Here is a 56619-nt window from a genome sequence, read left to right on the forward strand (position 1 = left end):
GTCCATAACACAAATCTACCGCAAGATCACAATTAAACGGCCAACCTTGCAATGGAGACCACTATCGAGTGAAAAATAAAACTACGGAACTCCAGCCACCTCATCCCAGCCACGCCCGCAACCGCACGAAACAACGCAAGTCTGGAACGGATCGGGACCACGACGGCAGCCAACCACCGTCTCGGTACGTTGGCATTTTCGTGCGGGACAGGCGCCCTAGCGCCTGGCCCGCACGAAAATGCCAACGTGTCGCGGCGCAGCCGCGTCCAAAGCCCAACCGAATCAGGCCACCGCGACGATCACTTCCAGTTCGACCGGTGCGCCCATGGGCAGTTCGGCCACCCCGATCGCGGACCGCGCGTGCTTGCCCGCGGCCCCGAACACCTCCTCCAGCAACTCCGACGCCCCGTTGATCACCGCGGGCTGGCCGGTGAACCCGGCGGAGGAGGCGACGAACCCGAGCACCTTGACCACCTCGACGACGGAGTCGATGCCCACCTCCTTGTCGATCACGGCGAGGGCATTGATCGCGCACGCGCGGGCGAGCCCCTGTGCGCGTGCCACGTCGACCTCGTCGCCCACCTTGCCGGTGGTTCGCAGAACTCCTTCCTCATAGGGCATCTGCCCGGAGGTGAAGACCAGGTTGCCCACCTTCTTCGCCGGCACGTACACCGCGGTCGGCGGCACGACCGGTGGCAGCACGATGTCCAGCTCGGCCAGTCGTCGGCTCGCGCTCATTGCTCTCCCTCTCGTTGTCCCGCAACACGTTCCACCCACTCGGCCACCGCGAACATCCGGCGGTCGTCGGCGGCGACCAGCTGCAACCCCACCGGCAGACCCCTGGCCGGCAGCGGCAGGCTCCAGGCCGGATGCCCGGTCACGTTGGCCATCCGGTTGTTGCGCAGCAACAGGTCCCGCACCGACTGCCAGCCGCCGGCGACCTGGGCCTCCGCCGCGAGCAGGGCCGGGGCCGAGATCGGCACCGTCGGCAGGACCACAGCGTCCACAGTGGACAGCACGTGGCCGGTCTCCGCGGTGAGCGTCGCGGCCAGGTCGTGGGCGAGAACGTAGCGCCAGCCGGGCACGTCGGCGGCGGCCTCCAACCGTTCCCGCACATCCGGCTGGTAGTTGAAGGCCTGGGCCGGGAAGGTCGCGGCGTGGACGGCGGCAGCCTCCGGGCGCTGCAGGTCCAGCGAGGCGGTGACGAAGCGCGACCACTCCGGTAGCCGCACCTCGACCAGCTCCGCACCGGCGTCGGTCAGCCTGCCGAGCGCCGCGTCGTAGGCGGCGGCGACCTCGGCCGCCAGGTCCAGCGGTTCGGGGTTGGTCAGCACGCCGAGCCGGGGTGGTGCGGGCGGTTCGGGCGGCCCGGAGCCACCGCCGCCCAAAACCTCGATCGCGTACCGCGCGTCGGCGACCGACCTCGTGAGCACACCGGCGTGGTCGAGGCTGGGCGACAGCGGGAAGATCCCGTCGAGCGGCAGGGTGTGGCGGGCGGGTTTGGCGCCGACGACCCCGCACAGCGCCGCCGGGATGCGCACCGAACCGGCGGTGTCGGTGCCCAGCGCCAGCGGGACGACGCCAGCGGCGACCGCGGCCGCGGAGCCGGAGCTCGAACCGCCGGTGATGCGCGCCGGGTCGCGCGGGTTGCGGCACGGTCCCTCGGCGTTGGACGTACCCGTGCAGCCGTAGGCGAACTCGTGGGTGTGGCTCAGCCCGATGATCACCGCGCCGGCCGCCCGCGCGCGCCACACGATCTCGGCGTCGGCGGTGGCGACCCGGTCGGCGAAGACCCGCGAGCCGCAGCGGTACGGCATACCTGCCACCGGGATGATCTCCTTGACCAGCAACGGCACTCCGGCCAGTGCGCCTTCCCGTTCTCGCGCCACCTTCTCGGCGGCCTGCCGGGCGCGATCGGCGTCCAGGTGGACGACGGCGCCGAGGTTCGCCGTCTCCAGCGCCCGGCACACCGCGACGTACGCGAGCTCGACCGGGTCGAGCCGGCCTTCGCGAACCCCTTGCGCGATCTCGCGAATCGAGTCGTTCATGCCGGAACCACGACGGGGTCTGCCGGGCGGAAGTCGACCTTCGCCCGTGGGTTGACGAACACCATCGCGACCATGCCCACGACGCAGGCGATGCCCGCGCCGACGAACATCGCGCCGTAGCCGTGGTCGGCGACCAGGACGCCGGTCAGCGTCGGCGCCAGGATCGTCGCGATGTTGGCGAAGAAGTGCATGATGCCGCTGAACGTGCCGGCCCGCGCGGCCGCGACGTCGACGACCACGGCCCAGTAGACCGTGTCCGGCAGGAAGTTCAGCGCGTTGCCGACCGCGATCAGCGCCAGCACCGCGGCCGGGCTGTGGACCAGCGGGATGCACAGGAACACCGCGCCGGTCAGGGCCAGGCTGGCCACCGCGAGCCAGGAACGCGCGATCCGCAGGTCGCCCGTGCGCGCGGCGAGCCAGTCCGACAGCCGCCCGCCGAGCAGGACGGTCACGCACGCGCCGATCCACGGCACCATGCCGAGGTACCACAACGAGGACAGCTTGAAGCCGAACTCGTCCTCCAGGTACTTCGGGGTCCAGGTCAGCAGCAGGAAGTTGACGTAGAGGAACGCGAAGAAACCGATGGTGTTCGCGATCAGCGTGCGGCTGCCGAAGAACAGCCGCCACGACTCGCGGCCGAGTGGTTTGCCAGTCGGCATCGCGGTCCCACCGGTGAGCAACTCGCGTTCGGGCGGCCCGACCCGCGGGTTGTCCTGCGGCCGGTCGGTGAACACCCGGATCCACACCACGACCCACAGCAGCCCGAGGCTCCCCAGCAGCACGAACATGACGCGCCAGCTGCCGATGGACAGCAGTGCCACCGCGATCGGCGCGGTGAGCAGCGCGCCCAGCGGGGTGCCGAGCAGGCCGAGGCCGGTGGCGATGCCGCGTTCGCGCGGTGCGGCCCACACCGCCAGCGACCGGTTGATCGTCGCGAACGCAGGACCTTCGGCGAGCCCGAAGAGGACCCGGAACACCGCGAAGCCGAGCAGCGCGGATCCGCCGAGCACGGCGACGCCGAACTGGCCGGCGAACACCATGCCGATCTCCAGCACCGACCAGGCGGTACCCGACACCACCCACATCCACTTCGGACCTCTGGCGTCGGCCAGGGCACCTCCGAAGAGCGCGCCGACCATGTAGCCGTAGCCGAAGTAGCCGAGCACTGCGCCCCACGCGGCCTTGTCCAGGCCGAACTCGGCGGTGATCGGCCCGGACGCGTACGAGATGGCGCCGCGGTCGACGTAGTTGATGATCGCCATCACGGCCATCAGCGCCATGACCGCATACCTGTAGTCGCGCACCGGCACACCTTCCACGGGGTCGGGGTCCTGTCGTGCAATCGATTGCGCGCAATCGATTGCACGGACGATAGGCGGGGTGGCGTTCCGGGTCAAGGCGTTGGGGAGATCCCTATGATGACGGCCGTGGAGAGCTCCGGTCGCCGTCGGGTGACACTCGACGACGTCGCACAACGGGCCGGCGTGCACAAATCGACGGTGTCGCGGGCGTTGCGGTCTGCCAGCTCGGATCCGCGCGTGGCGAGGATCCGCGAGGTGGCCGAGGAGCTGGGCTGGACACCGGACCTGATCGCGGCCGGACTGCGCAACCAGCAGATGCGGTCGATCGGGGTGCTGGTGCCGCGGCTGACCGACGTGGTGCTCGCGACGATCTTCGAAGGCATCGACGACACGCTGTCACAGCAGGGCTGGCAGGCGGTCGTGGTGAGCACCTGGGACGAGCCCGAGGTGCAACGGCGGCGGGCGCGGCTGTTGCTCGGCCACCGGGTCGACGGCCTGATCGTGGCCGATGCGCGTGATGACGAGCCGTACATGGTGGACATCGCCGGCCGCGGTGTGCCGGTGCTGCTGGTCAACCGCTCCTACCCCGGTTTCGTGTCGGTCACCTGTGACGACGAGCTGGGCGGGCGGCTGGCCGCCGAACACCTCGTCGGACTCGGGCATACGCGACTGGGCGTGGTGGCGGGCATGCCGTACGCGGTGAGCCTCTCCAACCGCGTACGCGGATTCCGGGCGGCGGCACGGGAACGCGGCGTCGAGGTGAGCGACGACCTGGTGGTGCCGTCGACGATCTATCCGTCGGCGGGCCGCGAGGCCGGGACCCGGTTGCTGGACCTGCCGGATCCGCCGACCGCGTTCTTCGTCGTCAACGACGCGGCCGCGATCGGTCTGCTGGGCCTGTTGCGGGAGCGGGGACTCACCCCTGGCGTGGACGTGAGTGTGGTGGGGTTCAACGACATTCCGGAGGCGGCCGAGCTGCACGTACCGCTGACGACCGTGCGCAACCCGATGCGGGAGATGGGCGCGCTCGCCGCGAACGAGGCGCTGCGGATGATCAGCGGTCAGCCGGTGACGAGCCGGACCCTGCGTCCCGAGCTGGTGGTGCGGGCGAGTACCGGACCTCGCTGAAGAGGTCTCCGTACTCGGCTACCCGGTCGAGGACCTCGTCGGCGGTGAACACGAGCTCGGCGGCGTCGCGGCAGTCGCGCACCTCGTCCCACGTGAGCGGGGTCGAGACCATCGGCTCGTGACCGCCGCACAGTGAGTAGGGCGCGATGGTCGGGTCGGCGTTCCATTCGATCAGGACCTTGTCGTCGTGGTACGCCTTGGCGTAGGTCTCCCCCGGCGTGCGTGCCCAGATGTGAAGTCCTTGGGAGCCCGAGGTTTTCACGACCGGGACGAGGCCGTCGCCGGTGAGGACGTCGTACAGCCGTTCGGCGGCGCGACAGCAGTCGACGATCGACGCGCCGGGGCCCGGTTCGAGGCCGAGCACGAGCAGGTCGTCATCGATCGTCCATTGTGGAAGATGAAGCTCGACGGTGCCCTGGTTGACGGCCCACACCAGGGCGGGGAGATCGTCGATCAGCGCGTACTCGACGCCGGAGCGGCGCACCGTGCGCAGCCAACCGGGTGCCTCGCCGGGGACCGTGACCGGTCTCCCACGCAGGTGCGGCAGGAGCACGGGTGCGACGCGGCTGTAGTAGTTGATGACCTCGCCCTTGGTGAACCCGTCCGGGTACAGCACTTTGTCCAGATCGGACAGCACGAGGCGGCGTTCGCCGACGCGCACGGTGATCCGGGTCGGTTCGGCCGGCTCCGGCCGGGGTTCGCCGGCCTGTGGGGCGATCACCTCGGCGGGACTCTTGTCGGGACGCAGGCCGCGCCACGACGTGCCGCGCAGCCGTCCGGCGCCGCGGGTGAACTGCCGGAACCGCACCTCACCGACGAGCACGGGCTCGACCCACCGGGCGCGGACGACGTCCTCGCGTGGAGGCGTGGTGGCGAACGGGTGGGTCCGGCGTTCGAGTTTCTCCAGCCGGGCCTGGAGATCGGCGCGGTCGCGTTCGCTGAACCCGGTGCCGACATCGCCGATGTAGACCAGCTCCCCGGTGGCCGGGTCGTGTGCACCGAGCAACATCCCGCCGAGCGTCCCGGTGAAGGACCGCTGGCCCGGCTTCCATCCGCACACAATGACCTCCCGCGTCTGCACGAGCGGGTGTTTGAGCCAGGCGTCGGTCCGTTTCCCCGGCGTGTAGAGCGAGTCGCGGCGTTTGGCGACCAGCCCTTCCAGTCCATCGACGGCCACGCGGCCCAGGAGCTGCTCGGGTGTGGTGCGGTCGGCGGCGAGCTCGTCGAAGGTGAACGCCCGCACCACCGCGACGAGGTACGGGTCGGGCATCGGGAGGCTGGTGAGCAGGCGGCGGCGTTCGTCGTAGGGTTCGCCGAGCAGCATGCGATCGCCGAGCCGGAGCAGGTCGAACGCGAGGTAGCGGACCGGCACGTCCTCGATGGCGCCGCGGTGTTTCTGGTAGCGGCCGCGGCGGGCCTGCAGCAGTTCGAAGTCGATCTGCCCGGCCTCGTTGTAGACGACGATCTCGCCGTCGAGGACCGCGGCGCGCCCGTCGAGCGCCTCGGTGAGGACGCCGGTGACCGTGCGGAACTCGTTGGTGAAGTCGATGCCGTTGCGGCTGGTCAGCACGGTGGTGCCGTCGGGTGCGACGCGCATCGCCGCGCGGAAGCCGTCCAGTTTGTACTCGTACGCCCACGGCGGCCCGGACCGCAGCCGGCCGCCGTCCGGTTTCGCCAGCATGGGTTCGACCCAGGCGGGCACCGGGCCGGGGCGCACCATGGCGACCTCCGTCCTCCCGGTCGGCGTTTCTCAGTGACCAGGAATTCGAAGGTAACCCGAACGGCGTAGTGCTGCTCAGGGCACCGCCGGAGCGCAGTTGTCCCGGACGACCTCCCAGACCTGCTCGGCCGTGGTCAGGGTCAGCGCGTGGTGGGCGATGGCGACGCACGTCGTGTGGTCGAGGCGGCGGATCGTGGCGCGGACCAGGTCCAGGTGCCCTGGCGCCGCGGACAGCACGTCGCAGCCGAGACCGGCCAGCAGTGGCACGACGAGCGGGTGCGCGGCGGCGTCGCCGCACACCGATACGCGCTGGCGGTGCCGATGGGCCGCGGCCACTGTGTCGGCGATGGCGCGCAGCACCGCCGGGTGGGCGGCGAGCTGCGGGGTCAGGGCCGGGCTGCGCCGGTCGAGGCCCAGGATCTGACCCGTGAGGTCGTTGGTACCGATGGACAGGAAGTCGGCGCACGGCGCGATGTCCGTCACCGCGGCCACCGCCTCCGGTAGCTCGATCATCGCGCCCAGCGGTGGTGGGCTCACCCCGAGGTCGAGCGCGACGCGGGTGAGGATGTGCCGGCACGCGTTCAGCTCGGCGGCCGACGCCACCATCGGGATCATGATGCGCAGCACGCAGTCGGCGCCGGTGGTGAGGATGGCGCGGAACTGGCGGGCGAACGCTTCCGGCTCGGCCAGCATGAGCGGCAGTCCCCGGCCTAGCCGGCCACCGCCGGCCAGGAACGGGGGCAGCTTGTCGTCGGCGTAGTCGAGGGTGCGCACGGTGACCGGACGGCCCGCCAGGGCCCGCAGGACCGGGCGCAGAACCGCGCTGTGCTGGGCCTCGGTCGGCCATTCGGTCGCGTCGAGGAACGGCAGTTCCGTGCGCAGCAGGCCCACACCATCGGCGTTCGCGGTGATCGCGGCACGGGCGTCGACGGCCGTGGCGATGTTGGCGCGCAACGTGACCACGTGGCCGTCGGGTGTCTCGGCCGGCAGGTGACGTTCGGCGGCCAGTGCCTCCCGGCGGTGCCGGGCGGCGCTCATCGCCTCGCCGGCGGCGGTCTGCTCGGCGGGGCTCGGGTTGATGACGACCCTGCCGTGCTCACCGTCCACTGTGACCGGTGCGCCGTCGGCGTGCTCCAGCACCTCCGGGTGCACGCCGACGAGCAGCGGGATGCCCAGCGACCGCGCCACGATCGCCGCGTGGGAGTTGAACCCGCCGGTGACCGACACCGCCGCGGCGACGGGAACCGTGGGCTCCAGCAGGTCGGCCGCGCCGATCTCGCCGGCCACCAGGACCACCGGCAGGTCGGCGCCGACGGGCTGCGCGTGCCCGTGCAGGCGGGCGATGACCCGCTTGCCGACCTGGCGGACGTCGGCCGCGCGTTCGGCCAGGGTCGGGTCCGCCAGGGCGGCGAGCGCGGCGGCATGGTGGTCGACCGCGTGTCGCACGGCGAGCGCCAGAGGAAGTCCGCGCTGGGCGTGCTCGACAGCGAGCCGCCGCAGGTCGGTGTCCATCGCGAGATAGCTGATGACCTCGACGATGTCGGCGTCCTCGGCGCGGCCGTCCGCGCGGAGCCGGTCCGAAGTGGACAGCAGGTCGGCGGAGACGGCCTGGAACGCCTCGGTGATCTGGGTGACCGGGTTGCCCAGGACGTTCCACGGCAGTGCGGTGTCCTGGGGCCGGTCGGTGCGGTGCAGCACGCCGACGGCGGTGCCGGGACTCGCGGCGCGGCCGGAGAAGCGGAGTCTGGTCACGGAACGACCACCTCCCCGAGGATCAACGCCGCGGACGTCGCGCGTGCGGTACCAGGGCTCGCGGCGCACCTGGGGAAACAGTGTCTGGTCACGGAACGACCACCTCCCCGAGGATCAACGCCGCGGACGTCGCGCGTGAACAGTGTCTGGTCATCTGCCCGCCACCGCCCCGGCCAGCGCGGCGAAGATCAGCGCGGTGGACGTCGCGCCGGGGTCCTGGTGCCCGATGCTGCGCGGGCCGAGGTAGGAGGCCCGGCCCTTGCGCGCCTGCAGCGGAATCGTGGAGTGCGCGCCCTCGTCCGCGGCCTTGGCGGCGTCCGCGGCCGCCGACGCGAGATCGGCTCCGTGGAACAGCGCCTCCTCGAACGCGGACACGGCCGGCGCGAGCGCGTCGAGCATCGTCTTGTCACCGAGGGTGGCGGCGCCGAGCTGCGTGACGGCGGCGGTCGCCGCGTGCAGTGCCTCGACCAGTTCGCGCGGAGTCACCGTCGCGTCGGTGAGCGTCTTTCCCGCGGCCCGGAAAGCAGCCCCGTACAAGGGACCCGACGCACCGCCCACAGTGGACATGAGCGTCGAGCCGGTCTTGGTCAGCACCTCGCCGACCGTGCCCGCCTGAAAGTCCTCGAGCGCGGCGAGCACGGCGGTGAAGCCGCGGGACATGTTGGCGCCGTGGTCGGCGTCGCCGATCGCGGCGTCCAACTGGGTCAGCTGGTCGCGGTGCTCCTCGACCGCCGAGGCGACGGCCCGGATCCACGCACTGGCCATGGCGACGTCCACCGAATCCTCCTCGATGCGGATGACAATGCCGCCATCGTGCCCCGCGAACTGGTGGTGCGCCATCAGGTCCCCCACCGCAGGGCCGGCGTCGCCACGGGTGCAGCCCACAGCTCGAGCATCTCCTCGTCGGCGCGGCAGACGGTGATCGACACACCGGCCATGTCGAGGCTGGTGACGTAGTCGCCGACCAGGCTCGCCGCGATGGGCACGCCCTGGCCCGCGAGCACCGCGGCCACCTCGCCCGCCACCACGTACAGCTCGATCAGCGGCGTGCCGCCGAGACCGTTGACGAGCACGATCGCCTTGTCCCCCGCCGCCATCGGCTGGTCCCGCAGGATCGCGTCCATCGCGATGCCCACGAGGTCCTTGGCGGGCTGGAGCTTCCCGCGGCTGCGGCCGGGTTCACCGTGGATGCCCACACCGATCTCGATCTCGTCCTCGGGCAGGTCGAAACCGGGCCTGCCCGCGGACGGTGTCGTACAGGCGGTGAGCGCGATGGCGAACGACCGGGACGCGGCGTTGACCTTCTCCGCCATCTCGGCGACCTTGTTCAGATCCGCGCCCCGGTCCGCGAGCGCGCCCGCGATCTTCTCGACGAACAGGGTGGCGCCGGTGCCGCGCCGGCCCGCCGTCCACGTGGAGTCCTGCACCGCAACGTCGTCGTCGACCAGCACGGTGCGCACCGTGACGCCCTCGTCGGCGGCCAGCTCGGCCGCGAGCTGGAAGTTCATCACGTCACCGGTGTAGTTCTTGACCACGAACAACACCCCGGCGCCGCCGTCGACGGCCTTGGCCGCGGCGAGGACCTGGTCGGGCACCGGGGAGGTGAAGACCTCACCGGGGCAGGCGGCGTCGAGCATGCCGGGGCCGACGAACCCGCCGTGCAGCGGCTCGTGGCCCGAGCCGCCGCCGGACACCAGCGCGACCTTGCCCGCTTTGGGCGCGTCCGCGCGCACGATGAGGCGGTGGTCGAAGTCGACCCGCAGTTCCGGGTGGACGGCGGCGATTCCGGTGAGCGCGTCGGTCAGCACCGACTCCGGCGTGTTGATCAGCTTCTTCACGACAGGGCTCCTTCGACCTGCTGGGGCGCTTCCGAGACGGCACGCCGGGTGGTGGCGACGAGGTGGTACACGGCGGCCGCGGCGAGCCCGCCTGCGATCTCCGCGATCACGTAGACGGAGAACTGTTCCCAGTGGACGGTCCCGCCGAACAGCTGCCCGGTGAACATCGGGCCGAACGTGCGGGCCGGGTTGATGGACGCACCGGTCGCCGGGGCGATCGGGATGATGATCGCGAACACCGCGAGCCCGATGGCGAGGCCGGCGAACCCCTGCGGCGCGCGCTTGTCGATCGCACCGAACACCACCAGCACGAGCAGGAAGGTGCCGATCGCCTCGGCGGTGAACGCCTGCCCCATGCCCACACTCGGGGTGTAGGCGGCGATGCCGAGTCCGACGTCGACCGCCTTGTGGCCCAGTACGGCGACGATGGCGCCCGCGCCGACCGCCGCGCCCACGAGCTGGGCGGCGACATAACCGGGAACCTGCCGCCACGGCATCCGGCCGGTCGCGGCCAGCGCCAGCGTGACCGCCGGGTTGATCTGGCAGCCGGACACGTGACCGATGGTGTGCACCATCGCGATGACCGCGGTGGCGAAGGCCAGCGAGATCATGCCCAGCTGGGCCATGGTGAACGGCGCGTCGCCGCCCACGATCAGCGTCGCGGGGACCGACCCGACGCCGATGAAGACCAGGATCGCCGTGCCGAGCGCCTCGGCGAACAGAGCCTGCGGGAAAGTGTTTTCAGCCATGCGGGACGCCCGCAACAGTGCGGGCGCTCACCTCCTCGGCGGGAGAGGGACGACCACCGGACAGTCTTGCTGAACGGCGTTCGTTATTACCGAACGAGAGGAAGGTAAGCGTGGCCCAGGTCACTGTCAAGAGGCGTTCAGAGGTCAGGTGAGGGCGCGGGCGAGCGGAGCGCGACCGGCGCCCAGCTCACGGGACAACTGACGCGCGACCTCCCGCACGTTCACGGCCATGTCCTGGCTCTGATCAGCGGCGATCAGCCGCTCCACCGGGCCGATGACGCCGATCGCACCGGCCAGGCCCGACCGGTCGAACACCGGCGCGGCGATCCCGGCGTCGCCCAGCGTGGACTCCTGGTCCTCCTGGGCATAGCCGGCCGAACGCACCTGGTCGAGCTGGGCCGCCAGCGCCGCCGGATCGGTGACACTGTGCCCGGTCAGCGGCGTGAGCGGGCCGGCGAGCAGCTCCGCCTGCTGCTCGTCGGGCAGGAAGGCCACGATCGCCTTGCCCAGCGCGCACGTGTGCCACGGGATGCTCGCCCCGACCTCGAGGATCTGCACCGCACCCTCCGGCCGGAACGCGTGGTGCACCACCAGCACGTGATCCCCGGTCAGCACCGCGACCCAGACCGCCTCGTTGGCCCTGGTGGCGAGCAGGTCTGCCCAGGTCAGCGACCGCATCCGCAGTTCGTGGGTCTCCAGGAAGGCGTTGCCGAGCGTCAGCACGCCGGGCCCGAGCACGTACTTGCCGGTCTGCCGGTCCTGCGCGACCAGCCCCTCGACCTCCAGCGTGCGCAGCAGCGCGTGCACCGTGGGCTTGGCGATCCCGATCCGGTCCGCCAGTTCGGCCAGGCCGAGCCGCGGTCCTCCCGCGCTCAGCAGCCGCAGGATCTGCACCGCCCGCTGCACCGACTGGACCACGGCTACCTCAATTCAGTATTGCTGAATGGTGTTCAGCATGACAGCATCCCGTTCATGCAACCAGTGGGGATCGTACTCGTGTCGCACAGTGCCGAGCTGGCATCCGGGCTGCGCATGTTGCTCGGCCAGCTCGGCGTCGCCCCGGAGTCGGTCATCGCGGCGGGCGGCACCGCCGACGGACGGATCGGCACCAGCTACGACGCCATCGCCGCCGCGATCAAGCACGCCGACCAGGGCAGCGGCGTGGTCGTCCTGCCCGACCTGGGCAGCTCGGTCATCACCGCCCGCGCGGTGCTGGAGGACCACGGCCACGCGGGCGTGATCCTCGTGGACGCCCCCTTCGTCGAGGGCGCGGTCGCCGCCGCCGTGACCGCCGCGACCGGCGCAGATCTCACCACGGTCACCACCGCCGCACAGGAGGCCCGCCATGCCACCAAGTTCTGACCCGACCCTCGACATCGTGCTTCCCGCGCACCTGCACGCCCGGCCCGCGGGCCGGCTCGCCAGGGCCGCCGCCGAACTGGGCTGCCGGCTGGAGATCACGCACGACGGCCGGACCGTCGACGCGACCGGCATCCTCGGCATCCTGGGCCTCGGCGCCACCGCCGGCGCCACCGTCACGATCCGCGCCACCGGCGACGGCGCCCAGCAGGCCGTCGACGACATCGCACAACTGCTGCGCTCCATCGACTGAAACCGGGCACGATGGAAACGTGACCGACTACGACGCCGGCGTGGCGTTGCTGCGCAGGCTGGGCGCGACCGACCGGCCAGCCGTCCTGGACCTGTTCGCCGCCGTGGGAGCCGAGGACTTCGGCGCCGAGGCCGTGGCGTTCGTCTATGGCGGCGTGTACCAGCGCCCGCAGCTGTCGTTGCGGCGACGCCAGCTGGTCACCGTCGCCGTGCTGGCCACCCTCGGCTACGCACAGGCGCAGCTGGACTTCCATCGCGCGGCCGCCCTCGAAGTCGGCTGCACGCAAGAGGAGATCGACGCCGCGGAATCCAGTATGGACGATCCGCTGCTGCGGCTCGCCGTGCTCATCGCACGCGGCGGGCTGGCGCCGGAGCTGGTGGAAGTGGCCCGGCGCCTCGATCGCCAGGAGGCGGTGGAGGTCATCCTGCACACCGCGATCTACGCCGGGTTCCCCGCGGCGCTCAACGCACTGACCATGCTGGCCCGTGCGGACTAGTCAGAGCTCCAGCACGAACTCCGCGCAGCACGCGCGGTCACAGGGCCACGCGTCACCGCACTCGGCGCACCGGCCGGTGGCGGGAACGTGGGCCTCGAGCACGGCGACGGCGCGTTCGCGGTAGCGCTCCAGGCTCGTCCCCCACTCCTCACGAGGTGAAGCGGTACTGGTCATGGTCATCAATCCTTGGGCCGCATGAACTGTCAGCATCAAGAGTGCACCCGCGGGACCACGGATGTCCCCAGAAAGCCGGAAATTGTCCAGACCGGGACAGCGGGCTATGACCGTTTCCTGTATCGGTCCAGCGCCCGATCGACCAGGGCACCAGCGGCGCCCAGGTAGCGGGCCGGGTCGAGCAGATCGTCCAGGGGCAACGGCACGTCGACGTGCTCCGCGAGCACCTCACGCAGCGGCTTTCCCGTCCGCGCCGCCTCGGCCGTCACCGCACCGAGCAGCTTCTTCGCGTTCGCCTTGCCCAGCACCGGGGCGAGCGCGACGTTGAGCCGTTCGCTCACGATCGCCCCCTGCCCCATGTCCACATTGGACGCCATGCGTGCCGGGTAAACCTCGAGCCCCTCGGCCAGCTCCGCCGCGGTGTGCGCGGCGCCGCCGACCAGCCGCAACGCCTCGCGCAACGGCTGCCACTCGGCGTGCCACGCCCCCGCCGGCCGCTCGTCCTCGGCGACCATGCTCTGCGCCAGCACGCTGGTCAGCGCCGGCACCTGCCGCGCGGCGGTCAGGATCAGCGTCGCCAGCACCGGGTTGCGCTTCTGCGGCATCGCCGAGGAGGCACCCCGGCCCTCGGCCGCGGGCTCGGCCACCTCGCCGATCTCGGTGCGGGACAGCACCTGCACGTCCACGGCCAGCTTGCCCAGCGCCCCGGACACGAACTGCAGCACCGCGGCCACGTCCACGATCGGCGTGCGCAGCGTGTGCCACGGCAGCACCGGCACCGCGAGCCCCAGCTCCCCGGCGAACGGCTCCAGCAGCGGCAGCCCACCGTCGAGCCCTTCGAGGGCCCCGTACTCGGCGTAGGCGGCCATGGTGCCGGCCGCACCGCCCAGGCAGGCGGGCAGGACAAGGGCGTCGATCCGGTCCAGCGCGTCCAGCACCAGCTGCAGCCACCCGGCCGCCTTGAGGCCGAACGTGGTGGGCACGGCGTGCTGGGTGAGCGTCCGGCCGGCCACGACGGTGTCGCGGTGCTCGGACGCCAGCGTCGCCAGAGCGTCGGCGACCCGGTGCAGGTCGCCCGTGACCAGGCTCAGCGCGCGGGACACCACGAGCATCGTGGCCGTGTCCAGGATGTCCTGGCTGGTCGAGCCGCGATGCACGTATTCCGCGGCCTCGGGCGGGAGCAACGCGGTGAGCGCCGGCACGAACGCCACCACGGGGTTCGCCGCGGCGCGCGACCGGTGGGCCAGGTCGACGAGGTCGAGCCGCGCGGGGTCGACGGCGGAGATCGCCTCGGCGGCCGCGGCCGGGATCACGCCGAGGCGGGCCTGTGCCCTGGCCAGGGCGCCCTCGACGTCGACCATCGCCCGCAGCCACGCCCGGTCGTCGACCTCGCGTTCGACCGGGGTGCCGGCCCAGGTCGGGGCCAGTATCCCGGAATCGATCTCCGCCACCGCGCTCCTCCTCATCCCACCGGAATCGACCTCAGCCACGCCCGCTCACCGGCCTCACCCTCGACCGGCCAACCGGCCCAGGCAGGTGGCGAGCAATCCCGAACCGATATCCGCCACCGCGTTCCGCCACATTCAGCCAGAACCGACCGCAGCCACGCCCGCTCACCCTCGACCGGCGAAGCGGTCCAGGCAGGGGCGGAGTGACCCGGACTCCACCAGCCCATAGTCGGCCAGCGCAGCGTCGATATCCGCCACCCGCGCCCCCTCATCCCGCCAGGCTCGCCAGATCCGGCACCGCGCACCGCAGCACCGCACGGGCGATCGCGTCGGAGTCCTCCAGGGTCACGGACCCCACCCCCGGCCGAATCCCCGCCGCCGTAACCCAATGTACGTATTCCGTAGGCACGCCGTAGGCGAAGCGGTTCGGGTGCACCCGTCCGGCGGCGTCGATCATCCGGTACGGCCGCTCCGTCACCGCCAGCCCGCCGCTGTCGAACGGGTCCGCGCCCTCATCAGGAATGCGATAGGTGCTGCACTGCCCGGTGGCCAGCAGGTACCGCAGCAGCGGGTTCGTGCTGCGGGACAGGTCGATGTCCGGAATACGCGCCTCGATCAGCGTCGTCACCGACACCGGCGGGGCGGGCACCGACGCGGCGTCCACCTGGAACGCGGCGTCGCCGGTCCGCACCCGCATACCGGGCCCGACCACCCGCAGCACCCCGGCCTCGAGCAACGCCACCATCTCCTCGATGCGGCGCAGCGGCGGCCCAATGGACAGGAACGCGTTGAGCGGCGTGTACCAGCGCGCCAGCTCGTCGCGGTAGGACGCACCGGTGATGCCACCATGGTCCACCGCGAGCCGGATCTCGTTGCGCAGATCCCGCAACACGTCCAGGGCCGCCTTCAGCGGACTGTCCACATTGCCCAATCGGGCCTCCTGCGCGTCGTTGCGCAGGTACTCGAGCAGCCACCGGTGGAAGTCGGCATGATCGGCGAAATGCATGTCGCCGTGGGGCTTCGCGACACGCGACCAGTCCCAGAGCTCCGTGACGCCGTACTCGGCGAGCAGGTCGCGGTCGTCGCGGCCGGCGTGCAGCAACATCCGGTGCCGCCGGGCGAAGTCCGGCCGGCCCACCAGGGTCTCGTAGTAGACCGAGCGGACCTCCTTGTCCACCAACGGCCAGATGTCGCGCATGAACCGGATCCCGCCGCGCGCCCGCAGCCGCTCCACCACCTCGGGGGTCAGGAACCGCGGGTGGTGCCGACCGGCGGCGCCCTTCTGGTTCTCACCACGGGCGTGGTGCGGCACACCGCGCCGCGAGCCCGCGAACAGCACGGGTTCGCGGCCGCTCGGGTGGTACACCAGGCCTGACGGTCCCGGTGTGAACCGGCCGCCGCGGCCCTCGGTGAGCAGCGCGAGGTAGTCGAAGAAGTTCAACCCCATGCCGCGCAACGCCACGCGCTCCCCCGGTTCGATCCGGGACAGGTCCACGTCAGCTGGGTTGCTCGGCGGCAGGTAGCGCAGCCCGTGCCGGTCGGCGAAGTCGCGCAGCCCGCGCTCCTGCTCGGTCAGCACGACCGGGCCGTGGCCGAGCGCGAGCACGACCGCGTCGAGATCGTCCACTGTGGACCCACTGCGCAGGGTGACCGACTGGCGCCCGTCGGGCTGGTCGGTCAGCGTGACCGCGGTGCCCTGGTGCACCACGACCTTCACGTCGTCCTGTGCGACGAGCCGGGCGAACACCCATTCCAGGTAGCGCCCGTACATCGCGCGGGTCGGGTACTCGTCCGGCCCGAGCTCGGGGTAGGCCCACTCGTACAGGCTCGGGCCGGTGACGATCGGGCCCTCGCAGTCCACGCTGTCGTCGGTGAACAGGCTCACCTGCGAGGCGACCGTGTTCATCAGCAGGTGCCCGGACTGGTCGGTGCGCCACACCGATCCGGCGCCGGGCGGGTACGGGTCGATCAGGTGCACCTCGACCCCGGGTTCGGAGCGGTTGGCGCAGATCCGTTCCAGAACGGAGGTTCCGCGCGGTCCCGCGCCGATGATGCAGATCCGCATGTCAGACCTTCCACTCCCGCCAGCTGGAGACCGACGGCTTCCAGCCCAGCTCTTCCCGCGCCCGCTGGTTGCTCGCCCCGCGCGCCGCGGTGTGCTGGTGCACGGTGAACCAGCCGAGCAGCCGCGCGGCCAGTTCCTCGGCGACCACACGGGGTTCCGGGCCGCCGGTCAGCTGGGCCCAGTGCGGCAGCCACGTCCGGGCCGCGGCGGGCTCGTCGTCGACGATGTTGAACACTCCGGTGGCGTCCTGCGCCACCGCGTGCGCGGCAGCCGATGCGGCGTCGCGCACGTGTAGGAACGAGGTGATGCCGGTGCCCTGACCGGCCAGCGGTGACCGGCCGGCCCGCAGCGCGGTCCCGAACGGGCCGTCCAGGTCGTAACCGGTGCCCGGCCCGTACAACATGCCGTAGCGCAGCACGATCCCGTTGCGCCCCAGCACGATCCGCTCCAGCTCGGCGATCGCCCGCACCGTGGCCGCCCACGACTCGTCGGGAGCGTCGAGGTACAGCGGCGCCCGCTCGTCGAGCACCTCGCCGCCACCGGGACTGGTGGCGAACGCGATGCTCTGCGCGACGAACCGCCGCACCCCGCACTCCGCCGCCGCCTCCGCCAGGTGCGCGGTGCCCTCGGCCCGCAGCCGCGCGGTGCGGGCGAACGCGTCTGCGCCCCGCAGCGCGGTCGCTTGATGCACCACGGCTTCCGGTCGCGCGTCGGCCACCGCCTTCCGCGTGGCCGCCCGGTCCAGCAGGTCGGCGACCACCACCTGGTCGGCCTCGACCACGGCGTCCGAGTCGCGGACCAAAGCCGTCACGTGATGCCCGTCCGCGGACAGCATCGGGACCAGGAGCCGGCCGATCACCCCGGTCGCGCCGGTGACCAGTACCCGCATGGTCACCTCCCCGCGACGCGCATCAGCAGCCGGCACGCCGGGTCGCCGTGCCGCAGGCATCCGGTGGCGCGGTTCTCGGTCAGCCGCACCCCGAGCCCGTCGGACCAGCCGGCGTGGATCTCCGTGCACGGGCACTGATATCCATCCAGAGAACCGGCCATCCGAACCATGACGACCGCGAAGTTCTGCCGCATGGTCAGCTCCAGCAGCTCGTCGTCGAGCGCCTCCACGCCGCCATCTCGCAGCTCCGCGGGGAACATGATGTCCGCGCACCGCTCGTACAGCTCGGCCAGCTGCTTCGAATCGGCCGTCGCGATGTCCACAGTGGACGACTTCGCGACCTGCTTGCCGACCCTGGTGGCCACGAACCGCAACGCCTCGGCGTTGATCTCGTTCGCCACGTCCTGGCCGAACCGCTTCGCCACCCCCTGGTACCAGCGCGCGTCGTGCAGCCACCAGAGCCGGTAGACCTCCATCGGCCGCAAGGTCAGCTCCCCTGCTCGGCGCGGGCGACCAGCTCACGGGCGCGCTCACGCATGACCCGCTTGAGCACCTTGCCGGTCACCCCGGTCGACACGTCCGCGCTGTCCATCCGCAGCGCCCGCGTGATCGGCGGGAACCCCTTCGCGGTCAGGACTTCGTTGACCCACGCGGTCAGATCGGCCGGTTCGACCGCGTCGGCGGTGAACTGCAGCAGCGCGTAGGCGTCGGCGATCCCGTCACCGTCCCAGTCGGCCCGCACACCCTCCTCGGCGATCGCGGTCACCGTGCAGTCGACCAGCTCCGGCCGGTTCGCCAGCAGCAGCTCCTCGGTGCGGGTGCTGAACACGACACCGGCCGCGGTCCGGATCGCGTCGGGCGCCCGGTCCAGGTGGTAGAAGTTGCCCTCCTCGTCCTGCACCGCGAGGTCACCGGTCAGCCAGTAGCCACCGAGCCGCAGCTTGTGCCACGTCAGGGTGTCGTTCCAGTAGCCGGGGGTCAGCGTCGGCGACTTCACGCCCAGCCGGCCCACCTCGCCGGGCGGCAGCGGAACCCCGTCCTCGGACAGCACCGCGGCCTGCGCGAAGCTGATCGGCTTGCCGATACAGCGCCCATAGGACGCGCTGCCGGGCTTGTGCCCGTTGTGGAAGATCGAGTACCCGGTCTCCGAGGAACCCAGCCCGTCGGTGAACACCGAGCCCGGGACCCGGACCGGCTTGAAGTCCGGGCCGATCTCCTCGTGGCTGCCCTGCGCCACCAGCACCCGGATGTGGGCCTCGTGCGCGGCGTCACCGGTGTTGTAGTAGGCCTCGATGCTCGACATGTCCCGCTTGGACAGGTCGGACGTGGCGATCTGCCCGTACGTGCCGGAGAAGCCGAACACCGTGGTGGGCTTGAACTTCTCGATGGCGTCGAGCACGTCCTCGCCGTTCTGGCTGGACTGCAGGTACACCGGCGAGCCCAGCAGCAGGCCGAACATCATCACCGACATGGCCGCGTTGTGGTTGCCGGGCAAGGCCACCAGCAGCCGGCCCATCGACCCGCCGACCGACAGCTTCAACCGGTGCAGCTGCGCGTAGAGCAGGGTCTGGTGGGTGTGCGGCACGGCCTTCGGCATGCCGGTAGTGCCGGACGAGTGCGAGATGATGATCGGGTCCGTCTGGTCGTGCCGGTACGGGAACCGCGCCGGCAGCCGCTCGGCGTAGTCCGGCGTCACGTCCGCCGCGGTCACCACGAACCCGAGCTCGCCCCCGGCGTGCGTCTCGTAGCGCGCCTCGTCGGTGATCACGCCGGACGCGCCCTGCCTGCGGATGTACTCGCGGGCGATCTCCGGGCGCAGGCGCGCGTTGGTGAACGACGGGATCGCGCCCAGTGAGCTCAACGCCATGAAGTTGACGGCGAACTCGGTGCTGGACGCGGTGTGCACGCCGACCACGTCCCGCGGTCCGATGCCCTTGGCGTGGTAGAAGCCGGCGTACGCGCGCACCGCCCGGTCGAGCTCGCCGAGCGTGAGCACCTCGGGATGGCTGCCGTCGGGAGCGCGCCAGGTCCCGTCGGTCCACAGCACCTGCGTGTCCAACGGCCGGCCGTAGGCGATGACCCGGTGCAGCACGTTGCCGGCGCCGAGCTCGGCGTCGTCGTTGATCCGGCGCCGTTCCTCTTTGGTGATCACGTTTCCTCCGGGTGGGGTTCCAGCAGCTGGGCGACCGCGACGTCGTGGGCGGGCGGGTCGGTCCCCAGCAGGGCATGGGCGCGGGCGGTACGCGGGTTGGGCGCCAGCTCCACTGCCAGCGTCAGCACCGCGTCGAGGTCGTCCACGGCGAGCAGCAGTTCGGCGGCCGCCAGCAGCTCACCGGCGGGATCGTCCGTTGTGGACAGTGCGAGCAACGGGCCGGTGATGCCCAGGTCCGTGCTGAGCCTGCCGAGCACCGCGTTCGCGGTGGCCTGCATGAACAACAGCGGGTTGTGCACCTGGCCGGACACCATTCGCTCGCTGGCCAGGTCAGTGGTCGTGGCGTCACCCATCAGGCTGACCAGCACCACACCGAGCCGGTCGCCGGGGATGTCCTGTCCCGCCAGGCAGGTCATCGCCACGTGGTAGAGCAGTGGGTTGAAGGAGGACTCCACGAAACCGGTCACCGGCGGCAGCTCCACCGGGCCGTCCAGCTTGGCGCTCGCTCGGACTCTGGTCTTCACACGCGCTCCAGCAGCATCGCGGTGTTCATCCCGCCGAACGCGGCGTTCAGCGTGAGCACCCGCCGCAACGGCACCTCGCGCGGGCCCTCGGTCACGTAGTCCAGGTCGCACAACGGGTCCGCGCGCCGGTAGCCGGCGGTCGGCGGCACGACGCCGTCGCGCAGGGCCAGCAGCGAGATCACGAACTCGACCGCGCCGGAGGCCTCCAGCATGTGCCCGGTCGTGCTCTTCGTCGAGCTGGCGACCGTGCCCGGCCCGAACACCGCGCGCAGACCGTTGGTCTCCGCGCTGTCGTTGAACGGAGTGCCGGTGCCGTGCGCGTTCACGTAGTCCACAGAGGACACTCCGGCCCGCCGCAGCGCCTGCGTGGCGGCGCTCGCCATGCCGCGGCCCTCGGGATGCGGCTTCGCCACGTGGTGCGCGTCGGAGGCGACGCCCCAGCCGGCGTACCGGGCCAGGACCTCCGCACCCCGGCGCCGGGCCGACGCGGCGCTCTCCAGCACGACCGCGGCCACCCCGTCCCCGAGCAGCAACCCCGTGCGGTCCGCGGAGAACGGCCGCACCGCGCCGTCCTTGGCCAGCGCCCGGCCGGAGTCGAACTTCGCGTGGTTCTCCTCCTCGACCAGGTAGGCGCCCGCGCACAGCACGACGTCCGCGAGCCCCGCCCGGACCATCCGCCACCCGTGGATCAGCGCACTGGCCGAGGCGACGCAGGCGTTGCTGAACGCCACCGCTCGCCCGGTCAGGCCGAACCGGTCGGCCAGCTCCCGGGCCATGCGGGCGGGCACGCTGCCGGTGAGCCCGGCATCCGTCCCGTCCCGCCAGAACCCGGTGATCGCCGTCCAGTCGCCGGCCGAACCGAGCAGCACCGCCGCCGGCGTCCCAGGTTCGACCCCGGCCATCCGCAGCGCGTCGCCCGCGCAGTCCGCGAGCACCTCCCGCAGCACCGGGGTGCCGGCCGAGGCGGCCGTCATCGGCGTGCGGTAGGGCGCGGGGTCGAACCGGGTGGCCGGCGCGAACGCGGGAACACCCGCGAACACGCCGTCCCGCAACGACACCGCCCCGCGCCCGAAGGCGGTGTGCACGCCGAACCCGGTCACGACAACGTCGTCGGATAAAGGATCCGCGTCGGTCATCGCGCTACCTCGACGTTGAGGTAGTCGACGATCCCGGCCACCGACGAGAACCGCTCCAGGTCCTCGTCGCTCGGGTCGACCCGCAGCCCGAACCGGACCTCGACCTGGTGCAGCAACCAGACCAGCGCCATCGAGTCGAGCACGATCGGCGCGTCGTCGCCCAGGTCGGCGGGCAGGTCCCCGAACACCTTGCGGTCGGCCAGCAGCTCCCGCACGGCGTCCGCGGTGATCATGCCGCGGCTGCCCGGCGCTTCAGGATGTCGTCGACCAGCTGGCCCAGCGTCATCGACCCGATCGCCTCGATGTCGGTGTCCGGGATCTTCACGTCGTACTCCCGCTCCAGCCGCAGCATGAGCTCGACCAGGCTGAGCGACTCGAGGTCGATCCCGCCGGTGCCGATCGGGCTGTCGTCGGTGAGCGCGTCGGTGTCCACGAACAGGTTCATCTCCTGCACCAACGTGGTGACCACGAACTCGCGGACGTCGTTGCTCTGCACGGTGCTGGTCATGCGGCACCCTTCCTCGCTGAACTGGTTTGGGGGGAGAACTGGTGGTCAATTCGTGGCCGCGCGCAGCACACTGCGTTCGCGGATGAGCTTTCCGTTGCTGGTCCGCGGCAACGTGGGCAGCACCCACACCGCCTTGGGCAGCTTGAAGTCGGCCAGGTGGTCGCGGCACCACACGATGAGGTCCTCGGCCGCCAGCTTCTCGTCCACAGTGGACACATAGGCCTCGATCGCGTCGCCGTGCACCAGCACGGCCTCGTTGATCGCCGGATGACGGCCGAGCACGGCCTCCACCTCGGTCAGGTCCACCTTGAGCCCGCCGACCACGACCAGTGAGTCGCCCCGGCCGCGCAACCGCAGCAGCCCGTCGGCGTCGAGCTCGGCGCGGTCCCGCGTGCGCAGCCAGCCGTCGACGTACCGCTCCTGGCCGTCGCTGGTCAGGTACGGGTTCTCCGGCAGCGCCACCTCGACCTCACCCGCCGCGATGCGCAACCGGACACCGGGCGCGGGCGGCCCGACCGCGGGCCTGGTGGCGCCGCTGACGTCCATCGCGATCACACCGGTCTCCGTGGTCCCGTAGGACTCGCCGACCGGGACGCCGTAGACCTCACGGAACCGCTCAGCGGTCTCCGGCGGCATCAGCTCGCCACCGGAGACCGCCGACCGCAACGCCGGCAGGGACGGCGAATGCGGCATGGACCCCAGCAAGTCGTAGTGGAACGGCACGCCGAAGATCACGTTGACCTCGTGGTCACGGGCCGCGTTGACGATGTCGGTGGCCGACACCTTCGGCGCGAACACCACCTCGGCCCCGGCGTGCAGCGAGTGCAGCAGACCGGCGATCAGGCCGAAGCTGTGCGCGGTGGAGCTGAGCAGCAGCAGCCGCTCACCCTCACCGGGCATCCCCGGGATCTTGCTGAACCGCTCGATCTCCTCGGCGATGGACGCCTCGGTGCGGCCGATCACTTTCGGCAGCCCGGTGGATCCCGAGCTGAACTGCACCAGCCGGTGCGCGGTCAGCGCTTGCCTACCGTCCGCGCGCTTCTCGGTCACCGCCTCGTGCCGTGACCGGAAGTTCAGCCGGTACCAGCCCGGACCGCCGGCCCGCACCGTGTACTGCGGCCGGCACAACGCGAACAGCGCGTCCACCTCGGCCGGCTTGAGGCGGTGGTCGATCAGCATCACCTGGGCGCCCAGGCGCCACAACGCGAGCAGCACCTCGACCTGGGTGAAGCTCGGCGGCACCTGCAGGGCGACCGAGGTGCCCGGCCCGATCCCGTTGGCGGAGAACAACGCGGCCTCGTGCGACACCGCGTCCCACATCTCCCCGTGTGTCACGACCTGCTCGCCCGCCACCAGATAAGGCAGATCGTCGGGGTGGCGGCCGAGCAGTTCCCGCACCAGTCGCATGACGATCACGTCTCCTTGCAGAACTCACCGATGGGGTAGCCGACGTGCCGCTTGTCGGTCGCGATGTACCCGAGCAACTCGTCGCCGGGCTGCAGCTCCGTAACGTTGCGGACCTTCCCGCCCGGCCCGAGGACGCGCACGTGCCAGTCGTCCTGCAGCGTCAGGCTGACCGCGACGCCCTCCGGGGACTGCGCCCTGATCGTCAGCAGCGGGCGGGACTCGAGCTTCGCCCGGCCGACGACGATCCGGCGGGTCTTGCCCTCGGCGTTGACCGCGAGGGTGACGCTGCCGGAGTGCAGCTCGCTCAGGTAGTTCGTGCGGTTGTCCGGCCCGAGAACGTAGGAGTGCAGGGCACCCGCGTTCACCCGGAACGGACGGGTCGGCATGTACGGCAACGGATGCGTCTCGCTGCAGCACAGGATGAAACCGGAGGAGTAGGAGCCGACGAGGATGCCCTCGTCCTCCTCGAAGTGGCTGCACGTGTCCACACAGACCCGGTCGCCGAGTCCGTTGTGCTCGATCGACTCCACGGTCAGCGTGGACAGCTCGAGGTCGCGCGTGCCCGCCTCCAGCAGCCGCGCCAGCGAGAACACGTCGGTGGCGTCGCGCGGTGCCAGCATCAGGCCGTCGGAGCCGTGCTCCAGCACGTCCAGCACGATCCCGGCCTCTTCCAGGTCGGAGACCACGCAGATCAGCTGCCCCTTGGCGCCGTCCGCGGCCGCGATCACGATCTCCAGCGGGATCTTGGTCGGGTCGACGAAGCTGACGATCGTGTACGGCAGGTTCGCGGCCGCCACGCACGCCAGCTTGAGCGTGCGGTCGTCGCGGACCTCCACGAAGACCGCACCCGAGTGCCGTTCGGCGATCAGGCGGTCCAGCTGCTCGGCGTCCGTCACCTCGGTGGTGACCAGGTCGACGCCCTCGTGGTCGGCGGGGATCTGGTTGCCCAGCAACACCTTCGTCACCGTCGGCGGGAGCCCGGCCAGCACCTCGGGCCGGTCGGCGACCACACCGTGCACTCGGGCGTGCACCGCGGCGGCCAGCACGGCCTCCAGCTGCGGTCCGGCAACGGTACGGAGATCGATCCATGCGAATTTCACGCGGCACCTGCACCTGTCGTCATCGGAGAGTGGTTGGGGGTGACCTGCGGGTGCAGCACGGCCGCCAGCCGGCACACCACGGACAGCGGGTTGGGCGACGAGAAGATCCGGCGGCCCACGGCCAGGCCGGCACACCCCGCGGACAGCGCGTCGCGGGCGTACTCGGCCAGCGCGATGCCGTCCGGGTCGTGCGCGGGCGGCCCGCCCGCGGCCAGCACCGGGATCGGGCAGCTGGCGGTGACGTCGGCCATCCGTTCGACCGGGTACGCCATCGACGTCTTCACCAGGTCCGCGCCCAGATCGGCGGCGATGTTCACCACGTGCGCCAGGGTTCGCGAGTCCCGCGGGTCGTGGATGCGGGGACCGCGGGCGTAGATCATCGCGATGAGCGGGATGTTCCACGCCTGGCACGAGCTCGCCACGGCACCCAGGTCCGCCAGCTGTTTCGACTCGGTGTCCGAGCCGACGTTGACGTGCACGCTCACCGCGTCCGCCCCGAGGCGCAGCGCGTCCTCGGCGTCACCGACCAGCACCTTGGCGTGCTCGTCGGCGGCGTGCGGAGTCCCGGCGCTCAGGTGCACCACCAGCGCGGTGTCATCCAGCAGCTCCGGCTTGATCGCCCGGAACCGTCCCTTGTGGACGATGATGGCGTCGGCGCCGCCGAGAACCAGGTCCCGGATCAGCTCGTCCCACTCATGGTTCGCCACCACCGGCCCGTCGGACACGCTGTGGTCCAGCGGCACGAACAGATACCTGCCGTCCGCCGGCCTCGACAACCGCCGCAGGCGAAGCGCTTTACCCGTGTCAGCCACGTCGGTCCTTCCCGTTGTCGCTCGACACGATTCTTTCCAGCAAATACGAGAGCCGACCACTATCAGGTGGCGATAACCCGGCAGTTATAAGTTGTCCCGAACCATAACGCGACGTATCAATAGCGTCTGAATTGGCGTATCAACAGGATCACCCATGTGCCAATGCTGTCAGTTCTCTATCGCAGGACCAGCATGGTCAATACCATGTGGTCAGATACGACACCGAAGTTGCCGGGTTTCTTCCGTGCGTCGGACTATTGGAGGGAACATGCAAAGTCCGGTCCAGATTGCAATCGCCTACCATAGCGGAACTGGGCAAACCGCTAAATTCGCGGCGGCGGTGCACGAAGGGGCGAGTTCGGTAACCGGATGCGAGTCGGTGTTGATTCCGGTCGACTCGATGGACGAGCCCGAATGGGCCACCCTGGACGCGGCCGACGCGATCATCTTCGGCTCCCCCACCTACATGGGCGGCGCCTCGGCGGCGTTCCACGGCTTCGCCGAGGCCACCTCCCGGCGCTGGATGCGGCAGAGCTGGCAGGACAAGCTGGCGGCCGGGTTCACGAACTCCGGCTCCAAGGCGGGCGACAAGTCCTCCACCCTCGCCTACTTCGCGACGCTCGCCGCCCAGCACGGGATGACCTGGGTCAACCTCGGCCTGCTGCCCGGCTGGAACCGGGTGCACGCCAGTGAGCACGACCTGAACCGCCTGGGCTTCCACAGCGGCGCGGCAGCGCAGTCCAATGTGGACTCACGCGAGGTGCACGCCGCCGACCTGGCCACCGCCGCGCACCTGGGCCGGCGCGTGGCCGAGCAGGCACTCGTCCTGGCCGCCGGTCGCGCCGCCCTGGCGCCGGCCCGGTGACCAGGGGGTGAGAAGTGCAAGTCGAGTTACGACACCTCCAGGTGGTGCTGTCGGTCGCCCAGGCGGGCAGCATCAACCGGGCGGCCGCGCAGCTGCGGATCGCGCAGTCCGGGCTCACCGCCCAGCTGCAGCGCATCGAGCAGGAGTTCGGCGGCCCGCTGTTCACCCGCAACCCCGGCGGGGTGGCGCTGACCGAGCTGGGCGAGCACGTGATCGGCCGGGCCCGAGACCTGCTCGGTCAGTTCGACGAGCTGATCGAGACCTCGCGGCTGCTGGCGCACACCGACCGGCCGGCCGCGCAGGTGTTCGTGGTCGGGCCGCTCGGACCGGTGGTCACGATGCTCGCCGCCGCGGTGCGCGACGCCCTGCCCGACCGTGAGCAGTCCAGCCTCCTCGCCCACACCACGGAGGCGCTCACCAAGGCGCTGCGCTCGTCCGAGTTCGACATCGGCGTCGTTCCGGAGATGATCGCGGTGACCATGCCGTTGCCCGCCGGTCTGCGCACGCGCCCGCTCGTCGACGAGCCCGCCCACATCGGGCTCGTCGCCTCGCACCCGCTGGCCGAACGCCCCGAGCTGACGCTGGCCGAGCTCGCCGGGCAGGACTGGGTGGTGCCCGAGGAGAAACTCTCCGGGCTCGGCGCCTCCCTGCGGCTGGCGTGCGAGGAGGCCGGCTACACCCCGCGGTGCCGGCACACCGGCGCCGACCTCGCCACCGCGCTGATGATCGTGCGCTCCGGAGCGGCGATCGGCGCGTTCTACCCCACCGGCGTGCACACGCCCGGAATCGTGCTGCGGCCGCTGACGGGCACCCCGGTGCGGCGCCGGCTGGTGCTCGTGTGGCGCGAGGACTCCCCGGTCGCCGCCGTCGTCGACCACCTGCACGACGACGTGGTGAAACGGCACCGCTCGCTGCTGCCCTGACGAATGCTCGTGAATTGGAGGAGACCCGATGGCCAATCACGTTCAGGTCGAAACCGGACGACGGTCCACATGGCGGTGGGTCATCGCCGTTCTGGTCGTGGCACAGACGCTCGTGTGGGTCAACAACGCGATCCTGAACGTTGCGTTGAAGACGCTCGCCGATCCGGTCGCCGGGCTCGGCGCGACTCCGGGTGAACTCGAGTGGGCGCTCAGCTCGTACACGCTCGTTTTCGCGGCGGCGACGTTCTCCGGCGGCGCACTCGGCGACCGGTACGGGCCGCGGCGCATTCTTCGGATCGGTTTGTCCGTTTTCGTCGTCGCGTCTCTGCTGGCCGCCTTTTCCACCACCGCGACAATGTTGGTGGTGGCGCGCGCGATCCTCGGTTTCGGAGCCGCGCTGCTGACCCCGGCGACACTCTCGCTCGTCGTCCGCTCCTCCCCCGCGGCCGACCGCCCGCGCGGTATCGCGATCTGGGCTTCGGCCACCGGCGTCGCCGTCGCCGTCGGGCCGATCGCGGGCGGCGCGCTGCTGGAGATGTACGGCTGGTCGGCGGTCTTCCTGCTCAACGTGCCGATCGCGCTGCTGTGCCTGGGCGGTATCGCGGCGGTCGTGCCGGAGTTCCGCGAGGGAGCGACGCGACGCCTCGACCTGGCCGGGCTCGCGCTCTCGTTCACCGGGCTGTTCCTCGTGGTGTACGGCGTGATCCGCGGCGGCGAGTGGTGGTGGCCGGTGCTCGCCGGGGTGGGAGTGCTGGCGGCGTTCGCGATCGGCCAGCTGCGGTCGGCCGAACCGAGCTTCGACGTGCGGCTGTTCCGCCGGCGGGAGTTCGCGGGCGGCAGCCTCAGCCTGGTGCTGACGTTCTCCGCCTTGGCCGGACAGCTCTTCTACGTCGTGTTCTACCTGCAGAGCCTGCGTGAACTGACGCCGCTGCAGGCGGGTCTGGCGATCACGCCGGCGTCGGTGGGAATCATCATCGGCAGCCAGCTCACGCCCGCGCTCGTGCGGCGGTGGGGCACCAGGCGGGTCGTCGCGGCCGGGATGCTGGTCGCGGGCGGCACGTACGCCGGCTACGTGTTCTTCGGGACGGACACCCCGCTGATCTGGTTCGAGGTGCTGCTGCTCGTGCAGGGACTCGGTATGGGCTGGGTGACCTCGCCCACCACGTCGGCGATGCTCGACGCGCTGCCCAAGGAACGCAGCGGCGCCGGTTCGGCGATCAACACCGTGCTGCGGCCGGTCGGCATGACGCTCGGGGTGGCCGTGTTCGGCTCGATCCTGACCGCGTCGTACCGCACCGAGATCGAACCCACGCTGACCCACCTGTCCGTTGCGCGACAGGCCGCGGTCCGGGTGTCGGCCGAGGCGGCGAGGGTCGCGGCACCGGACCTCGCCACCGAGATCAACGAGGCGTTCCTGCGGGCCATGCACAGCACCGCGCTGTGGGCGTTCGCGCTGTCGTTGTGCGGGGTCGCGCTGGTCGTGGCGTGCTTGCGGGACCGGGCCACGAGCTAACCTGGTGCCCGTGACCACCGATCCACGCCTGCGCGAGCTGGCCCTGCTGCGCCGCGTCCGCGACCGGATCGACCGCGACTACGCGCAGCCGCTCGACGTCGAGGCGCTGGCGCGCGGCGTGCACCTGTCGGCCGGGCACCTGAGCCGCGCGTTCCGCGCCGCCTACGGCGAGTCGCCCTACAGCTACCTGATGACGCGCCGCATCGAGCGCGCCATGACCCTGCTGCGCCGCGGCGACATGTCGGTCACCGACGTCTGCTTCGAGGTGGGCTGCTCGTCGCTGGGCACGTTCAGCACCCGGTTCTCCGAACTGGTCGGCATGTCGCCGAGTGCCTACAAGCGCCTGGCCGCCTCGGCGGAGGTCGACATGCCCGGCTGCGTCGTCAAGGCGGTCACGCGTCCGATCAGGAATCGAGAAGCGACGCCGCCGGGCCGCGGTTAACGTCACCGGCATGACCCTCATCATCCACTCGACGTTCCTGCCCACCGACGACCCGGACTCCTCGCTCGCGTTCTACCGCGACGCGCTCGGGTTCGAGGTGCGCAAGGAGGTCAACTTCAACGGCATGCGCTGGATCACCGTCGGTCCCGCGGACCAGCCGCAGACGTCGATCGTGCTCTACCCGCCCAACGCCGACCCCGGCATCACCGAGGACGAGAGCCGCACCATCGCCGAGCTGATGGCGAAGGGCTGCTTCGCGTCCATTGTGCTCGGTACGTCCGATCTGGCGGGTGTGTTCGAACGGGTCGAGGCCAGCGGCGCCGAGGTCGTGCAGGAGCCCGCGGACCAGCCCTACGGCGTGCGCGACTGCGCGTTCCGCGACCCTGCCGGGAACATGGTTCGTATCAACCAGCTCACCTAGTCGCCGAGCATCCGCCTCAGCAGATCCCGCAACTGACGCCGGTCGGCCGCGCCCAGCGCGGCCAACGGTTCCGCCGCGAACCGCAACGCCCCCCGGAACTCCAGGGCCAGCCGTCGCCCCTCCTCGGTCGCGACGATGTACTTCACCCGCCGGTCCCGCTCGTCGGGCCGCCGCTCCACCAGCCCGCGCGCCTGCAGCCGGTCGATGATCCCGGTGACGTTGGACCGCTCCGACCCGAGCTTCGAGGCGATGACGTGCATGGGCTGCGGCTCGTCGAGCGCGGCCAGCACCTTGGCCTGGATGGACGTCAGGTCCCGCGCGGCCGCCGCCTGCTCGTACTCCTTGGTGTAGCGGTCGACGATCTGGGCGAAGAGCGCCACGACCTCGGTGCTGACCTTGTCCATGACGAGCATCATAGTTGACGACATGAACTATCTCCAGGCACACTAGTTCATGTCAATAACCATCATGGACATGAACTGAGGCAGACCATGGTCGTACTCGTCACCGGCACGTCGTCCGGCATCGGCCTCGCCACCGCGGTCCAGGCCGCGAAGGCAGGACACCAGGTGGTGGCCACGATGCGCGACACCTCGCGCGCCGGCGCCCTGCGCGCCGCGGCACCAGACATCGACGTCCGGCGGCTCGACGTGACCGACGGCGACTCCATCACCGCCGCGATCGACGGCGTCATCGCCGAATACGGCCGTCTGGACGCCGTGGTCAACAACGCGGGCGCCGGGCACATCGGCACGGTCGAGACCGACTCCGTCGACAACTTCCGCAAGGTCATGGAGACCAACTTCTTCGGCGTCGTCCAGGTCACCAAGGCCGCGATGCCGCACCTGCGCGCCAGCCGCGGCCGGCTGATCACCGTCACCAGCGTCGGCGGCGTCGTCGGGCAGCCGTTCAACGAGGCGTACTGCGCCGCCAAGTTCGCGGTCGAGGGCATGATGGAGAGCCTCGCACCCGTTGCCGCGCAACAGGGTGTGACCGTCACCGTCGTTGAGCCCGGCGCGGTCGCCAGCGAGTTCGTCGCCAACGTCGGCGTCGACCGCGAGACCGTCCTCGAGACGGCCGGGCCGTACGCCGCCGAGCTCAAGGCCTACCTCTCGCGCACCGGCACGTCGTTCGCCGGCGCCCAGACCTCCGACGAGGCCGCCGCGACCGTGCTCGCCGCGCTGACCGACGAGCACCCGCCGTTCCGCATGCAGACGTCCGATTGGGCGAAGCGGTTCACCGGTTTGAAGCTGTCCGATCTGGACGGCTCGGCCGTACAGGACTTGACCACCACGTGGATCTCCTGACACCACGCTAAGTTCTCGCCCCAGCCACGCGGAGGGGGACGGGAATGCCGGAAGTGCTGGCCGGGTTGCTCAACGGACCGGCGGCCGAGCTCTACCAACGGTTGCTGTCGGCGGGCCGGCTGCGCATCGCCGACCACCCGGAGCTCGCCGGGTCACCGGATCTCGACGAGCTCATCGACGCCGGGTTCGCGCGCAGGCGGTTCGTCGGTGAACCGGTGATCGTGCCGGTCGAACCGTCCCGCGCGGTCGACCAGGCGCTGATCAGCGTGCAGCGGCGGATGCTCGACCAGCACCGAATGATCGTGCGGGTCCGTGAGCAGATGCACGAGCTTCAACGGTCCTACGCGGCCGGCGCCGACAGCGACGCCGTCCGCGTCTACACCGACCCGGCCGAGATCGGCGCGCTCTCGGTGGAACTGTGCCTGTCCGCCGAACGCGAGTTCTCCAACCTCGAGACCGAGCACTACCGCAACCCGCCCGACGGCCGGTCGGCCAAGGTGCCGCCGGCCGAGGTGCTCGACCGCGGGGTCCGGTTCCGCAACATCTACTCGCGGCCCGTGCTGGACCTGCCGTTCGCCGGCGAGATGGTCCGCCGGTGCGCGGAGGGCGGCTGGCAGCTGCGGGTGCTGCCCGAGCTGCCGATGAAGATGGTCCTGGTCGACGACCGCGCGGCGCTGCTGCCGCTCGACCCGACCGGCATGGAGGGCGCCGTACTGGTGCGGGCGCCGGTCATCGTGTCCGCGCTGCGCATGTACTTCGAGCTGTTGTGGAACCGCGCCCTGCCGTTGCACGACGGCGGCGTGGAGAGCAAGTTCTCCCCCACCCAGCGCGGCGTGCTGCGGCTGATGATCGGCGGGATGACCGACGCCGCGATCGCCCGCCACCTCGACGTGAGCGAACGGACCGTGCGCCGGCACATCTCCGCCGCGCTCGAACTGCTCGGGGTGGACAACCGGATCACCGCGACCGCCGTCATCGTGCGCGACGGCTGGCTCGACCACTAGGGCTTGCCCACACACTGCCATTCGACCGGGCCCTGCCCGTTCGGCGTGTAGTCACCGGCGAAGACCAGCCGGTACCCGCCGCCGGTCTCCTCGTCGACCTGCCACGTGCGGCCAAGCTTGGCGCAGCTGACCGGAACCACGTCGGCCAGCCGTCCGGTCGTGGTGACGGTCCACGCCGAGGTCGGGTACTTCTGCCCCAGGTCGAACGGCACCGCCCGCGCCGGGTCCACAGTGGACGGAGCGGTGATGCGGATCCGGAACTTGCCGAGCTCGCCCGGCCACACGCTCACCACGCCCGGATCCGTCCCGTCGATCCCGGCGAACCCGTCCTCGGTCCGTCCCAGCAGCCTGCTGCCCTCGGGCAGTACGCCGACCTTCTCCTCGCGCCACCGCACCCACCGGCGCACGGTGCCGGACGGGTCCGTGCCGTAGACGACGTCCGGTTCCGGGGAGATCAGCGACGTGAACCCGCGCCAGTCGGCCGGCGAAACCTGCTGCCACGACTGGAGATCGGCCGACTCGTGCAGCGTGCCGTCGGTCGCCGAGACGCGGTAGAACACGCCCCGGTCGTACCGCGTGCCGGACCAGAACACTGTGGACACATCGGCCCAGCCGGTCGTGGCGACGACCCGTTCGTTCATCCAGCGCGACTCGGTGCGGTTGGCGTCCAGGCAGAACGTGTGCCGCACGAGGCCACCGTCGTTCGTGACCGCGTACACCTGGCGCTCCCACAACCCGCACGGGGTCGACGGATCGGCGAGCGCGGGCGTTCCGAGAAGGCACAGGGCGAGGATCAGTACGAGGCAACGACGCATTTCTGCACAGTAAAGGCGCAAAAGCCGTGGTGGACGACCGGATCCGGCCAGTGACCGAATCCGGTCAGCGCCGGGTGTCCGGGAGCGGACATTGGCCGGTCGTGCCCTTATGCGGCAAGGGATCGCGCTGCCAGCGTTGCGGCACCCGGACAGCCGGGAACCGAAGAAACCAGGAGACGAACCATGCGCAACAGACTCGTGCGCGGACTGGCCCTCGCCGCCGGGCTGGCGATCACCGCCCTGTCCACGGCGACGGCCACCGCCGCACCCGCCGCCGGCACCGCCGCCGTCAGGATCCAGAGCCTCCCCGGCGCGTTCTACGCCGAAGCGATCAACCGCAACAGCGGCAAGTGCGTCAACGTGGCGCACGGTTCCGGCGACAACGGCGCGTGGATCCAGCAGTTCCACTGCGACCACACGCCCGCGGCGAAGTTCCTGTTCATCGGGAACGGTGACGGCTACTACGAGATCCAGAACCAGAACAGCCGCAAGTGCGTCGACGTCGAGTGGGGCGGCGGCTGGAACGGCGCGCGCACGCAGCAGTTCAACTGCAACGGCAGCCTGACCCAGCAGTACCGGATCGTCGAGCTCGGCAACGGTTACGTCAACTTCGTCAACCGGTTCAGCGGCCGGTGCATCGACGTGCCGCACGCCAGCACGGACGACTGGGTGATCCTCAACATCTGGGACTGCGTCGGCGGCGCGACCGAGCAGCAGTTCCGCCTCAACATCGGTTGACCCGGTGAGAACCGTTATGGCCACCTTCACGGACTTGAGGTCCGTGAAGGTGGCCATAACGGTCAGCCCACGCGGTAGGTGACGTGGGTGACCTTCGGCGAGGCGATCACCCGGATCGGTTCCAGGACGGGGTTGCCGACGTTCTCCAGCAGGCGCTCCCCCGAACCGAGGCAGATCGGCGAGATGTGCAGGGTGAGCTCGTCGAGCAGCCCGGCCCGCAGATACTGCTGGACCGCCTGCGCGCCACCCGCGATCGCGACCATCTTGTCGCCGGCCGCGGCCTTGGCTTGCGAAAGCGCCGACTCGATTCCGTCGGTGACGAAGTGGTACGTGGTGCCGCCCGGCATCTTCACCGGCTCACGCGGGTAGTGGGTCAGCACGAAAACGGGCGCGTGGTACGGCGGATCCTCGCCCCACCAGCCGGTCCACGACTCCTCCCAGGGGCCGGGACCGCCGCCGAACATGTTGCGGCCCATGATGAAGGCGCCGATCCCGCCGAGGATCTCGTCGACCATGTCGTCGTCCGGGGTGCGCTCACCCCCGTCCTTGCGCCAGGTGGACGTTTCGACCATCCACTGGTGCAGGTCCTCGCCGCCCTCGCCGAGGGGGTTCTCGGGGCTCTGGTTCGGGCCGGCGACGAAGCCGTCAACGGATACGGTGATGTGGCACGTTGTCTTGGTCATGCACCAGTAGACCGCCACCAGCTCCGAAACTCATCGGGGCAGGGCTGAAGCGGCAGAAGTTTCGCGGCGACCTGGGCGAACGCGCCGCTCACGACGCTCGTGCACTGCGGCCCCGTGAAGGGCGCGTCGGCGTCCGGAGCGTCGGATAATCGGGCCCACGCCGCCCAGCGCTCGTCCCACGCCTGCACCACGTCCAGATGGCCGCCGGGCAGGAACCGGGTCAGGTGCACCCCCGTGACCTGCCCGGTGGTTCCCAGCAGCGGCAGCCACCGAAAACCGCCTTCTTTGCGAAGACGCTCGATCAGCTCCGCGCCAGTCATCTTTCTCTCCGTATTGGGGTTCAGCCGGTGCGACGTCTCGGGGTTTCCGCCGCACCGGCTGAGGTCGGGTCAGGCCACTGCCGGTGAGTGCTGGGCGGCCAGCTCTTCCAGTGCGGCCGCGCGGTAGGCCTTGACCGCCGCGTCGCGCGCGGCGGGAGTCCAGCCGAGGGGGCCGCTGATCAGGTCCGCGACCTGGTCGAGTGCGGCGATCCCGCGGCAGGGGTGTTCGATCGCGATCCGGGTGCGCCGGCACAGCACGTCGTCGAGGTCGAGCGCGCCCTCGTGGGTGACGGCGTAGACGACCTCGGCCGCGAGGTACTCGCCCGCCGCCTCGATCGGGGCCGCCAGCGCCCGGTCGTGCTCGATCATCGCCAGCAGGTCGGTGGTGGCCGAGCCGTACCGGTTGAGCAGATGCTCCACTGTGGACACCGGTAGGCCCGCACGTGCGGCGATGCCCGCCCGGTCGGCCCACAGCTCCTGGTAGCCCACGGCACCGCAGATCGGCAGCCGGTCGGTCAGCGACGGCGCCACCGCCTGACCGAGCCCGTGGGCCGCAGCGTCCACGACATCGGCCGCCATGACCCGGTACGTCGTGTACTTGCCGCCCGCGATGACGAAGTAGCCGGGTTCCGGCTCGGCGACCGCGTGTTCCCGGGACAGCTTCGCCGTCTCACCGGAGGCACCGTCCAGCAACGGACGCAGGCCCGCGTAGCTGCCGACGATGTCGTCCAGGGTCAGCGGGTCGCGCAGCACGGCGTTGACGTGCTGCAGCAGGTACTCGATGTCCTCCGACGTCACCGTGGGGCCTGCGGGGTCGTCCTCCCACGGCGTGTCGGTGGTGCCGATGATCCAGTAGCTGCCCCACGGGATCACGAACAGCACGCTCTTCTCGGTGCGCGTGATCAGGCCGGTGCCGAGCTCGATGCGTTCGCGCGGCACCAGCAGGTGCACGCCCTTGGACATCCGGACGCGGAACGGCACGTCCTGGCTCAGCTCACCGGTCCACACGCCCGTCGCGCCGATCACCCGGCGCGCCCGCACCTCGTGCGTCTGACCGGACAACACGTCCTGCACGCGGGCGCCGGTCACCACACCGTCGGTGCGCACCAGAGCGGTGGCCTTGACCCGGCTCAGCACCGTGGCGCCGTGCTGGGCGGCGGTGCGCACGATGGCCGTGGCGAACCGCGCGTCGTCCATCTGGGCGTCGAAGTAGCGCACCGCGCCGGTCAGGGCGTCCGGCCGCAACGCCGGCGCCACCTCCAGCGCCTTGCGGCGCGACAGGTGCCGGTGCATCGGCAGCGCGCCCGCACCGCCGATGCTGTCGTACAGCAGCACGCCCGCGCCGACGTACGCCCGTTCCCACGCGCTGTTCAACGGGAACAGGAACGGCACCGGCCGCACGAGGTGCGGCGCCAGGCGGCGCAACAGCAGGCCGCGTTCCTTGAGCGCCTCGCGGACCAGCTTGAAGTCCCGCTGCTCCAGATAACGCAACCCGCCGTGGATGAGCTTGCTGGACCGGCTCGACGTGCCCGCCGCCCAGTCGTGGGCTTCGACCAGCGCGACCTGCAGGCCGCGCGAGGCCGCGTCCAGGGCGGCGCCCGCGCCGACCACGCCGCCACCGATGACGAGAACGTCGAACTCGGTGTCGTCGAGTGAGGTCAGCGCCGCGGCCCGCCGAGCCGGATCCAGCCTTGCGAACACCAGGTGCTCCTTTCGTTCCTAGCGGACGTCGTCGTCGACCCAGTCGAACGACTTGGTGACTGCCTTCTTCCAGTTCCGGTACACGCGTTCACGCTCGGCCGCGTCCAGCTCCGGCTGCCAGCGCTTGTCCTCGGCCCAGTTCGCGCGCAGCTCGTCCAGGCCCTTCCAGTAGCCCACCGCGAGCCCGGCCGCGTACGCCGCACCGAGCGCGGTGGTCTCCGCGACCTTCGGCCGCACCACGGGAACGTCGAGGATGTCGGCCTGGAACTGCATGAGCAGCTCGTTCGCGACCATGCCGCCGTCGACCTTCAGCTCGGTCAGCGGGACACCGGAGTCGGCGTTCATCGCGTCCAGCACCTCGCGGGTCTGGAACGCCGTCGCCTCCAGCACGGCACGGGCCAGGTGGCCCTTGTTGACGAACCTCGTGAGGCCCACGACCGCGCCACGGGCGTCCGCCCGCCAGTACGGCGCGAACAGACCGGAGAACGCCGGCACGAAGTACGCGCCACCGTTGTCCTCCACCGACCGCGCCAGCGTCTCGATCTCCGGAGCCGACCCGATGATGCCGAGGTTGTCGCGCAACCACTGCACCAGCGAACCGGTGACCGCGATCGAGCCCTCGAGGGCGTAAACAGGGGCCTCATCGCCGATCTTGTAGCAGACCGTGGTCAGCAGGCCGTTCTTCGACGCGACCTTCTCGGTACCGGTGTTGAGCAACATGAAGTTGCCGGTGCCGTAGGTGTTCTTCGCGGTGCCGGGCTCGTAGCAGGCCTGGCCGAACGTCGCGGCCTGCTGGTCGCCCAGGATGCCCGCGATCGGCACGCCCTTGAGCACACCGCCCGGACCGCCGGTGCCGTAGACCTCCGAAGAGGAACGGATCTCCGGCAGCATCGACAGCGGGATGCCCATCTCGGCGGCGATCTCCGCGTCCCACTGCAGCGTGTCGAGGTCCATCAGCATGGTCCGCGACGCGTTGGTCACGTCGGTGGCGTGCACACCGCCGTTGGGGCCACCCGTGAGGTTCCACAGCGTCCACGTGTCGGTGTTGCCGAACAACAGGTCACCGGCCTCGGCCCGCTCGCGCGCGCCCTCGACGTTGTCGAGGATCCAGCGGATCTTGGGGCCGGAGAAGTAGGTCGCCAGCGGCAGGCCCACCTTCTCGCGGTACCGCTCGGCGCCTCCGCCGAGGGCGCCGAGCTCCTCGACGATCGCCTGGGTGCGGGTGTCCTGCCAGACGATCGCGTTGTACACCGGCTCACCGGTGTTCTTGTCCCATACGACCGCGGTCTCGCGCTGGTTGGTGATGCCGACGGCGGCGAGGTCGCCGGTGTTGAGGTCCGCGGTGGCCAGGGCCTGGCCGATGACGAACCGGGTGTTCTCCGAGATCTCCTTCGGGTCGTGCTCCACCCACCCGGCGCGCGGGAAGATCTGCTCGTGCTCCTTCTGTCCCACCGACACGATCGAGCCGGAGTGGTCGAAGATGATCGCCCGCGTGCTGGTCGTGCCCTGGTCGACGGCGAGAACGTACTGGGTCATCCTGCGTCCTTTCGAGGAGTGGTCAGAACACGAGCTGGGAGATCACACCGGCCAGGGCGCCGCCGACGAGCGGGCCGACCACCGGCACCCACGCGTAGCCCCAGTCGGAGTCCTTCACGGGCTTCTCCGGTCCGGGGTTGGCGTCGTCACTGCGCGCACCCACTCCGACACCGACCGCGACGGAAGCCTTGTAGTGCAACGGCAACAGCGCGTGTGCGATGCGCGGGCCGAGGTCACGGGCCGGGTTGATCGCGTAGCCGGTCGGACCACCGAGCGAGGCGCCGATACCGACGACGAGCAGCGCCGCGGCCAGCGGGCCGAGCTGGTTCGGGGTGTGCCCGAACGCCAGGATCACGAACACCAGCACGAAGGTGCCGATGATCTCAGTGACCAGGTTCCAGCTGTAGCTGCGGATCTCCGGGCCGGTGGAGAACACGCCGAGCTTCTTGGTCTCGTCCGGCTCCTCGTCGAAGTGCTTCTTGTACGCGAGGAAGGCACCGCATGCGCCGAGGAAGGCGCCGAGCATCTGGCCTGCTACATAGACGATCGTCGCCATGGCGGTGACGGGGACACCGGGGGCGAACTCCTTACCACCGCTGGTGATGATGCCCAGCGTGACCGCGGGGTTGAGATGGGCGCCGGACTTGTACGCCACGAACACACCCGCGAAGACGGCGAGCCCCCAGCCGAAGTTGATCAGCAGCCAACCGCCGTCGATCCCTTTTGACTTGGTGAGCAGCACGTTCGCCACGACACCGGCACCCAGCAACAGGAGTGTTCCGGTTCCGAGGACCTCGCTGACGAAGACTTCTCCGAGACCCACGCTTCCTCCATTCGTCCTTGAACGGCCGTGCGCTCACGCTCTGCGACTTCCGGTGAGCGAGGCGGAACGTAGCTTCGGCGTAATCCACCGTTCAACAGGAGCTGTTCGACAATGTCGACACCGTGACCCCGGCCACACCCGACCTGCGGGTAGGTACGGGCGGCCGACAAGGCCTTCCTGGGGTTTTTGCGTGCTCAAGCGGTTCGGTACGTGTTCGACATTGCCGACAACGACCCGCTCGATTACGTTCCCAGCCGTGCCGGGTCCCATCCAGTCGATCGAACGCGCCGCCGCGATGCTGCGGCTGCTGGCGCGCGGCTCGGGTCACCACGGTCTCACGGAGATCTCGGATTCGCTGGGTCTGCCGCGGGGCACCGCGCACGGGATCCTGCGCACCCTGCAACGGGTCGAGTTCGTCGAACAGGACCGGGCGACCGGCCGTTACCGCCTCGGTGCGGCCCTGTTGCACCTCGGCACCAGCTACCTCGACGCCAACGAGCTGCGGTCCCGGTCGATCAACTGGGCGGACACGCTCGCCGCGCGCAGTGGCCAGGCCGTCCGGATCGGCATGCACCTCGACGGCGCCGTGCTCGTCGTGCACCACGTGTTCCGGCCCGACGACACGATGCAGACCCTCGGCATCGGCGCCATGCTGCCGCTGCACGCCACCGCGCTCGGCAAGGTGCTCGCCGCCTACGACCCCGACCTGTCCGCGGCGATCCGCAGCCGCGAGCTGACGTCGCTGACCCGCCGCACCATCGTGCGGCCGGCGGCGCTGGAACGGGTGCTGGCCGAGGTGCGGTCGGCGGGCTGGGCCGGTGAGGCCGAGGAGTACATGCCGGGCGAGGCCAGCATCGCCGCGCCCATCCGAATACCCGGCGGCCTCGTCGTGGGAGCGATGGGAATATCCGGTGCCGTGGACCGGATATGCGACACCGCGGGCCGCCCGCGGCCCGCACTCGTGAGTCAGGTGTTGCAGGCCGCCGAGGCCGTGACCCGCGCGCTCGCCGCCGAGAGTTGAGGTCCTCGCAGAACTTCCGCCGCCACAGCAAGGGACTCCTGACCATGGTTCAACGGTTCGTCATGGCGATCGACCAGGGAACCACGTCGACGCGCTGCATCCTGTTCGACCACAACGCCCGCCTGGTCTCCGTCGCCCAGCGCGAACACCGCCAGCACCACCCCCGGCCCGGCTGGGTCGAGCAGGACGCCGTCGAGATCTGGCGCAACGTCGACCGGATCATGCCGCAGGCGCTACGCGACGCCGGGATCTCCGCCGACCAGGTGGCGGCGCTGGGCATCACGAACCAGCGCGAGACGGCCGTCGTGTGGGACCGGCACACCGGTGTCCCCGTGGGGCGGGCGATCACGTGGGAGGACATCCGCACCGAGTCGCTCATCGCCGAACTGGAGGCCCGGCCGGGCATCGACCAGGTCCGCGACCGCTGCGGCCTCCCGCTCGCGACCTACTTCTCCGCGCCCAAGCTGAAGTGGTTGCTGGACAACGTTTCCGGTCTGCGCGACCGCGCGGAACGCGGCGACGTCCTGTTCGGCACCATGGACAGCTGGCTGATCTGGAACCTCACCGGCGGTGTCCACGGTGGACTGCACGTCACGGACGTGACGAACGCGTCGCGCACGATGCTGATGAACCTCAGCACCCAGAAATGGGATCCGGAGCTGCTGGCGTTCTTCGACATCCCGCAGCAGATGCTGCCGGAGATCCGGCCGTCGACCGAGATCCGCGGCCGGACCGTGCGCGTCGTGCCCGGCATCGAGATCGCCGCCGCGCTCGGCGACCAGCAGGCGGCGCTGTTCGGTCAGACGTGCTTTGCCAAGGGCGACACCAAGTGCACGTACGGCACCGGCAGCTTCCTGTTGATGAACACCGGCAACACGCTCGTCCGGTCGCAGCACGGCCTGCTGACGACGATCGGTTACCAGCTCGGCGGCGAGCCCGCGACGTACGCGCTGGAGGGGTCGATCGCCGTCACCGGTTCGCTGGTGCAGTGGTTCCGCGACAACCTGGGCCTGATCCACACGGCTCCCGAGATCGAAACCTTGGCCCGTACCGTGAAGGACAACGGCGGGTGCTACATCGTGCCCGCGTTCTCCGGACTGTTCGCTCCGCACTGGCTGCCGCGGGCCCGCGGTCTCGTCGTCGGGCTCACCTCCTACATCACCAAGGGACACCTGGCGCGCGCGGCGCTCGAGGCGACCGCGTGGCAGACGCGTGAGGTCGTCGACGCCATGAACGCCGACCTCGGCGTGCCCGCGCAGCGGTTGCGAGTGGACGGTGGCATGACCGCCGACCACCTGCTGATGCAGTTCATCGCCGACGTTCTCGACGTGCCCGTCATGCGCCCGCTGGTCGCCGAGACCGTGTCGCTCGGCGCCGCCTACGCCGCCGGTCTCGCCGTCGGATACTGGCCGGATCTCGAGGGTCTGCGCCGCAACTGGCACCTCGCCGCCCGGTGGACGCCACAGATGGACCCGGCGCACCGCGACGAGGAGTACGCGAACTGGAAGCGGGCCGTCGAGCTGACGTTCGCCTGGGCCAAGTCGGGACGGAAGACGAACTAGCTGCCGCGGACGTCACAGCAAAGAACGTTGCGGCGTCCGCCTCGTCACGCTATCTTGGGGTCATCCCCCTGTGGATGTTGGCGATTGCCTCCCACAGGATCCTCACGCCGCAGCGCCCCCCTTTCGTGGCGCGCGTCGCGCATCTCGGTTCCGTGTTTGACCACGGACCGCTTCTGTCCGGAAAGGACACAACCCCATCATGACCGCAACATTGTTACCAGCAAACGAAAAAACCGAGGTGCCGACGCCAGTCAGCGGCATCCTCGACATCCGAGACCACAACGCTTACCTCCGCACTCGCGGCTACCTGCCCGGCCCGGACGACGTGTTCGTGCCACAGTCACTGGTTGCGCGCCTCGGCCTGCGCCGGGGCGACCTGATCACCGGCACCGCCGGCATCGCGAAGGGCAAACGCCGGCCGTTGGTGCGGGTCGACGAGGTCAACGGCCACGCGCATGCCTTGGGACGCCCCGAATTCAACGACCTGATGCCCGTGCACCCGACCGAGCGACTCCGGCTGGAGACCCGCCCCGACGATCTGACCACCCGCGTCATCGACCTGGTGATGCCCGTCGGCAAGGGCCAGCGCGCACTGATCGTCGCGCCACCGAAGGCGGGCAAAACCACTGTGCTGCAAGCGATCGCGCACGGCATCAGCAAGAACAACCCGGAGTGCCACCTGATCGTGGTGCTGGTCGGGGAACGTCCCGAGGAGGTCACCGACATGCGCCGCGGTGTGCCCGGCGAGATCATCGCCTCGACGTTCGACCAGTCCCCCGCCGACCACATCGCGATCGCCGAGCTGGCCATCGAACGGGCCAAGCGCCTGGTCGAGGACGGCCGGGACGTGGTGGTGCTGCTCGACTCCCTGACGCGGCTCGGCCGTGCCTACAACCTGGCCGCGCCCGCGTCCGGCCGGATCCTGTCCGGCGGCGTGGACTCCAGCGCGCTGCTGCCGCCCAAGCGGTTCCTCGGCGCGGCCCGCAACGTCGAGGGCGGCGGCTCACTGACCATCTTCGCCACCGCGCTCGTGGAGACCGGTTCCGCGGGCGACACGCTGATCTTCGAGGAGTACAAGGCCACCGGCAACGCCGAGCTGAAACTCGACCGCAGGCTCGCGGGCAAGCGCGTCTTCCCGGCCGTCGACATCGACCAGTCCGGCACCCGCCGCGACGACCTCCTGCTGTCGCCTGAGGAGCTGGCCATCACCCAGACGCTGCGCCGCGCGCTCGACGGCCGCGACATCGACGTACTGCTCGACGGTCTGCGCAAGACCCGCACGAACCACGAGTTCCTGACCGGGCTCAGCCGCTAGCGAGCACGCCCCGTGCGGCCGTCAGCAACGTGCGCGCCTCGGGCAGTTCGCCGTACAAGAGGTGTTCGGCCGCGGCCTGTGCACACGCGACGGCCTGCGGAGCCCCGTTTGCCCTGGTGAGCGCCACGCGCAGGAGGTCGAGCGCCCGTTGGGTGCCGCCGTCGCCGGGCGAGTCGGCCCGGATCTCGGCCAGCGCCTCGCGCAGGGCCACATCCAGGTCGCCGGTGGGGTTCCGGCGCGGGCGTCTTCGCGGCTCGTCCGTCGGGGCGGCCGGCTCTGCTCTCGCCATGCGCGACGAGTACCCCGATCGGCGCAGTTCAACCTCGGCGCGCCCACGCCCGCACGCAGCTCGCCCAGCATCTGCCCAACCTCACGGCACGCGCGGCGTCAGCGGCGGCGTCGGCCCACGCGTGGCCGCGCACAGCCCGTCCAGCAACCCCTCGCCTCAGGTCCGCCTGCCGACACCAGTGCGCAGCTCGCCCTCGACGCGCGACATCAATGGCGATGCCGGCCCACCCGCGCCCGCACGCAACCCGTCCAGCAACCCTTCGCCTCAGGGTCGGCTACCCACGCCAGTGCGCAGCTCACCGAGCCGCCCACCCTCAACCCGCGGCGTCAACGGCGGAGTCGGCCCACCCGTGCCGTCACGCAGCCCGTCCAACAACTCCTCAACCGCCTCGGTAGCGGTGAACCGCGGCACCCACCCGAGCTCGGCCCGCGCCCGCCCGGCATCCATCACCGGCAGCCGCAACATGGCGTCGAACAGGTCCGGATCCGCGGGCACCGCGTGCAGATGCCAGGCAGCGGCCAGCGGTACGCGCAAAGCCCACCGCGGCAGCCGCACAGTCCGCGCGCCGAGGATCCGAGCGAGCACCGGAGCGTCGAGAACGGGTTCCACCGCGAGATTGAACGCGCCGCGAACATCCTGAGTGGCCGCCAGCAGGTAGGCCGAAGCGGCATCGTCGGTGTGCATCGCCTGGATCCGCAACCCGTCCACGTCGGGCACCACCGGAACGTGCCGGGTGATGCCGCCGGGGAACAGTGGCCCGAGGAACAACCGGCGCTGCTCGGCGGCCGACTCCCGTTTGAGCAGGAACGCGGGCCGCATCCGCACCACGCGTACCGACGGGTGCCGCGGCTCGAACGCGTCGAGGTAGCGCTCCAGGTACGCCTTCTCCCTGGTGTAGGACGCGGCGGGCCAGCCGTGGGTCGGCCAGCTCTCGGTGACCGCGCGGTCCTTCGGGCCGGGCGAGTAGGCGCCGACCGACGAGGCGTACACCAGCGCGGGCACCTGGGTGCGGGCCACCGACTCGAAGACCCGGATGCCACCCAGCACGTTCGTCCGCCACGTCGTCACCGGGTCCCGCGCCGGCTGCAGCAGCCAGGCGAGGTGGATCACCACGTCGGCTCCACCCACCAACGGGTCGAGGTCGGCCACGCCGATGTCCGCCTCGGCCCACTCGAGTTTGGGACACGACCACGAGGGCTTGCGGCGCGCCAGCCCGAGGATCGAGCCGACGGCCGGCTCCGAGCTGAGCGCCCGCACCACGCTCGTGCCCACGTTGCCACTGGCCCCCGTCACCACGATCCGCAGGTTCATGCCACTCGGCTACCCGCGTCCGGGCACGTCAACCTCACCATTCGACCGGCAACGACCTCAGCCCAGGGATCAGTTGCCCCTCGACGAATTCGAGGGAATCCGGCGGCACCGCGAACCGCAGCCGCCGCGCGAGCGCGCCCATCGCCACCCGCAGCTCCATCCGGGCGAGCTGAGCGCCCACGCACGCCCGATTGAACGTGGCGAACCGTGCCGTCGTCAGTGTTCCGGCGATCAGCCCGGTGTGGCTGGTTCGTCATGGCTGCCTCGCACCTCTCGAATACGTGTCCACAGTGGACTTGGCGGCGCATTCATGGTGATCTTCCCGCTACCACGGTCGCCTCCGATGGCTACCAACGACAACCGCGAACACCGCCGTTACGGCACGACGTATGCGCACATCCCTTGCCGCACATCGGCAGCCTGCCCACAATCGACAGCGTGTCTGCCTCTCGCGCCTGCCTTCATTGCGGCACAACGGTTCCCGCTGAGACAGCCCAGCCGGGCCGCAAGCGCCGCTACTGCTCGGACGCCTGTCGTCAGGGGGCGTACCGGCAACGTTTTCATCCAGGTAAGAGCCACGCCCCGCTGCCGGCCGGGGCGATGCGGCCGCCCGTCCACATCGACCGGTTTGTCGGGCGCGACGAGGAACTCGCGCAACTGGAACAACTGCTCGGCGCCAATCGGGTCGTGACCGTGATCGGAGCGCCGGGTTGCGGGAAGAGCCGGCTGGCGGCCGAGTTCGCCCGGCGCATCGGATCCCGCCGCCGCGTGCTGTGGTTCGACGCCGCGCAACCCGGTCAGGTGGGCGCGCTGAGCCGGCTCGCCTCCGGCACCCCGACCGGCGAAGCCGACCTGGTGGTGCTGGACGACTGCGAGGCACACGTCGCGACCCTGGCGCGCGCCGTCGACAAGTGGTCGGCCGGCGACCGTGAGATCGGTTTCCTGGTCACCAGCAGGGAGAAGCTGCGGTTGCCAGACGAGGTCGTGGTCGAGCTCGACGGACTCGGCCACGCGGCCGCGGAGCTGTTCGGCGATCGGGCGAACCGTGGTCCCGCGACCACGCCCGCCATCGAGTCGGTGTGCGACCGGCTGGACGGCAACCCGCTCGCGGTCGAGCTCTGCGCCCAGTTCGCGCGGGTGTTCCCACCGGAGGAGATCCTGACCGTGCTCGAACCCAGCCTGCCCCTGCTCACCGTGGGACACCGGACCGCGCGCGAACGGCACCGTTCCTTCCGGTCCGCCCTGGACGTGAGCCATCGCCTGCTGACCGCCGACGAGCGGATCACGTTGCGCCGGCTGGCGGTGCTGTCCGGAGACTTCGGTCCCACCGAGGCCGCCGCCGTCTGCGCCGACATCTCCGAGCTCGTGCCCCGGATCGGCAGGCTGCTCACCACGTTGCGGGAGAAGTCGCTGCTGTTGCCGGCGCTGGGCCCGGAATCCGGCTACCGCATGGCGAAGATGATGCGCGAGTACGCCACCGAGCACCTCCGTGAGGCCGGCGACGAACAGCTCGCCGTCGACAACCTCGTCGAGTGGCTCGCGCTGATGGCGGACGAGCTCACCCGTGCCGTGGTGGTGTCACCGGCTCTGCTGGCCGTGCTCACCAGGCGGCTCGACGACCTGACCCACGCGCAGCAGTGGGCGGTCGAACACGGCGATGATCGCGGCGTCCCGCTCTGCACCGCCATCGCGGCAGTGCTCATCGAGCGGTTCGAGTTCGCGCGCGCCGGAGAGCTGGTGCAGGCCGCGTTGCGCGACGCACCCGACCGGCCACTGCCGCATGTCCAGGCCGCGCGGATCGCCAGCGGCCTCAGCGACCACGAGGACGCGCTGCGCCATGCCGCGCGCGCGTATGCGGCGGCCGAGCAGTGTGAGAGCCGGCCGATGCTGGCGGCCGCGTTGCTGGAGACCGGCCGCGCGCGGCTGCGGCGCGGCGAGTTCACCGCGGCCGAGGCCTGCCTGTCCCGCGGCGCCCACCTGAGCGACCTGCTCGATCAACCGCAGGGCGTCGCGGCGGCGTGGGAGAGCATGGCCCTGCTCGGGTTGTGGCGCGGCGACCTCGCCGACGCCGCGATCGTCGCCGCACGCACGGTCGCGGCTTACCACGAGCTGGGCGACGACATGGCGCTCGTCCGGGCACAACGGCTGTCGGCGGAAATCGCGCGGCGCAGCGGCGCCCCGGCGCCGTTCGGCCACGCCGTCCCGGACCAGCCCGGCCGGCAGAGCCGCGTGCCGGCCGCGTTGAGCAGCCGGCAGCGGCGGATCCTCGAGCTGGTCGGCGAGGGCCGGACGAACGGCCAGATCGCCCGCGCGTGCGGGGTCTCGGACCGGACCGTGGTCAACGAGCTCGCTCGCGCCAGGGCCGTGCTCGGCCTGCGGTCCCGGACGGAGCTCGCCGCGTGGGCGCGCCGCCGGTCGCCGCTAGGACCGGCCGGTGAGCTCATCCGCGCCGATGACGGGCGGAGCGGGTGAGGGTGTGAACTGCGCGGCCATGACGGCCCGCTGCCGATAGGCCCGCTGGCGACACGCGTTGGAGCAGTACCGCGTTGTGCGGCGATGCGCCATGCGTACCAAGAACGGCGGTCCGGCACGTCAGGGAACACCACACATCGCGTCTCAACCCGCGACGATGCCCCGCTCGATCGCCCCGGTCGCGAACGCGATGAGGTCCGCGGGCCGCACCCGGCTCGTCCGCGAGCCCTGCAACAACAGGTCGTCGGCGAGACCGATCAACGAGTCCCACACCCAGTGCGGCAGCGCCGGATCGTCGAGAAGCGTCTGCCCCGCGGCCTCGGCGGTCTCGGCAAGTGTCCGCGCCAAAGCGGTGATCGTCTTGCGATAAACCTTCACCGAACCGGTGGCCTCCTTGCCCCGCCGGCCACCCGCCAGCACCTTGGCCTCCCACTGCGCGGCCGACCGGCCGAACCGCCGCCACAGCTCGGTCACCTGCGGCTCGATCTCGCGCAGCACACCCGCGATGCCGAGCCCGCGGTCCACCTCCGCGAGCGTGCGGCGCAGGTCGTCGAGCCGCCGCTCCATCAGTGCGGCGAACACGTCCTCTTTGCCGTCGAAGTACTGGTAGACGGTCCCGGAGCTGACACCCGCGCCGACCGCGATGGCGCGCATGGTCAGGCCGGCGTACCCGTGCTCCTCGAGGATCAGTTCGGCCGACGACAGGATGTCCCGGCGCCTGCCCTCCGCGTCGCCCCACGCCGTGGTCTGCTCCGTACTCACCCGTGAAGCCTACATTGAACAACGTTCAGAAGCATATTGAACGTTGTTCGGTTTGGTTGCTACGGTGCCGGTATGCGTTGGAGGAGGTACGCGTGAACCACCTCGATCGGCTGGAGGCCGACAGCATCGACATCTTCCGCGAGGCGGTCGCGGAGAGCGAACGGCCGGTGCTGCTGTACTCGATCGGCAAGGACAGCTCGGTGCTGCTCCACTTGGCACGCAAGGCGTTCTACCCGTCGAAGCCGCCGTTCCCGTTGCTGCACGTGGACACCACGTGGAAGTTCCGTGAGATGATCGAGTTCCGCGACCGGACCGCGCGGGAGCTCGGGCTGGAGCTCATCGTGCACCGCAACCCGGAGTGCGTGGCGCTGGGCATCAACCCGTTCGACCACGGCTCGGCGCGGCACACCGACCTCTGGAAGACGCAGGGACTCCGGCAGGCGCTCGACAAGCACCGGTTCGACGTGGCGTTCGGCGGCGCGCGGCGTGACGAGGAGGCGTCCCGTGCCAAGGAGCGGGTGTTCTCCTTCCGCACCAGGCAACATCGGTGGGATCCGAAGAACCAGCGTCCGGAGCTGTGGCGGCTCTACAACACGCGGGTCGCGCCCGGCGAGAGCATCCGGGTGTTCCCGCTGTCGAACTGGACCGAGCTGGACGTCTGGTGTTACGTCGAACGCGAGCGGATTCCCGTGGTGCCGCTGTACTTCGCGAAGGAACGGCCCGTGGTCGACCGCGACGGCGCGCTGATCATGGTGGATGACGACCGCATGCCGCTCACCGAAGCGCCCCGGCAAGAACTGGTCCGGTTCCGCACGCTCGGCTGCTATCCGCTGACCGGTGCCGTCCGGAGCACCGCGCGGACCGTCCCGGAGATCATCGAGGAGATGCGCGCCGCGACGACCTCCGAGCGGCAGGGCCGGGTGATCGACCACGACCAGAGCGGGTCCATGGAACGCAAGAAGCAGGAGGGCTACTTCTGATGGAACTCCTGCGGTTCATCACCTGCGGCAGCGTGGACGACGGCAAGAGCACGCTGATCGGCCGGCTCTTGTACGAGTCCAAGCTGCTCTACACCGACCATCTCGCCGCGCTCGAAGCCGACTCGAAGCGCGTCGGCACCCGCGGCGACGACCTCGACTTCGCGTTGCTGGTCGACGGTCTGGCCGCCGAACGCGAGCAGGGCATCACCATCGACGTCGCGCATCGGTTCTTCGCCACCGAGGCCCGGCGGTTCATCGTCGCGGACACGCCGGGCCACGAGCAGTACACCCGCAACATGGTCACCGGGGCGTCCACGGCGGACGCCGCGGTGATCCTGCTCGACGCGCGCAAGGGCGTGCTCGCCCAGACCCGCAGGCACGCGCACATCGTTTCGCTGCTGGGCATCCGGCATGTCGCGCTCGCCGTGAACAAGCTGGACCTCGTCGGTTACTCCAAGGAGATCTTCGACAAGATCTGCGGGGAGTTCACCGCACTCGGCCTGGACTTCGCCGAGGTGACCTGTGTGCCGATGTCGGCGACCGACGGTGTCAACGTGGTCGGCCGCAGCGAGCTCACTCCTTGGTACGACGGGAAGTCCCTGCTGCAGTGGCTGGAGTCGGTCGAGATCGACGAAGCACCGGACGGGCCGTCGCGGTTCCTGGTGCAGTGGGTCAACCGGCCGGACGCCGACTTCCGCGGCTACTCCGGGCGCGTGCTGCGCGGAACGTTGCGCAAGGGCGACCCGGTCCGCGTGCTGCCCGGCGACCGGGAGTCCGTTGTGGACCGGATCGTCACCATGGACGGCGACCTGGCCGAGGCACCGACCGGGACGTCCGTGACCGTGGTGCTCGCCGACGAGGTGGACGTCAGCCGCGGTGACGTGCTCGCCGCCGCCGAGGACCCGCCCGGCACCGCCGACACGTTCCAGGCACACCTGGTCTGGATGGACGAGTCCGGCCTGCTGCCAGGCCGGCAATACCTGGCCAAGATCGGCGCCCGGACGGTCAACGTCACCATCGAGAAACCGTTACAGCTCAACGAGATCGCCGTCGCCGACGTGCACTTCGACACGCCCGTGCCGTTCGAGACCTATCGCACCAACCGCGATCTCGGGTCGTTCGTCGTGCTCGACCGGCTGACCAACGCCACCGTCGGCGCCGGCATGATCGACTGTGCGCTGCGCCGCTCGGCCAACGTGCGGTGGCAGACGCTGACCGTGGACAAGCGGGCCCGCGCCGAACGCAACGGGCACCGGCCGTGCGTCGTCTGGCTCACCGGACTGTCCGGCGCGGGCAAGTCGACCATCGCCGACCTCGTCGAGAAGACGCTGCACGCCGAAGGCAGGCACACCTTCCTGCTGGACGGCGACAACGTGCGGCACGGGCTGAACTCCGACCTCGGGTTCACCGACGCCGACCGCGTGGAGAACATCCGCCGCATCGCCGAGGTGGCCGCGCTGATGGTCCAGGCCGGGCTGATCGTGCTGGTCTCGTTCATCTCGCCGTTCCGCGCCGAACGCGCGCTCGCCAGGGACCTGGTCGAGGAGAACGAGTTCTGCGAGGTCTTCGTCGACACCCCCCTTTCCGTCGCCGAGCAACGCGACCCGAAGGGCCTCTACGCGCGCGCCCGGCGCGGCGAGCTGGCCAACTTCACCGGCATCGACTCGCCTTACGAGCCACCGGAGAACCCCGAGATCCGGCTGGACACCACGGCGCTCAGTCCGGAGGTCGCGGCAGGTGTCGTGGTCGCGAAACTCCGGGCGCTCGGCATCTGTTGAACGTTGTTCGAAATCCGCTATGTTCACTAGAACACGTTCTAACCGGGAGGTCGGCGTGTCGGAGCCGTGGTCACAGTTCTGCCAGGCGCTGGAGCGCGCGGGCCAGGTCATCCTGTCCGACCAGGCCCCCGACACTCCCCTGGACCGCGCGGAGGGCTTCCGCTACCTCGCCCGGCTGACCCGCGAAATGCTCTATTCGTGCGTGGACAACGCCGATCCCGACTTCCCGCGGTTCCACGAGCTCGACCTCGTCAAGATCGGCGCGGACAACCCCGACAACGTCTACCTGTCCGCGAACATCCGGGGTGACCGGACCTACCGGATCACCGGTGAGCGGGGCACCATCGCGTACTTCAGCATCGGCTCCAAGGCCAACCGCTACGCCAAGGACGGCACCATGGCGTCCACCGGCGAGCTGTCCGACGCCGACCTCGTGGTTGATGCTGACGGCACGGTCGAGATCATCGCGAGCGCGACTCGGCAGGGCCGTAACTGGCTGCCGCTCGCCCCGGACTCGACCGGCCTGGTGGTGCGGCAGACGTACCTGGACCGGGAGACCGAGACGCCCGGACGGTGGCACATCGAGCAGGTCGGCGGCCCCGCCGAACCGGCGCACCTCACGCCCGAGTTCCTCGCCAAGGCGCTGCAGCGGGCGGCGTTGTCCGTGCACGGCACCGCGGCCACCTTCGCGCACTGGACCGAGACGTTCATGACCAGACCGAACGAGCTGCCCGACTTCGGGCAGGACATGTTCCAGCGGGCCGGCGGCGACCCGGAGATCTTCTACCTGCACGGCTACTGGTCGCTGGGCTCTGGCGAGGCCTGGGTGATCGAGACCGACGTACCGGACTGCCCGTACTGGAACTTCCAGCTGGACAACTGGTGGATGGAGTCGCTGGACCACCGGCGCCGGATCTCCGTCAACAAGCACACGGCGGTGCTCGACGCCGACGGCCGCCTGATGATCGTGGTGGCCGAACGCGATCCCGGTGTCGGCAACTGGATCGACACGTGCGGCCACACCTCGGGCACGGCCTTGCTGCGCTGGCTCGGCGCCACCGAACACCCGATCCCGAAGTGCCGTGTCGTGCCACTGGAGGACCTCCGATGACGTTGAACGTCGAAGAACTGCTCGGGAAAGCGTGCGCGAAGACCGGGCTGACCGAGTTCGGCGACGACTGGTTCCGCGAACCGCTGGACGTGCTGGTCACGAGCCTCAACACCGAGGCCGACCTGTCGCCGCTGGGCCTGGAGCTCACCCGCCACCGGCTGACCGCGCTGCTAGCCGACCGGCTGCGGCTGCGCGCGCTGCAACGCGAACACCCGGAGATCCTCGCGACCGAGATACGGGTCGCCGCTGAGATCTGCGGCCTGCCGCGCACCGGCTCCACCCTGCTGCACCGGCTGCTCGCCGCGTCACCCCAGCTCACCTCGACGCTGTCATGGGAGGTCGCCTACCCGATCCCGTTCCCCGGCGAGGGCCCGGACGCGGCCGAACGCAAACGCCGCGCCCAGGAGCGGATGCGGATGTTCGAAGAGCTCTCCCCCGCGTTCCGCGACATCCACACCGTCGTGTGGGACGGCCCGGAGGAGGACGTGATCCTGCTGGACCGGACGTTCGTGTCGATGAGCTACGACACCTTCTACCGGATCCCCGGCTACGGCGACTGGCTGCGCGCCGCCGACCAGAGCAAGGCCTACGCCGAACTACGCGAATGGCTGCAGGTGTTGCAGTGGCAGAACCCTGCACGCGGCCCGTGGGTGCTCAAGTCGCCCCACCACCTGACCGCGGTGGACACCGTGCTGGACACGTTCGCCGACTGCAAGATCGTCATGACCCACCGTTCACCCGTCAAGGCGGTCCCCTCGTTCGCCTCGATGGTGCAGACGATGTCCTTGCAGTACAGCGAAACCGTCGATCCGATCCATCTTGGACAGTACTGGTCAGGCCGGTTCGCCGCGACCCTGCGTTCGTTCTCCCGCGCCCGCGCGGCCCGGCCCGAGCGGTTCGTCGACGTGCACTTCGCGGACACGGTCAGCAAGCCGATCGAGGTCGCCCGCCGGGTGCTCGGCGAACTCGGCCTGACCCCATCCGCGGCCGACGACGCGGCCTTCGCGGCGTATCTGGAACAGAACCGCACCGAACGGCACGGCTCGCATTCCTACACCCCGCAGGACTTCGGGCTCTCCGAAACACAACTGGCCGAGGACTTCGCGTTCTACACGGAGGAGTACCTGTGATGCTGGACGACGAGGTCGTGGTGATCACCGGAGTCGGCCCCGGCCTGGGCAGCAAGCTGGCGCTGCGCGCCGCCGCCCAAGGCGCCAAGGTCGTCATGGCCGCACGCTCGACCGAGGTCATGACACAGGCGGAGAAGGAGGTCGCGAACGCGGGCGGCGAGGCTGTCGGCGTGTCGTGCGACGTGCGCAAGCCGGACGACGTGGCCCGGCTGGTGGACACCGCGCTGGACCGGTTCGGCACCATCACCGGACTGGTCAACTCGGCGTTCGGACACGCCGGGTTCACCGACCTGCTGGACACGCCGGAGAAGGCGATCCGCCGATCGCTCGACATCACCCTGTTCGGCGCCCTCAACGTCACCCGCGCGGTGGTGCCGCACATGAAGGCCGCCGGCCGTGGTTCGATCGTCAACATCGGCACGATGACCACCCGCAAGCCCAGCCGCGGCGAGGGTGGGTACGCGGTGCCGAAGGCGGCGATGGCCACCGCTACCCAGTACCTGGCGCTGGAGCTCGGCTCGCACGGCATCCGGGCCAACCACGTGATCATGGGCTGGTTGGATGGGCCCAGCGTGCGGTTCTACATCAAGATGAAGGCGGAGAACCGCGGCGTGCCCGAGCAGGAGATCTACGACGAGGTTGCCGGCCGTATTCCGCTCGGCCGGATTCCAACTGACGACGCGTGTACCGGTGCGGTGCTGTTCCTGTTGTCCCGCAACGCTTCTGAGATTACCGGCGCTACGCTGGACGTCAACGGCGGGGAGTACATGCCGTGAGCCACGTCGTCGAGTCGGTCGTCGTTGAGATCGATGCGCCCGCGGCGTTTGTGTGGGACGTGCTGGTCGACTACGCGAACTATCCACAGTGGAATCCGTACACGTTGAAGGTTGACACCACGCTGGGGGTGGGCGATCCCATCGATCTCACGCTGCCCAACCCGGATGGGAGTGCTGGGACGTTCGTCAGCCGGGAGTACATCCGGGTCGTTGAGCCGCCTCGGCTGCTGCGTTACGACACCGGTGACACTTTTCCTGGCCTGCTTGGGACTCGCGATCAGCGGATCACCTCGTTGGGCTCGGATCGGTGCCGCTACCACACTTGCGAGACGTTTACTGGCAAGTACGCGGACGCTGTGATGGCCACGCAGGGCGCTTGGGTGAAGCGGGGGTTCGACGCTGTGGCCCATGCGTTGCGGGATCGTGTACTTGCCTTGCGGTTGGCGTTGTAGACCTGGGCGTCGGTTTCGTGGTCCGGGGCGATAGCGATCTGGGGCGGGGCGCTGCGGTGGTCCGGATTGCGATTGGGGCTTGACTTGAGACCTCATTGGCCCTGTGCCTAATTCTGGGCAGAGGCGCTGGCGGGCTCAAACGGGCAGAGGTGAAACGCCCGCGCCGCCGAGTGTAGCGCCTCGCACCCCAAGTCAAGCCCCAATCGCGAGCTACCCACCAGACGCGCCCCTCTACCTGTCAGTGGTGTTTGAGGTGCTCTGTACCCGTGGTGTCGCAAGGCTTCTCGCACCCGTGGTGTCCGAGGAGCCCAGAGTCCTGGTTTCGCGAGCCCTAGAACTCCTCGTCGAACGATACTGTGCCGCTCACCGCTACCTGATACGCCGACACCCGGCGTTCGAAGAAGTTCGACAGCTCCTGCACGTCCTGCAGCTCCATGAACGCGAACGGGTTCCTCGAGCCGTAGATCGGCTCGATCCCCAGCACCTGCAGCCGCCGGTCGGCGACGTGCTCCAGATACGACCGCATGTCGGCCACCGACATGCCCGCCACACCGCCCTCCAGCAGGTCCTCCGCGAACTGGACCTCCGCGTCCACCGCCTCGCGCAGCATCTCCCGCACCTGCTCGTGCAAAGCCGAGTCGAACAGGTCCGGCTCCTCGCGGCGCACCGTGTCGACGACGTCGAAGGCGAACGCCATGTGCATCGACTCGTCGCGGAACACCCAGTTGGTCCCGGAGGCGAGTCCGTTCAGCAGCCCGCGCGAGCGCAGGAAGTAGACGTACGCGAAGGCGCCGTAGAAGAACAGGCCCTCGATGCACGCGGCGAAGCAGATCAGGTTCAGCAGGAAAGACCGGCGGTCCTCGCGCGTCTCCAGGCGCGTCAGGGAAGAGATCGAGTCGATCCACTTGTAGCAGAACTCGGCCTTGGCGCGGATCGACGGGATCGTCTCCACCGCGGCGAACGCCTCGGCGCGCTCGTTCTCGTCGGGGAGATAGGTGTCGAGCAGTGTCAAGTAAAACTGGACGTGCACGGCCTCCTCGAACAGCTGCCGCGACAGGTAGAGCCGGGCCTCCGGCGCGTTCACGTGCTCGTAGAGGTTGAGCACCAGGTTGTTCGCGACGATCGTGTCGCCGGTCGCGAAGAACGCCACGAGGCGGTTCACCAGGTGCCGCTCGGCGGACGAGAGCTTCCCGAGGTCGGCTAGATCGCTGTGCAGGTCGACCTCTTCGACGGTCCACGTGTTCTTGATCGCGTCACGGAAGCGTTCGTAGAACAGCGGGTAGCGCATGGGGCGCAACGTGAGGTCCATGCCGGGGTCGAGCAGGGCGTGCTGGCGGGCGGTGTTCTCTAGCGTGGTCACTGGCAGGCCTCACAGGACTCGGGGTTTTCCAGGGAGCAGGCGACTGCCGCGGGCACGGTCGCCTGCTGGATGCGCGTCGCCGGACGGGAGCGCAGGTAGTACGTGGTCTTCAGCCCGGCTTTCCAGGCGTAGAGGTACATCGAGGAGAGTTTCCCGATCGTCGGCGACGCGACGAACAGGTTCAGCGACTGGCTCTGGTCGATGTACGGGCCGCGCGCGGCGGCCAGTTCGATCAACGACTTCTGTGGCAGTTCCCAGGCCGTGCGGAACAACGAGCGGACGTCGTCGGGCAGCTCTACCAGTCCCTGCACGGAACCGTCGGCCTGCTTGAGGCGCGCCCGGATCTCCCCGGTCCACAGGCCGCGGGACTTCAGCTCCCGCACCAGGTACGAGTTGATCTGCAGGAACTCGCCGGAGAGCGTCTCGCGCTTGAAGGTGTTGGACACCTGCGGCTCGATGCACTCGAAGCAGCCCGCGATCGACGCGATCGTGGCCGTCGGCGCGACCGCGATCAGCAGCGAGTTGCGCAGGCCGTGCTCGGCGATGCGCTCGCGCACGGCGGCCCACCGCTCGGTCTGCGTGGGCGTGACGCCCCACAGGTCGGGCTGCAGATCCCCCTGTGCGGCACGGGTTTGCGCGTACGCGGGGTGCGCGCCCGCCGACTCCGCCAGCGACGCCGACGACTCCAGTGCGGTGAGGTAGATCTCCTCGGCGATGCGGGTCGACAGCTCCCGCGCCTGCGGTGAGTCGAACGGCAGGCGCAGCTTGAAGAACACGTCCTGCAAGCCCATGACGCCGAGCCCGACCGGCCGCCAGCGCGGGTTGCTGCGCGCCGCCTGTTCCGTCGGGTAGTAGTTGATGTCGATCACGCGGTCGAGGAAGACCACGGCCGTGCGAACGGTGGCGCGCAGGCGGTCCCAGTCGATATGGCCATCAGCGACGTGCGCGCCCAGGTTGACCGAACCCAGGTTGCACACCGCGGTCTCGGAATCACTGGTGACCTCGAGGATCTCGGTGCACAGGTTGGACAGGTGCACCACGTTGCCCGGCTCGGCGGTCTGGTTGCAGGTGCGGTTCGCGGTGTCCTTGAACGTCATCCAGCCGTTGCCCGTCTGCGCCAGCGTGCGGACCATCCGTCCATAAAGGTCACGCGCCTTGACCGTGCGGACCGCCCGGCCCGCCTCCTCGGCGGCGCGGTAGGCGTCGTCGAACGCCGGACCCCACAGGTCGACCAGCTCGGGTACCTCGTCCGGGTCGAACAGCGACCAGTCGGCGTCCGCCTCGACGCGGCGCATGAACTCGTCCGGGATCCAGTTGGCCAGGTTGAGGTTGTGCGTACGGCGCGCGTCCTCGCCGGTGTTGTCGCGCAGCTCCAGGAACTCCTCGATGTCCGGGTGCCACGTCTCCAGGTACACGCACGCCGCGCCCTTGCGGCGGCCGCCCTGGTTCACCGCCGACACCGAGGCGTCCAGCGTGCGCAGCCACGGCACGATGCCGTTGGAGTGCCCGTTCGTGCCGCGGATCAGCGCGCCGCGCGACCGCACGCGCGACCACTGCACGCCGATGCCACCCGCGAACTTCGACAGCCGCGCGATCTGCGCGTACCGCTCGTAGATGGACTCCAGCTCGTCGCGCGGCGAGTCCAGCAGGTAGCACGACGACATCTGGGTGTGCACGGTGCCGGAGTTGAACAGCGTCGGCGAGCTGGGCAGATACGCCAGCGACGACATCAGCCGGTAGAAGTCGATCGCCTCGGTCGCGGTGTGCGACAGGCCGCACGCCACGCGCAGCAGCCAGTACTGCGGCTGCTCGATCACCGCTCGCCGCGCCGGGTGACGCAGCAGGTAGCGGTCGTAGACCGTCCGCAGGCCGAAGTACTCGAACCTCCGGTCGGCGTCCAGGTCGATCGCGTCGTCCAGCTTGCGGGCGTTGGCGGCCACGAACTTCGCGGTCGCGTCCCCGATGAGCCCTTCGGCGTGCCCGAGCGCGATGCTCTGGCTGAACGACTGGACGCCCTGCCTGCGAACTTCCTTCTCGATGTACGCGGCGAGCAGGCCGGCGGCGAGCTTGGAGTACTCGGGTTCCTCGGCGACGAGCGCCGCGGCCGTCTGGATCGACAGCCGGTCCAGTTCCTCGGTGGTGGCGCCGTCGTACAGACCGCTGATCGTCTTGGTCGCGACCCGCAGCGGGTCGATCTCCTTGAGATGGACGGCACAGCGCTGCACCGCGCGCACGATCTTGTTGACGTCAACGGGTTCCAGGGCGCCGTTTCGCTTGCGCACCCGCATCGTGCCCGAATTGAACACTGTCGTCGTGTCGACGACCGTCACAGCTCTCTCCTCGCGAGCTC

The 56619-nt window shown here is 70.2% G+C and carries 57 protein-coding genes; 22 read left to right on the forward strand and 35 right to left on the reverse strand.

Annotation, left to right across the window (positions count from 1 at the left end; all coding sequences use genetic code 11):
* Nucleotides 1–282: 282 nt before the first annotated feature.
* The 3 genes from QSK35_RS35640 to QSK35_RS35650 are packed head-to-tail and all read right to left on the reverse strand — an operon-like array spanning nucleotide 283 to nucleotide 3352.
* A complete protein-coding gene (locus QSK35_RS35640; RefSeq protein WP_285752111.1) occupies nucleotides 283–738 on the reverse strand; it encodes a RidA family protein in 456 nt (151 codons plus the stop codon).
* On the reverse strand, nucleotides 735–2048 hold the full coding sequence (locus QSK35_RS35645; protein ID WP_285752112.1) for an amidase: 1314 nt from the start codon (nucleotides 2046–2048) through the stop codon (nucleotides 735–737). Before QSK35_RS35645 ends, QSK35_RS35640 begins: the two co-directional genes overlap by 4 nt.
* Complete coding sequence (locus tag QSK35_RS35650; protein ID WP_285752113.1) at nucleotides 2045–3352, reverse strand: MFS transporter; 1308 nt, start codon at nucleotides 3350–3352, stop codon at nucleotides 2045–2047. Before QSK35_RS35650 ends, QSK35_RS35645 begins: the two co-directional genes overlap by 4 nt.
* Nucleotides 3353–3475: 123 nt before the next feature.
* Here QSK35_RS35650 and QSK35_RS35655 point away from each other — a divergent pair, with 123 nt between their 5' ends.
* Nucleotides 3476–4477: a LacI family DNA-binding transcriptional regulator gene (locus tag QSK35_RS35655; RefSeq protein ID WP_285752114.1), complete on the forward strand. Its 1002-nt coding sequence runs from the start codon at nucleotides 3476–3478 to the stop codon at nucleotides 4475–4477.
* On the opposite strand, the gene ligD is transcribed toward QSK35_RS35655, so the two are convergent.
* The 6 genes from ligD to QSK35_RS35685 all read right to left on the reverse strand — a co-directional run bounded on the left by ligD (nucleotide 4404) and on the right by QSK35_RS35685 (nucleotide 11454).
* Entirely contained in the window at nucleotides 4404–6197 is a 1794-nt protein-coding gene (gene ligD / locus QSK35_RS35660; protein WP_285752115.1) for a non-homologous end-joining DNA ligase LigD, read from the reverse strand. The genes QSK35_RS35655 and ligD overlap by 74 nt on opposite strands.
* A gap of 75 nt (nucleotides 6198–6272) precedes the next feature.
* Nucleotides 6273–7949, reverse strand: coding sequence for a putative PEP-binding protein (locus QSK35_RS35665; RefSeq protein ID WP_285752116.1), 1677 nt, complete (start codon nucleotides 7947–7949; stop codon nucleotides 6273–6275).
* Between the two features lie 150 nt (nucleotides 7950–8099).
* Nucleotides 8100–8789 carry a dihydroxyacetone kinase subunit DhaL gene (gene dhaL, locus QSK35_RS35670; protein ID WP_285752117.1) on the reverse strand — a complete coding sequence of 230 codons (690 nt, stop codon included), beginning with the start codon at nucleotides 8787–8789 and terminating at the stop codon, nucleotides 8100–8102.
* Complete coding sequence (gene dhaK, locus QSK35_RS35675) at nucleotides 8789–9787, reverse strand: dihydroxyacetone kinase subunit DhaK (protein WP_285752118.1); 999 nt, start codon at nucleotides 9785–9787, stop codon at nucleotides 8789–8791. The genes dhaL and dhaK overlap by 1 nt, the downstream gene beginning before the upstream one ends.
* Complete coding sequence (locus QSK35_RS35680; RefSeq protein WP_285752119.1) at nucleotides 9784–10536, reverse strand: MIP/aquaporin family protein; 753 nt, start codon at nucleotides 10534–10536, stop codon at nucleotides 9784–9786. The genes dhaK and QSK35_RS35680 overlap by 4 nt, the downstream gene beginning before the upstream one ends.
* A 144-nt stretch (nucleotides 10537–10680) precedes the next feature.
* Nucleotides 10681–11454 carry an IclR family transcriptional regulator gene (locus QSK35_RS35685; RefSeq protein ID WP_285752120.1) on the reverse strand — a complete coding sequence of 258 codons (774 nt, stop codon included), beginning with the start codon at nucleotides 11452–11454 and terminating at the stop codon, nucleotides 10681–10683.
* Nucleotides 11455–11508: 54 nt separating this feature from the next.
* Between QSK35_RS35685 and dhaM the strand changes: the two genes are divergently transcribed.
* Genes dhaM through QSK35_RS35700 form a run of 3 tightly spaced genes read left to right on the forward strand, consistent with a single transcriptional unit; the run spans nucleotide 11509 to nucleotide 12644 of the window.
* Nucleotides 11509–11898, forward strand: a complete 390-nt coding sequence (dhaM, locus tag QSK35_RS35690) for a dihydroxyacetone kinase phosphoryl donor subunit DhaM (protein WP_285752121.1) — start codon at nucleotides 11509–11511, stop codon at nucleotides 11896–11898.
* On the forward strand, nucleotides 11882–12148 hold the full coding sequence (locus QSK35_RS35695) for an HPr family phosphocarrier protein (protein WP_285752122.1): 267 nt from the start codon (nucleotides 11882–11884) through the stop codon (nucleotides 12146–12148). The genes dhaM and QSK35_RS35695 overlap by 17 nt, the downstream gene beginning before the upstream one ends.
* A 19-nt stretch (nucleotides 12149–12167) precedes the next feature.
* Nucleotides 12168–12644: a carboxymuconolactone decarboxylase family protein gene (locus QSK35_RS35700; RefSeq protein WP_285752123.1), complete on the forward strand. Its 477-nt coding sequence runs from the start codon at nucleotides 12168–12170 to the stop codon at nucleotides 12642–12644.
* On the opposite strand, the gene QSK35_RS35705 is transcribed toward QSK35_RS35700, so the two are convergent.
* The 13 genes from QSK35_RS35705 to QSK35_RS35765 form a co-directional block, all read right to left on the reverse strand.
* Nucleotides 12645–12818, reverse strand: a complete 174-nt coding sequence (locus QSK35_RS35705; RefSeq protein ID WP_285752124.1) for a hypothetical protein — start codon at nucleotides 12816–12818, stop codon at nucleotides 12645–12647.
* Between the two features lie 104 nt (nucleotides 12819–12922).
* Nucleotides 12923–14284 carry a 3-carboxy-cis,cis-muconate cycloisomerase gene (gene pcaB / locus QSK35_RS35710; RefSeq protein ID WP_502881766.1) on the reverse strand — a complete coding sequence of 454 codons (1362 nt, stop codon included), beginning with the start codon at nucleotides 14282–14284 and terminating at the stop codon, nucleotides 12923–12925.
* A gap of 250 nt (nucleotides 14285–14534) precedes the next feature.
* The gene (locus tag QSK35_RS35715; RefSeq protein WP_285752126.1) at nucleotides 14535–16331 is read right to left on the reverse strand and encodes an FAD/NAD(P)-binding protein; all 1797 of its coding nucleotides are present in this window, start codon (nucleotides 16329–16331) and stop codon (nucleotides 14535–14537) included.
* A gap of 1 nt (nucleotide 16332) precedes the next feature.
* Complete coding sequence (gene avaA7, locus QSK35_RS35720; protein WP_285752127.1) at nucleotides 16333–17220, reverse strand: 3-diazoavenalumate denitrifying reductase; 888 nt, start codon at nucleotides 17218–17220, stop codon at nucleotides 16333–16335.
* 2 nt (nucleotides 17221–17222) lie between these two features.
* Nucleotides 17223–17696: a hypothetical protein gene (locus QSK35_RS35725; RefSeq protein WP_285752128.1), complete on the reverse strand. Its 474-nt coding sequence runs from the start codon at nucleotides 17694–17696 to the stop codon at nucleotides 17223–17225.
* Between the two features lie 11 nt (nucleotides 17697–17707).
* Entirely contained in the window at nucleotides 17708–19372 is a 1665-nt protein-coding gene (avaA6, locus tag QSK35_RS35730) for a 3-aminoavenalumate diazotase (RefSeq protein WP_285752129.1), read from the reverse strand.
* Nucleotides 19369–19896: a beta-ketoacyl synthase N-terminal-like domain-containing protein gene (locus QSK35_RS35735; protein WP_285752130.1), complete on the reverse strand. Its 528-nt coding sequence runs from the start codon at nucleotides 19894–19896 to the stop codon at nucleotides 19369–19371. The genes avaA6 and QSK35_RS35735 overlap by 4 nt, the downstream gene beginning before the upstream one ends.
* Nucleotides 19893–21032 carry a beta-ketoacyl-[acyl-carrier-protein] synthase family protein gene (locus QSK35_RS35740; protein WP_285752131.1) on the reverse strand — a complete coding sequence of 380 codons (1140 nt, stop codon included), beginning with the start codon at nucleotides 21030–21032 and terminating at the stop codon, nucleotides 19893–19895. The genes QSK35_RS35735 and QSK35_RS35740 overlap by 4 nt, the downstream gene beginning before the upstream one ends.
* Complete coding sequence (locus QSK35_RS35745; protein WP_285752132.1) at nucleotides 21029–21265, reverse strand: acyl carrier protein; 237 nt, start codon at nucleotides 21263–21265, stop codon at nucleotides 21029–21031. Before QSK35_RS35745 ends, QSK35_RS35740 begins: the two co-directional genes overlap by 4 nt.
* Nucleotides 21262–21540, reverse strand: a complete 279-nt coding sequence (locus QSK35_RS35750; protein ID WP_285752133.1) for an acyl carrier protein — start codon at nucleotides 21538–21540, stop codon at nucleotides 21262–21264. The genes QSK35_RS35745 and QSK35_RS35750 overlap by 4 nt, the downstream gene beginning before the upstream one ends.
* Before the next feature lie 45 nt (nucleotides 21541–21585).
* Complete coding sequence (locus tag QSK35_RS35755; RefSeq protein ID WP_285752306.1) at nucleotides 21586–22947, reverse strand: class I adenylate-forming enzyme family protein; 1362 nt, start codon at nucleotides 22945–22947, stop codon at nucleotides 21586–21588.
* 5 nt (nucleotides 22948–22952) lie between these two features.
* Nucleotides 22953–24047, reverse strand: coding sequence for a 3-dehydroquinate synthase II family protein (locus tag QSK35_RS35760; protein ID WP_285752134.1), 1095 nt, complete (start codon nucleotides 24045–24047; stop codon nucleotides 22953–22955).
* On the reverse strand, nucleotides 24044–24859 hold the full coding sequence (locus tag QSK35_RS35765; RefSeq protein ID WP_285752135.1) for a 2-amino-3,7-dideoxy-D-threo-hept-6-ulosonate synthase: 816 nt from the start codon (nucleotides 24857–24859) through the stop codon (nucleotides 24044–24046). Before QSK35_RS35765 ends, QSK35_RS35760 begins: the two co-directional genes overlap by 4 nt.
* A 268-nt stretch (nucleotides 24860–25127) precedes the next feature.
* Between QSK35_RS35765 and QSK35_RS35770 the strand changes: the two genes are divergently transcribed.
* The 5 genes from QSK35_RS35770 to QSK35_RS35790 are packed head-to-tail and all read left to right on the forward strand — an operon-like array spanning nucleotide 25128 to nucleotide 29023.
* The gene (locus tag QSK35_RS35770; protein WP_285752136.1) at nucleotides 25128–25724 is read left to right on the forward strand and encodes a flavodoxin family protein; all 597 of its coding nucleotides are present in this window, start codon (nucleotides 25128–25130) and stop codon (nucleotides 25722–25724) included.
* A gap of 14 nt (nucleotides 25725–25738) precedes the next feature.
* On the forward strand, nucleotides 25739–26647 hold the full coding sequence (locus QSK35_RS35775; protein WP_285752137.1) for a LysR family transcriptional regulator: 909 nt from the start codon (nucleotides 25739–25741) through the stop codon (nucleotides 26645–26647).
* A 28-nt stretch (nucleotides 26648–26675) separates the two neighbouring features.
* Nucleotides 26676–28160 carry an MFS transporter gene (locus QSK35_RS35780; RefSeq protein ID WP_285752138.1) on the forward strand — a complete coding sequence of 495 codons (1485 nt, stop codon included), beginning with the start codon at nucleotides 26676–26678 and terminating at the stop codon, nucleotides 28158–28160.
* Between the two features lie 10 nt (nucleotides 28161–28170).
* The gene (locus QSK35_RS35785) at nucleotides 28171–28602 is read left to right on the forward strand and encodes a helix-turn-helix transcriptional regulator (protein WP_502881765.1); all 432 of its coding nucleotides are present in this window, start codon (nucleotides 28171–28173) and stop codon (nucleotides 28600–28602) included.
* Nucleotides 28603–28612: 10 nt separating this feature from the next.
* Entirely contained in the window at nucleotides 28613–29023 is a 411-nt protein-coding gene (locus QSK35_RS35790) for a VOC family protein (RefSeq protein WP_285752139.1), read from the forward strand.
* Here the strand turns inward: QSK35_RS35790 and QSK35_RS35795 are convergent.
* On the reverse strand, nucleotides 29020–29427 hold the full coding sequence (locus QSK35_RS35795) for a MarR family winged helix-turn-helix transcriptional regulator (RefSeq protein WP_285752140.1): 408 nt from the start codon (nucleotides 29425–29427) through the stop codon (nucleotides 29020–29022). The genes QSK35_RS35790 and QSK35_RS35795 overlap by 4 nt on opposite strands.
* Nucleotides 29428–29514: 87 nt before the next feature.
* On the opposite strand from QSK35_RS35795, the gene QSK35_RS35800 reads away from it, so the two are divergent.
* Both QSK35_RS35800 and QSK35_RS35805 read left to right on the forward strand, forming a co-directional pair.
* Nucleotides 29515–30330, forward strand: a complete 816-nt coding sequence (locus QSK35_RS35800) for an SDR family oxidoreductase (protein ID WP_285752141.1) — start codon at nucleotides 29515–29517, stop codon at nucleotides 30328–30330.
* A gap of 44 nt (nucleotides 30331–30374) precedes the next feature.
* Nucleotides 30375–31334 (forward strand): LuxR C-terminal-related transcriptional regulator, encoded by a 960-nt coding sequence (locus QSK35_RS35805; protein ID WP_285752142.1) that lies wholly within the window; start codon nucleotides 30375–30377, stop codon nucleotides 31332–31334.
* On the opposite strand, the gene QSK35_RS35810 is transcribed toward QSK35_RS35805, so the two are convergent.
* Entirely contained in the window at nucleotides 31331–32149 is an 819-nt protein-coding gene (locus QSK35_RS35810; RefSeq protein ID WP_285752143.1) for a hypothetical protein, read from the reverse strand. The two genes, QSK35_RS35805 and QSK35_RS35810, sit on opposite strands and share 4 nt — an antisense overlap.
* 183 nt (nucleotides 32150–32332) lie before the next feature.
* Here QSK35_RS35810 and QSK35_RS35815 point away from each other — a divergent pair, with 183 nt between their 5' ends.
* Nucleotides 32333–32887 (forward strand): RICIN domain-containing protein, encoded by a 555-nt coding sequence (locus QSK35_RS35815; RefSeq protein ID WP_285752144.1) that lies wholly within the window; start codon nucleotides 32333–32335, stop codon nucleotides 32885–32887.
* Nucleotides 32888–32949: 62 nt separating this feature from the next.
* On the opposite strand, the gene QSK35_RS35820 is transcribed toward QSK35_RS35815, so the two are convergent.
* The 5 genes from QSK35_RS35820 to QSK35_RS35840 all read right to left on the reverse strand — a co-directional run bounded on the left by QSK35_RS35820 (nucleotide 32950) and on the right by QSK35_RS35840 (nucleotide 37950).
* Nucleotides 32950–33570, reverse strand: a complete 621-nt coding sequence (locus tag QSK35_RS35820; protein WP_285752145.1) for a dihydrofolate reductase family protein — start codon at nucleotides 33568–33570, stop codon at nucleotides 32950–32952.
* Nucleotides 33567–33890 carry a hypothetical protein gene (locus QSK35_RS35825; protein ID WP_285752146.1) on the reverse strand — a complete coding sequence of 108 codons (324 nt, stop codon included), beginning with the start codon at nucleotides 33888–33890 and terminating at the stop codon, nucleotides 33567–33569. The genes QSK35_RS35820 and QSK35_RS35825 overlap by 4 nt, the downstream gene beginning before the upstream one ends.
* Before the next feature lie 69 nt (nucleotides 33891–33959).
* The gene (locus QSK35_RS35830) at nucleotides 33960–35591 is read right to left on the reverse strand and encodes a glycerol-3-phosphate dehydrogenase/oxidase (protein WP_285752147.1); all 1632 of its coding nucleotides are present in this window, start codon (nucleotides 35589–35591) and stop codon (nucleotides 33960–33962) included.
* A gap of 18 nt (nucleotides 35592–35609) precedes the next feature.
* Nucleotides 35610–37127 (reverse strand): glycerol kinase GlpK, encoded by a 1518-nt coding sequence (gene glpK, locus QSK35_RS35835; RefSeq protein WP_285752148.1) that lies wholly within the window; start codon nucleotides 37125–37127, stop codon nucleotides 35610–35612.
* 22 nt (nucleotides 37128–37149) lie between these two features.
* On the reverse strand, nucleotides 37150–37950 hold the full coding sequence (locus tag QSK35_RS35840) for an MIP/aquaporin family protein (protein ID WP_285752149.1): 801 nt from the start codon (nucleotides 37948–37950) through the stop codon (nucleotides 37150–37152).
* A gap of 256 nt (nucleotides 37951–38206) precedes the next feature.
* On the opposite strand from QSK35_RS35840, the gene QSK35_RS35845 reads away from it, so the two are divergent.
* From QSK35_RS35845 to rho, 3 genes are all read left to right on the forward strand, one after another.
* Nucleotides 38207–38971 (forward strand): IclR family transcriptional regulator, encoded by a 765-nt coding sequence (locus tag QSK35_RS35845; RefSeq protein ID WP_285752150.1) that lies wholly within the window; start codon nucleotides 38207–38209, stop codon nucleotides 38969–38971.
* Between the two features lie 44 nt (nucleotides 38972–39015).
* Complete coding sequence (glpK, locus tag QSK35_RS35850; RefSeq protein WP_285752151.1) at nucleotides 39016–40533, forward strand: glycerol kinase GlpK; 1518 nt, start codon at nucleotides 39016–39018, stop codon at nucleotides 40531–40533.
* Between the two features lie 211 nt (nucleotides 40534–40744).
* Nucleotides 40745–41848, forward strand: coding sequence for a transcription termination factor Rho (gene rho, locus QSK35_RS35855; RefSeq protein ID WP_285752308.1), 1104 nt, complete (start codon nucleotides 40745–40747; stop codon nucleotides 41846–41848).
* Here the strand turns inward: rho and QSK35_RS35860 are convergent.
* The 3 genes from QSK35_RS35860 to QSK35_RS35870 form a co-directional block, all read right to left on the reverse strand.
* A complete protein-coding gene (locus QSK35_RS35860; protein ID WP_285752152.1) occupies nucleotides 41838–42137 on the reverse strand; it encodes a hypothetical protein in 300 nt (99 codons plus the stop codon). The genes rho and QSK35_RS35860 overlap by 11 nt on opposite strands.
* Nucleotides 42138–42401: 264 nt before the next feature.
* Entirely contained in the window at nucleotides 42402–43442 is a 1041-nt protein-coding gene (locus QSK35_RS35865; RefSeq protein ID WP_285752309.1) for an NAD-dependent epimerase/dehydratase family protein, read from the reverse strand.
* A 40-nt stretch (nucleotides 43443–43482) separates the two neighbouring features.
* Entirely contained in the window at nucleotides 43483–43629 is a 147-nt protein-coding gene (locus QSK35_RS35870) for a hypothetical protein (RefSeq protein WP_285752153.1), read from the reverse strand.
* A 257-nt stretch (nucleotides 43630–43886) separates the two neighbouring features.
* On the opposite strand from QSK35_RS35870, the gene QSK35_RS35875 reads away from it, so the two are divergent.
* Entirely contained in the window at nucleotides 43887–45920 is a 2034-nt protein-coding gene (locus QSK35_RS35875; RefSeq protein ID WP_285752154.1) for an ATP-binding protein, read from the forward strand.
* A gap of 144 nt (nucleotides 45921–46064) precedes the next feature.
* On the opposite strand, the gene QSK35_RS35880 is transcribed toward QSK35_RS35875, so the two are convergent.
* Complete coding sequence (locus QSK35_RS35880) at nucleotides 46065–46682, reverse strand: TetR/AcrR family transcriptional regulator (RefSeq protein ID WP_285752155.1); 618 nt, start codon at nucleotides 46680–46682, stop codon at nucleotides 46065–46067.
* A 92-nt stretch (nucleotides 46683–46774) separates the two neighbouring features.
* Between QSK35_RS35880 and cysD the strand changes: the two genes are divergently transcribed.
* From cysD to QSK35_RS35910, 6 genes are read left to right on the forward strand one after another with little or no spacing between them, the layout of a single operon-like run.
* The gene (cysD, locus tag QSK35_RS35885; protein ID WP_285752156.1) at nucleotides 46775–47662 is read left to right on the forward strand and encodes a sulfate adenylyltransferase subunit CysD; all 888 of its coding nucleotides are present in this window, start codon (nucleotides 46775–46777) and stop codon (nucleotides 47660–47662) included.
* Entirely contained in the window at nucleotides 47662–49440 is a 1779-nt protein-coding gene (gene cysC, locus QSK35_RS35890; RefSeq protein WP_285752157.1) for an adenylyl-sulfate kinase, read from the forward strand. Before cysD ends, cysC begins: the two co-directional genes overlap by 1 nt.
* A gap of 55 nt (nucleotides 49441–49495) precedes the next feature.
* Nucleotides 49496–50551 (forward strand): DUF1214 domain-containing protein, encoded by a 1056-nt coding sequence (locus QSK35_RS35895; RefSeq protein ID WP_285752158.1) that lies wholly within the window; start codon nucleotides 49496–49498, stop codon nucleotides 50549–50551.
* Nucleotides 50548–51681, forward strand: coding sequence for a sulfotransferase (locus QSK35_RS35900; protein ID WP_285752159.1), 1134 nt, complete (start codon nucleotides 50548–50550; stop codon nucleotides 51679–51681). The genes QSK35_RS35895 and QSK35_RS35900 overlap by 4 nt, the downstream gene beginning before the upstream one ends.
* Entirely contained in the window at nucleotides 51681–52457 is a 777-nt protein-coding gene (locus QSK35_RS35905) for an SDR family oxidoreductase (RefSeq protein WP_285752160.1), read from the forward strand. Before QSK35_RS35900 ends, QSK35_RS35905 begins: the two co-directional genes overlap by 1 nt.
* Nucleotides 52454–52909 carry an SRPBCC domain-containing protein gene (locus QSK35_RS35910; RefSeq protein WP_285752161.1) on the forward strand — a complete coding sequence of 152 codons (456 nt, stop codon included), beginning with the start codon at nucleotides 52454–52456 and terminating at the stop codon, nucleotides 52907–52909. Before QSK35_RS35905 ends, QSK35_RS35910 begins: the two co-directional genes overlap by 4 nt.
* Before the next feature lie 331 nt (nucleotides 52910–53240).
* Here the strand turns inward: QSK35_RS35910 and QSK35_RS35915 are convergent, their stop codons facing one another.
* Both QSK35_RS35915 and QSK35_RS35920 read right to left on the reverse strand, forming a co-directional pair.
* Entirely contained in the window at nucleotides 53241–54269 is a 1029-nt protein-coding gene (locus tag QSK35_RS35915) for a ribonucleotide-diphosphate reductase subunit beta (protein WP_285752162.1), read from the reverse strand.
* Entirely contained in the window at nucleotides 54266–56599 is a 2334-nt protein-coding gene (locus QSK35_RS35920; protein WP_285752163.1) for a ribonucleoside-diphosphate reductase subunit alpha, read from the reverse strand. Before QSK35_RS35920 ends, QSK35_RS35915 begins: the two co-directional genes overlap by 4 nt.
* Nucleotides 56600–56619: the final 20 nt, after the last annotated feature.

It is taken from the genome of Lentzea sp. NBRC 105346 (assembly GCF_030269605.1).
Taxonomy (GTDB): domain Bacteria; phylum Actinomycetota; class Actinomycetes; order Mycobacteriales; family Pseudonocardiaceae; genus Lentzea.

Bases quoted from the DNA above. Each gene is read 5' to 3' on its own strand.
- QSK35_RS35820 (WP_285752145.1), bottom strand. From the start codon at position 33,570: ATGACCAAGACAACGTGCCACATCACCGTATCCGTTGACGGCTTCGTC.
- cysC (WP_285752157.1), top strand. From the start codon at position 47,662: ATGGAACTCCTGCGGTTCATCACCTGCGGCAGCGTGGACGACGGCAAG.
- QSK35_RS35740 (WP_285752131.1), bottom strand. From the start codon at position 21,032: ATGACCGACGCGGATCCTTTATCCGACGACGTTGTCGTGACCGGGTTC.
- QSK35_RS35795 (WP_285752140.1), bottom strand. From the start codon at position 29,427: ATGGACAAGGTCAGCACCGAGGTCGTGGCGCTCTTCGCCCAGATCGTC.
- QSK35_RS35780 (WP_285752138.1), top strand. From the start codon at position 26,676: ATGGCCAATCACGTTCAGGTCGAAACCGGACGACGGTCCACATGGCGG.
- pcaB (WP_502881766.1), bottom strand. From the start codon at position 14,284: ATGAGGAGGAGCGCGGTGGCGGAGATCGATTCCGGGATACTGGCCCCG.
- dhaM (WP_285752121.1), top strand. From the start codon at position 11,509: ATGCAACCAGTGGGGATCGTACTCGTGTCGCACAGTGCCGAGCTGGCA.
- QSK35_RS35715 (WP_285752126.1), bottom strand. From the start codon at position 16,331: ATGCGGATCTGCATCATCGGCGCGGGACCGCGCGGAACCTCCGTTCTG.
- QSK35_RS35860 (WP_285752152.1), bottom strand. From the start codon at position 42,137: ATGGCGAGAGCAGAGCCGGCCGCCCCGACGGACGAGCCGCGAAGACGC.
- QSK35_RS35900 (WP_285752159.1), top strand. From the start codon at position 50,548: ATGACGTTGAACGTCGAAGAACTGCTCGGGAAAGCGTGCGCGAAGACC.
- QSK35_RS35815 (WP_285752144.1), top strand. From the start codon at position 32,333: ATGCGCAACAGACTCGTGCGCGGACTGGCCCTCGCCGCCGGGCTGGCG.
- QSK35_RS35905 (WP_285752160.1), top strand. From the start codon at position 51,681: ATGCTGGACGACGAGGTCGTGGTGATCACCGGAGTCGGCCCCGGCCTG.
- glpK (WP_285752148.1), bottom strand. From the start codon at position 37,127: ATGACCCAGTACGTTCTCGCCGTCGACCAGGGCACGACCAGCACGCGG.
- dhaL (WP_285752117.1), bottom strand. From the start codon at position 8,789: ATGGCGCACCACCAGTTCGCGGGGCACGATGGCGGCATTGTCATCCGC.
- QSK35_RS35810 (WP_285752143.1), bottom strand. From the start codon at position 32,149: ATGCGTCGTTGCCTCGTACTGATCCTCGCCCTGTGCCTTCTCGGAACG.
- QSK35_RS35770 (WP_285752136.1), top strand. From the start codon at position 25,128: ATGCAAAGTCCGGTCCAGATTGCAATCGCCTACCATAGCGGAACTGGG.
- QSK35_RS35790 (WP_285752139.1), top strand. From the start codon at position 28,613: ATGACCCTCATCATCCACTCGACGTTCCTGCCCACCGACGACCCGGAC.
- QSK35_RS35705 (WP_285752124.1), bottom strand. From the start codon at position 12,818: ATGACCAGTACCGCTTCACCTCGTGAGGAGTGGGGGACGAGCCTGGAG.
- QSK35_RS35645 (WP_285752112.1), bottom strand. From the start codon at position 2,048: ATGAACGACTCGATTCGCGAGATCGCGCAAGGGGTTCGCGAAGGCCGG.
- QSK35_RS35640 (WP_285752111.1), bottom strand. From the start codon at position 738: ATGAGCGCGAGCCGACGACTGGCCGAGCTGGACATCGTGCTGCCACCG.
- QSK35_RS35745 (WP_285752132.1), bottom strand. From the start codon at position 21,265: ATGATCACCGCGGACGCCGTGCGGGAGCTGCTGGCCGACCGCAAGGTG.
- QSK35_RS35695 (WP_285752122.1), top strand. From the start codon at position 11,882: ATGCCACCAAGTTCTGACCCGACCCTCGACATCGTGCTTCCCGCGCAC.
- QSK35_RS35680 (WP_285752119.1), bottom strand. From the start codon at position 10,536: ATGGCTGAAAACACTTTCCCGCAGGCTCTGTTCGCCGAGGCGCTCGGC.
- ligD (WP_285752115.1), bottom strand. From the start codon at position 6,197: ATGGTGCGCCCCGGCCCGGTGCCCGCCTGGGTCGAACCCATGCTGGCG.
- glpK (WP_285752151.1), top strand. From the start codon at position 39,016: ATGGTTCAACGGTTCGTCATGGCGATCGACCAGGGAACCACGTCGACG.
- QSK35_RS35825 (WP_285752146.1), bottom strand. From the start codon at position 33,890: ATGACTGGCGCGGAGCTGATCGAGCGTCTTCGCAAAGAAGGCGGTTTT.
- avaA7 (WP_285752127.1), bottom strand. From the start codon at position 17,220: ATGCGGGTACTGGTCACCGGCGCGACCGGGGTGATCGGCCGGCTCCTG.
- QSK35_RS35750 (WP_285752133.1), bottom strand. From the start codon at position 21,540: ATGACCAGCACCGTGCAGAGCAACGACGTCCGCGAGTTCGTGGTCACC.
- QSK35_RS35725 (WP_285752128.1), bottom strand. From the start codon at position 17,696: ATGGAGGTCTACCGGCTCTGGTGGCTGCACGACGCGCGCTGGTACCAG.
- QSK35_RS35805 (WP_285752142.1), top strand. From the start codon at position 30,375: ATGCCGGAAGTGCTGGCCGGGTTGCTCAACGGACCGGCGGCCGAGCTC.
- QSK35_RS35755 (WP_285752306.1), bottom strand. From the start codon at position 22,947: ATGCGACTGGTGCGGGAACTGCTCGGCCGCCACCCCGACGATCTGCCT.
- QSK35_RS35800 (WP_285752141.1), top strand. From the start codon at position 29,515: ATGGTCGTACTCGTCACCGGCACGTCGTCCGGCATCGGCCTCGCCACC.